This window comes from Nocardia barduliensis, assembly GCF_013315795.1.
Taxonomy (GTDB): Bacteria; Actinomycetota; Actinomycetes; order Mycobacteriales; family Mycobacteriaceae; genus Nocardia; species Nocardia barduliensis.
Genome location: NZ_JABLTE010000009.1, coordinates 57466 through 115136 on the forward strand (window position 1 = coordinate 57466; position 57671 = coordinate 115136).

Sequence of the window (57671 nt, forward strand, 5' to 3'; positions counted from 1 at the left end):
GGTCTGATCTTCGCGGTGCTGCTCGCCGCGCCCGCGCTGTCGCGGCCGGTGGTCGGCGGGCTCGGGGTGCTGGTGCGCCCGTTCGGGCCGATCGGGCGCATGGCGCGCAACAACGCGGCGCGCAATCCGCGCCGCACCGCCGCGACGGCGTTCGCGCTCACTCTGGGGCTGATGCTCGTCTCGGCGATCGGCATGCTGGGCGCCTCGGCCAAGGCCAGCGTCGGTGTGCTGGTGGACAAGGGTGTGCGAGCCGACTATGTGCTGGCGGGCCCGCAGCTGCTCGGCGTGCCGTTCGGTGCGGCCGACGCCGCGCGCACCGACGTGCCGGGAGTGCGGCAGGCGGTGGGCATGCGGGGCGCCGGGTTCAAGCTCGGCGACGAGCAAGTGTTCGCCTCGTCACCGGACGGTCCGCTGAACGGGGTGCTGAACTACGAGATCGTGCGCGGCAGCGACACGCTCGGCGCCCGCGACGTGCTGGTGTCGGAGGACGAGGCCGCCGACCGTGGGTGGAAGGTCGGCGACCAGGTGACCCCGACCAGCGTCGACGGCAAGAAGGTCCCGCTCACGGTCACCGGCCTGTACAAGAAGAACCCGCTGCTCGGTCCGATGGTGGTGTCGCAGACGGTCTACGACGAGGTGGTCCCGCTGAACTTCCGGACCAACTTCCTGGTGCTGATCGAGGCGCAGCCGGGCGCGGACATCAGCCAGATGCGGGCCGACCTGGAGAAGGCCACCGAGCGGTTCGTGGTGGTGCAGGTGCAGGACCGCGAGGAGTTCAAAGGTGCGCAGGGCAGACAGATCAACACCCTGTTGGCCATCCTGTACGGCCTGCTCGCCTTGGCGGTGGTGATCGCGATCCTGGGCATCGTCAACACGCTGGCGCTGTCGGTGGTGGAGCGGCGCAGAGAGATCGGCATGCTGCGCGCGGTCGGTATGCAACGCGCCCAAGTGCGCCGCACGATCTATCTGGAGTCGATGCTGATCGCGGTGTTCGGCGCGATCGTGGGCATGGTGCTGGGGCTGGGCCTCGGCGTCGGGTTCCTGCGCACGCTGCGCGACCTCGGACTAGACCAGATCGCCATTCCGTGGAGTCAGCTAGCCCTCGTGCTGGTCAGCTCGGCGGTCGTCGGGGTGCTCGCTGCACTCTGGCCCGCGGTGCGCGCGGCGCGCACGCCGCCGCTGGCGGCCATCGCCGACCTCTGAAAGACCGTGCGGCGCACAGCCACTGTGCGCCGCACGGGCACGAGATCGAAGCTGCCTCTTGAAGCTCAGCGCAATGCGACCTTCACACCACCCGAGAGCATACTGTCGTGCAACTCCAGCACAGCCGGAACCGAACCCGGCGGAACGTCGAACACGATCCTCATCGATACCCTATTGCCCGGATTGATATCCGCTGAGAGATGCTCGTTTACGTTGATCTCGGCCTTCGTGTCGTTCGTGAACTCACGGCCCTGATCGTCATACAGCTTCTGGTTCGACCCGAAGTAGGAACGCGGCTCGTTGCCGATGTTACTGACATCGACGTGAATGACAATGTATTCACCCTGCGCGGTGGAGCGCAGGAACTGGTTTTCGCCGATCGTTTTGGTGGGGGGATCGATAGCGGTGACCACGAATTCGAATTTGCCGTCCCGTACCGCGGACCCTGCGGAAGCAACATCCTTGCCGGCTTTCGGAGTGCCGGGGGCAGGTTGGTTCGTCCCGTCAGCGGATTTGGAATCGTTGTCGGCGAGTCCAACGATGCCGAAGCATCCGCCACAGAGCAGGACTATGGCGCCAATGATGACCCACGGCCAGACGACGCGTTTCTTGCGCGGCTGTGGTGGGCCGTATCCGGGTGGTGGCGGGAATCCGGGCTGCTGGTACCCCGGGGGCGGTGTTCCCGGGGCGGGATTATTTGGGCCGGTGTTCGGCCCGGGGTATGGCGGCGGCTGGGACACAAATGACCCCCTGTTGGGTTCGTGGTAGTTGACAGATCAATCGCACAAGACAGTGCGTTGTTACCAAGATCTCAGAAAGTCGTAGGTGTGACATGTCGGCCCGTTGGGAATAGGGGATGATTCCGGGCGGTCCGCTTTCCGCTGATTTCGATCACGGTTGCGAACCCGGGCGATGAGCGGATTGGTTCTACAGCAGGACCATCAGGGCCGACGGCGCCTTGTCGGGAAACTGGCAAAAGCTGCCGCTACCGCGCTTCCCGCGCATCACAGACGCTGAGAGTCATTGCGGTGAAACGCACTACCCGAGTGGCATTCGTACGGTGGCTTGATCGCGGCGTGCGGATGCCTGGTGGCTGGAGCGGATCGGCACGCCCAATCGCACCTTCGGAGGGCAGCAGAAATCACGAGTCTGCTTGTGCGGCAAGCAAACTCGGATCACCGCCTCCCGGTGTCGGTCCCGTCACATCTTGCTGAAGTTGTCCGTTTCGTAGTGTTGACTCAAACGGAGGTTATCACTCCACTTAACCTTTGGTAACGGCCTGTTCAACGGGGAAGGAGGCCGCGCGGTGGTCGCTGTGGGTGGTCCGGGCGCCGAACTCGAGTTCGCGCCGGGCGCAGTTGTCGAACGGGTGCGGGTGGCGGTGCGCGGTCGTGGCGGCGAAGCCGTCTGGCAACTGCTCCTGATCACGGTGCTCTATCTCGGCTATCGCGCGGGGAGGCTGGTCACCGCGGACCAGACCGGGCGCGCCATGCGCAACGCACACGGCCTGCTCGGCCTCGAGCAGCGGCTCGGCCTGCCGGATGAGCAGGGGGTCCAAGCGCTGTTCCTGGAGCGCGACTTCCTCGCCGTTGCGGCCAATTTCTACTACGCAGGCGCGCATTTCACCGTGGCAGTCGGAGTGCTGCTGTGGTTGTGGGTGTTCCGGCCCGAGCACTATCGCTGGACCAGGAACCTCATGGTGGCCCTGACCGCAGCCGCGCTCCTGGTGCACATACTGGTCCCGCTCGCGCCGCCGCGCATGCTGCCAGATCAGGGGTTCGTCGACCTGGCTGCACAGTACGGCCAGTCCGTCTACGGCGAGGCCGATTCGGGCGGTCTATCCAATCAATTCGCGGCGATGCCTTCGCTGCACGTCGGCTGGGCGCTGCTGCTCGGTGTCGCCGTGGTCGCCGCGATCCGAACGCCGTGGCGCTGGCTCGCCTTGGCTCATCCAGCGCTGACCACGCTCGTCGTCGTGGGCACCGCCAACCACTATTGGCTGGACGCGATTGTTGCCGTCGTTCTGCTGGCGGTGGCCGCCGCCCTGCACCGCTTCGTGGTTCCCGCGGCGGCCACCGCGTGGGGCGTGATGGGACCCGTAGCGCCGGAATCCGTTCTGCACAAGTCGTAGCAGGTCCCTGCGAGCCGGTTGCGGCTTCCGCTCGCTATCGCGGCGGCGAGAGTCTCCCGGATGGCGAGATCGGCCAGGGCCGTATGTCAGGTCCGATCTAATGGTGGGCGGCGTTGGCGTGCGCCCAGGACTGGACGTCGCCCCGATCGAGGGCCACTGCGAGCAGGTCCGGGAATTTGTCGGGTGTGCAGGCGAACGCCGGGATGCCCAGCGCGCCGAGGGCTGCGGCGTTGTCGTGGTCGAAGGCGGGGGCACCGTCGTCGGAGAGGGCGAGTAGCACGACGACTTGGACGCCGGACTCCTGCATCGAGCGGACGCGGCGCAGCATCTCGTCGCGGATGCCTCCCTCGTAGAGGTCGGAGATCAGGACGAACAACGTGTCGGCCGGGCGGGTGACCAGGGACTGACAGTAGGCCAGGGCGCGATTGATATCGGTGCCGCCGCCGAGCTGGGTGCCGAACAGTACGTCCACCGGGTCGTCGAGTTGATCGGTGAGGTCGACGATCTCGGTGTCGAAGACCACCAGCGAGGTGCGCAGCGACCGCATCGAGGCCAGCACCGCACCGAACACCGACGCGTACACCACGCTGGCGGCCATCGAACCGGATTGGTCGATGGCCAGCACCACGTCACGCCGCACCGCCCTGGCCTTGCGGCCGTAGCCGACCAGCCGTTCGGGTACCACGGTGCGATGCTCGGGCAGGTAGGTGGCGAGATTCTTGCGAATCGTGCGATCCCAGTCGATATCCCGCATTTTCGGCCGGCTGACGCGGGCGGCGCGGTTCAACGCACCGGAGACCGCGGTGACGGTGTGCGCCGCGACGCGCTGCTCGATCTGCCGCACCACCTTCTCCACCACCATGCGCGCGGTCGCCTTGGTGGTCTCGGGCATCACCCGGTTGAGGCTCAGCAACGTGCCGACCAGGTGCACGTCCGGCTCCACCGCCTCGAGCAGTTCCGGCTCCAGCAACAACTGCGTGAGATCGAGTCGCTCCACGGCGTCGCGCTGCATGACCTCGACGACGGTGGCGGGGAAATAACCGCGAATATCGCCCAGCCAGCGGGCCACCCGCGGCGCCGAACCCTGCAAACCGCCGGTGCGCTTGCCCGGCGAAGTCTCGTCATCGGTGTTGTACAGCGCCGACAGCGCCCGGTCCATGGCCGCGTCCGCACTGGAACCCAGCCCGCCGAGCCCGTACTCGGCCGCCGCGCCGAGCACCAATCGCCAACGGCGCGACTGTGTTTCGTCGGTCATATCGCGTCCTTCCCGATCCGAGTGCAGTACCTGCGCGGACCGCTCATACCGCCACCCCCAAGATCTCCGCCGCGGTGCGCACGGCGGTCGTGGCGCGCTCGGTGTCGAGGCCCGCGGCGGCCGACGCGGCGGCCACGGACCCGCCGTCCCGGATCGCCTGCCCGATCGCGCGGCGCTCACCCGATTCGAACGCGCCGAAGGTCCGGCGCAGCAGCGGCAGCGTCTCGACGAACGTGTCGTCGCCGAGACCGCGCAGCCACCCGTCGATGAGCCGCAACAACTCCCGGTCGTGGACCAGCAGCAGACCACGGCCGCCCAGGAATCCGTCGATCCACGCCGCCTTCGCCGCGGCGGTCGCGCCCACCGACAGGGCAGCGGACAGGCGGCGCGCGGATTCGGCGTCATCGATACGGCCCGCGTCGGCGAGCAGACGGACGGCGCGGCCAACGAGAGCGCCGTGCACGTCGTCCCGGTCGGCGACGCGGCGCAGGGCGGCCAGCCACTCGCCGGTGGCCCAGCCGTCGTCCCTGGTGTGGATCGCGGTGTGCGCCGCGTCCAGCAGTCCGCGCAGGTCGGTGGCGGCGTCGGTGTCGAGTCCGGTGACCGCGGCGGGCAGGCCCGCGCAGATGCGCACCAGCAGGCCGTCGGCGACATGGGCCAGCGCCTTGGTGTCGGTGCCGCGCACGTCGCCGTAGCGCAGGGTGCGGATCAGGCCGGGCAGCGCCGCCAGCAGATGGGTCACGTCGTGGTCGAGCGCCGCGGTGGATTCCAGCCGGGCGATCAGTCCGTCGGTCGCGCCACCGAGGTCGGCGAGCAGGGCGACCTCCAGTGCGGCGGTGAGTTCGCCGACGGAGCGGTCGGCGCGGGCCGCGGTGTCGAGGATCTTCGCCTCGGCCGCGGTGCGGATGGTGGTGCCCCAGCGCGAGGCCTCGATGATCGCGATCGCGTACTCGGGATGCCACTGCAGCGTCCAGGTTTCCCGGAAGGTGCCGGTGCTGCGCACCTCACTGGTGGTGAGCGTGCCCCAATCGATCTCCAGTACCCGCAGCCGGTGCAGCAGGCGTGACCGCGCCACCTCGCGTTCCTTGCGCAGATCCAGGTCGAGGGTGCGGGCCGCGGGCTCCTGCTTCATCCGCAGCGACCGGATGGTGGCGCGCAGGTCCGCGTCCAGCGGCACGGTCGGCGTGTGCTCCGCGACGGCCCCGAGCGCCTCGCCCACGACGAGTTCACCGACCACCAGCCGCAGCATCGTCTCGTCTCCGCCGCACAGCACCGACCGGGTGGCCTCGGTGACCTCCGACAAGCCGGCCAGCGGGCGGCCGCGCAAGGCGGCGAGGGTGTCGGCGAGCCGGACGGCTTCGATGACGTGCGCGCTGGAGACGGGCAGGTCGTGGGCGCGCAGCACACCGGCGACCCTGGTCAGCCAGCGGGCGATCGGCTGTTCGGTCTCGGTGAAAAGGTGGTGGTACCAGCCCGGCGAGGTGACGCCCGCGCCGTAGCCGGAGGACGTGGACAGCCGCGAATGGGTCCACGGCACCCAGGTCAGCCGGGCCTTCGTCTTCGGCAGACCTCTGAGCAATCGGGCGTCCGGCGCGGCGGGACCGAGCGGGCCGGTGAGCGCGGGCGCATGCCAGGCGCCGCACACCACGGCCAGCCGCACCGCCCCCTCCTTGAGCGCCTTGCGCATGGTCTGGCGCATGTAGGCCTCGCGCCGCAGCGTGTGCGCGTCGACAACGAGCGGTTCGCGCCCGGGAGACGATTCGTCCAGCGCCTCCTCGACCGAATCGGGATCAGATATCGAGTCGTGGGGCCGGTCTTGCGCTGACGCGTCGACGGCCGGTCGATCGCGTTCGGATCCGTCGAGGGCCGATCGCTTGTCGGCTGGCTCGCCGTTGGTCACCGGTCGAGCCTCGGTGGGCTGTGCTCGGCCGCCCGGCGTCTCGTTCTCGTCCCACGATTTCCGCTCGGCGGATTCCCGCAGCGCGCCCATCGCGTCGGTGATCGCGTCGAACGCGTCGGCGTCGGGGACGGACTCGACGACGGCGTCCCACCAGCGTTCGGCGTCGTCGTAGCCGCCCGCCTCGGCCAGCGCCGCGAGCGGATCGAACCGGTCGCCGGGTTCGTCCTCGGTCGCCAGCGTGACCGACGCGGGCAGGTCGCAGAACCGCGCGGGCACGTCGTTGTCCACGGCGTACCGCAGCGCCTGCCATTCGGGGGAGAACACCGCGTAGGGCCAGAACGCGGCTTTGGCGGGCGCGTCGGGGACATACGCCAGCAGCGCGACCGGTGGGGTCATCCCCTCGGCCGCGACGTAGCCCACCAGCGGGTCGGCGTCCGCAGGGCCCTCGATGAGAATCAGGTCGGGCCGGAACGCCGCCAGCGCCAGCCGCAGCGAGCGCGCCGACCCGGGGCCATGGTGGCGGATGCCGAAAACCCTGGTCACCGGCGCGGATTCGGCGGGCGATGTCACCCGGTGACCTCCCGGCAGGCGCGGTAGAAATCCGCCCAGTCGGGCCGCTCGCGGACCACGGCCTCCAGGTACTCGGTCCACACCACCGCGTCGGCCACCGGGTCCTTGATCACCGAGCCGAGCACCGCGCCCGCGATATCCGAGGCGCGCAGCACACCGTCGCCGAAGTGCGCCGAGAGCGCGATGCCGTTGGTGATCACCGAGATCGCCTCGGCCGTGGACAGCGTCCCGGACGGCGACTTGAGTTTGGTGCGGCCATCGGCGGTGCTGCCGGAACGCAGCTCGCGGAAGACCCGCACCACGCGCCGCACCTCCTCGGCCGCCGCTGGCACGGTGGGCAGCTCCAGTGCCGAGCCGAGCTGCTCGACCCGCCTGCTGACGATGGCAACTTCCTCGTCCTCGCTCGCGGGCAGCGGCAGCACCACGGTGTTGAACCGGCGGCGCAGCGCGGAGGACAATTCGTTGACCCCGCGGTCGCGGTCGTTGGCGGTGGCGATGACGTTGAAGCCCTTGGCCGCCTGCACCTCGCGGCCGAGTTCGGGCACCGGCAGAGTCTTCTCCGACAGGATGGTGATCAGCGCGTCCTGCACATCGGAGGGTATGCGGGTGAGTTCCTCGATCCGGGCGATGGAGCCCGTCCGCATGGCGGTGAGCACCGGTGACGGCACCAGCGCCGCGTCGCTCGGTCCCTCCGCGAGCAAGCGCGCGTAGTTCCAGCCGTAGCGGATCGCCTCCTCCGCCGTGCCCGAGGTGCCCTGCACCAGCAGCGTCGAGGCGCCGCTGACGGCGGCGGAAAGATGCTCCGAGACCCAGGTTTTGGCGGTGCCCGGCACGCCGAGCAGCAGCAGCGCCCGGTCGGTGGCCAGCGTCGCGACCGCCACTTCCATCAGCCTGCGCGGGCCGACGTACTTCGGGGTGATCACGGTGCCGTCGCCGAGGGTGCCGCCGAGCAGGTAGGTGACCACCGCCCAAGGCGACAACCGCCACGAGGGCGGGCGGGGCCGGTCGTCGGCTGCGGCGAGGGCGCGCAGTTCGTCGGCGTACGCCTGCTCGGCGTGCGGGCGCAGCAGGGCCGGGGTCGGGTCGGTGGTCGTCACTGCAACTCCTCGAGCATCATCGAGCGGTGGTTGAGGTCGTGGGCGAGCTGGTCGAAGGCCCGCTCCCAGGCGGGATCGTCACATCGGCGGGCTGTCGAGGACAGGCTTCCCGCGGCGGTGAGCGGCAGGTGGACGGCGGCCGCGGCGAGCAGTGACCGGTGCGCGTTGGGCGACGCGCCGTGCGCCTCGGGGCGACGCGCCGCCGCCCGCGCCCGTTCGAAGAGCAGCAGGATCACATGCTGGGCCAGCGCTTCCGGCCACGGATGTCCCATCGCGGGCAGCAGCGCCTCGATCTCCGAGAGCCACGAGCCGTCCAACCGGACCAGGTGCGCGGTCCGGTCCGCAGTCGGCAGCAGCGCGAACAGCTCGCGCCTGCGCAACATCGCCAGGTCGGTGGGCACACCGGCTTCGAACAGCGCCCGCGCCCACGCCGAATCACGTTGCGCCAGTGCGGCGTCCACCCAGCCGTCGAAGACCGGCTGGCGGAACCGGTCCTCGATGGTGGCGCGAACCGCTTGCTGCGGCGTGCCGAGCACGCCGGTCCAGTGCGTCAGCGGCGTCGCGGCGACGACCTGGCGCAGCCGGGCCGCGGACACGTCGGGCGCGCCGTTCCAGCGGTACGCGAACTCCACGGTGCGGTCGGTGATTCCGTCGCGGTGCGCGGCGGCGTCGAGCGTATCCGGGAGGGCGAGCACCACGTGCGTGTGCAGCATCCGGTGCTCGGCGCGCAACCACGCGCTCGCCCGGGCGCGCATGCGCAGGCCGAACGCCGAATCCGGCAGCAGCGCGAGCAGGCCCGCTGCGGTGCGGCGCACGTCCGCCCGCCGGTCGTCCAGCGCCGTTTCCAGCAGGGGCTCGTCCCGCGGTCCGAGTCCGTCGGCGAGCACGGCCAGCAGTTCGGCCTTCAGCGGCCCGCTTTCCTTCGGCCACGCCGCGGTGAGCGTTGTCCTGACCGCTTCGGCATCCTCGCGGCGGAGTGCGGCCAGCCAGTCCCGCCGCTCGTCGGGGCGGCCGAACAGCCAGGTGTCCGTGCCACGCTCGGACGGGGGCGCCGTTTGCCGCACCAGGTCGCGCCAGTCCGGATGCCGGGCCGCCAGCCAGCTGCCCCGAGCGCCCGCGAGGCGCAGCAGCGGTTCCCGCAGCGTGGCGTTGATCTTCGCGTGCTCGAGCAGTCGCTCGCAGAGCGCCTCGGGGGCGCGATAGTCGTGTGGAGCCGCCGCGTCGAACCATTCGGGCAGGAATGCCGAGCGCTCCCGCAGCATGCGTGCCAGGCGTGCGGCCGCCGGGCGCGGCAGCATCGGGCGCGGGTCGTCCGCCGCCGGTTCCGGCGTCGCGGCGGTGGCCGGCGCGACCCCGCCCCGGCGGAACAGGTCGTGCAGCGCGGCGGATTCGAGCAGCCGCGACGCGGGATCACTCGGCAATCGCTCGGCGGCGCGCGCGATCGGGGGCGCCAGCGCGGTGAGATCCGGCGCGCGGCGCGCGGTGCCCAGCAGCGCGACGGAGGTGAGGTCGTTGCCGCCGCCCGGCCCGGCAGGCGGGCGAGACGCCTCGAGACCGAAGGCTTCCGTGGGCGCCAGGTCGGTCACCTCGCCCGCGGTGAACACCGAGATCGGCGCCAATCCGTCGGGACTCCACTCGCCCACCACGGTCACGGGGTGACCGCCGGAGACCGCCAGCAGCGTCCACGGTTGTTCGCCCGGCCGGATCGGCAGCGCCGTGCCGTCGGATTCGGTGACGTACCAACCCTCTTCGGTCCGGGTGGGCACCACGTGGGCCAGCAGCATCGGCCACGAACGCAACCAAGGATCGGCGCCGAGCGCGGACGCGTGCGCGGCCAGCGCGGCGGCGATCGTGGCGGCCCGGCCGGTTTCGCCGGGCAGCGTGGTGAAGGGTTCGGCGGTGCCGTGCCGTTCGCCCCACAGCGCCCGCAGCGGCGCGGTACCCGGATAGAAATGCAGCTCGGCGTCCGCCAGGTGCCCGAGCGCGGGGACGTCGGCCGGGAAGCCCGGGGAACCGAAGGAATGATCGACCACCAGCGCCCAGCGCCCGGTCTCCCGCCCGAACAGCCAGGTCCGCCGGGTGTAGAGGCGTTCTTCCTCGGTGATCCGCAGGCCGAACACCATCCATCGGTCGCGGACCGGAACTTCGGCGCGCACCGACTCGGCCGGGCTGGGGTAGCCGACGTGCGCCCGGATGCTGGCGCGCAGCGCGGGCGCGACCGCGTCGAGCTGCCGGTGCGCGGCGATCAGCAGGTGCATCCGCGCGTACTCCCGCAACACGACATCGGGCCAGTCGGTCCTGGTGGCCACGGCGGCCGGGAGCCTGCGCAGGGCGGAGGCGAGTCCGGGGGCCTGCGCGTCGACCATCCTGGCGGCGACGGCCTCGAAGGCGCGATAGGAACGATCGGCCTGCGCGAGCCCGGTGCGCACCTGATCGCCGAGCCAGACGTCGAGTTCCTCCAGCCCCGCGGTCACCCGTACCCGTCGCTGTTCGGCGGTGGCCGGGTTGGGGGTGCGGGTGCGGTCCGCGGTCGCGGCGCGCGCGGCGCGCGAGCCGATCCACGCTGCCGCGTAGTCGGCGGTCTCGGCAACGGTGGCGACCTCGCCCGCGGCCCAGCGCAGCAACAGCGACAGCGCGTGTTTGCAGGGGAACTTGCGGCTCGGGCACGAACACCGGTACGCCGGACCGGACAGGTCGACGATCGTCTGGTATGGCGAGCTCCCGCTGCCCTGGCACCGGCCCCACAGCGCCGTGCCGCTGTGGCCGCTCTCCTGCCAGCGGTGCACCAGCTTGCGCGCCGCCGACAGCGAACTCGCGTCCGGCGCCAGCGCCGTGACCTGGTCTTCGGGCCACGGCGCCGTCATCGCGCCGCTCCGGCTCGGTGCTGCCTCATCGCTTCCTTCGTTGCTCGGTTGACCGGTTTTCTACCCCAGCGCACCGACAAGTGCCGCCGCCGGTACGGAACCGCTTGCCGCTGCGTCATATTCGACGATCGGCGAAATCTTGCGCCGATCGGGACGCTCTGGCATTCTGTCCTGTTCGGCTCGACCGAGCCACCCGGAACGGGTGTCGACACCATCGAGGCTGCCCGCCGGGGTTGGCGCGAGGGGTGGACATCGAAACGCGGCGCAGGCGTTTCGATGACCATGTTTCCATCCCCGCGGGCAGATTCGCCTGGGCGCGGTGGGCGATTCGAACGCGATCGGGTAGCGTTTCGCACAGCTTCGACAAGGTGCCGCGCACGGGGTCGCAGGAGTGCGCGGCTCGATGGTGGAGGGGATTTTTCGCATGCGTGTGGATCCCGACGCTGTCCAGGCCGCCGGTTCCGCGGACGCCACACCCCGGCTCTCGGAGGTGGTGACCAGGCGCCTCGCCGAGGACCCAGCGGTCACGCCCTCGGTCATCCGCACCGTGCTGCGCGCCCTCGGCGCCGCCGAATCCGACGACGCGGCAACCACTTTCGATCACTCCGGCATCTTCCTCAGCGCCATCCGGGTACGCGGTTTCCGCGGCATCGGTCCGGAGACGACGCTGCGGCTGCCGCCCGGTCCGGGTCTCACGCTCGTCGTCGGTCGCAACGGCAGCGGCAAATCCAGCTTCGCCGAAGCCGCCGAAATGGCTCTGACCGGTGGGAACCGCCGCTGGGACGGCAGATCGGCGGCCTGGCGGGAAGGCTGGCGCAACCTGCACGACGGCACGGCCGCCCGCATCGAGCTGGAGCTGCTCACCGCGGGCGACGCGCCCCGGCTCACCATCACCAAGGAATGGGCGCCCGACGCGGACCTGCCGGACGCGCACTGGACCCAGCGGTACCCGCCCGCGCCGCCGAGCGAATTCGACACCGACCGCTGGGCGGCGCAGCTCGAGCTCTACCGCCCGTTCCTGTCCTACAGCGAGCTCGGCGCGCTGGTGGACGGGAAGCCGAGCGACCTGTTCGACGCGCTGCACCAACTGCTCGGGCTCGACGAACTCACCCTGGCGCAGGAGCGCATCCGGATGCGCCGCCTGCAATTGGAACGCGCCGTGCGGGATTCGCGTCAGGAACGGCTGGAACTGCTGGAGCTGCTCGCGTCGGTGGCCGACGACCGCGCGGTTCGCGTTGCCGGGCTGCTGCGGCCCGCCCAGCCGGATCTGGCCGCCGTGGGCCGCGAAGTGCTCGGTGTGGTGGACGACCCGGCCGGACCGGACGGCCTGCGCGCGATCGTGCGGCTCGCGCTGCCCGACGACGCCGAAGTGGAAGCCGTCGCCGCCCGGCTCGAGGCGTGCGGCGCGGCGCTCGCGCAGGGCACCACCGCCGACGCCGAAGCCGACCTGCGCCTGCTCGACCTGCTGCGCAGAGCGCGCGAGCACCAGGCGGCGAGCGGTACCTGCCCGTGCCCGGTATGCGGCCGCGGCGCGCTCGACGAGGACTGGGCACGCGAGACCGACGCCGCCATCGACCAGCTCGCCGCCCGCGTCGACGCGCTCACCACCGCCCGCGTCGAGCTCGGCAACGCCGTGCGGGCCGCGCGGGCGCTGCCCGACCTGGTGCCCGCCGAACTGGACTTCGATCCGCGCAATCCGCCGTCGGTGGACACCACGGCGGTGCGCGCGGCCTGGGCCGACTGGGCCGCCCTCACCACCACCGAATACACCCCCGACCTGCCCGAACGGCTCCGCGTCGCGCACGCGCGGCTGGTCGGCGAACTCGACCTGCTGCAGCAGGGCACCCGCAAGGAACTCGACCGCCTGGACGAGGTGTGGACGCCCCTGGTGCCGCGCATCGTGGCGTGGCTGGACGGCGCGCGCGAGGTGGCCGCGCACGCGGCGGAACTGCGCACGGTGAAGAAGGCCGAGGACTGGCTGAAATCGGCCACCGCCGGATTGCGCGGTGAACGCATGACGCCGTTGGAGACGACGGCCCGCTGGGTGTGGCGCACGCTGCGACAGCAGAGCAACGTCGAGTTGGGCGCGATCCGCCTGCAGGGCAACGCGGGCACCGCGCGCCGCGTCCTGCTGGACGTGACCGTCGACGAAGTCGACGGAGCCGCACTCGGTGTGATGAGCCAAGGCGAGCTGCACGCGCTGGGTCTGTCGCTGTTCCTGCCGCGAGCGACGGTGCAGGAGAGCCCCTTCCGTTTCGTCATGATCGACGACCCGGTGCAGGCGATGGACCCGGCCAAGGTGGACGGCCTGGCGCAAGTGCTCGCCACGGTCGCCTGGACCCGTCAGGTGGTGGTCTTCACCCATGACGAGCGCCTCGCCGAGGCGGTGCGGCGGATGCAGCTCGACGCCACCGTGCTCGAGGTCCAGCGCCGCGACCGCTCGGTGGTCGAGGTGCGGGTGTCCAGCGACCCGATCCGCCGCTATCTCGACGACGCCCGCGCCTTGGTGCGCACCCCGCAGTTGCCCGCGGCCATCGCCGACGAACTGGTGGCCACGTGCTGCCGTTCGGCGGTGGAGGCGGCCAGCCTGGCCAGGGCGCGACGCACCCTGCTCGCCGCGGGCATGAACCACACCGAGGTAGAGCGGCACATCGATGCCGCGCACTCCACCAGGGCGAAGGTGGCGCTGGCGGTTTTCGGTGTCGGCAGCAAGGTCGATGACCTGAACAAGAACCTCATCGAGCGAGAAGGCCGGTGGGTAGTGGACGCCCTGCGCGACGCAACTGCCGGTGCGCACGTGCCGATCGGACGCGACATGCGCGAGCTGATCGGTGAGACGGAGCGATTCGTCGCGTGGCTGGGCCGGTGAGGCGCCGATGAGCGGGCGGCGTCGGCCGGTCGGCGCGCGCCGGGGGCCTGCGGAAGGTGAGCGCGGGGCCCGGCACGGGCAGCGGCGGCGGAAGAACGGCGCGCACCGGCCGCGCGCGAATCGGCCGTCGGTCGCCGAGCGGCTGGAGACCGTCGATCTACTGCTCGGCGGTTCGGTGACCGACGCGGGCGGGCTGTGGTCACGGGCGACCGCCTGGATCCTGCGGATCGCCCTGGAACAGGCCGTGGACGACCTGTGGCTGCGGCTGGCGCCCGCGCTGACCCGCTGCCCCATGCGGGCGCAGCTGATCGCGCTGCGCGCGTTCGCGGGCCCGGACGTGGCGGCGCGCGTGGCGGTGCTCTGGGCCGCGCTGTCGCGCGCCGCCCACCACCACGACTACGAACTCGCGCCGAGTGTCACCGATCTGCGGCGGTGGCGCGAGCAGACGGTCGCCTTGGCCGCGGATCTGGCGGCGGTCGAAGCGCACCGGGAGTGATCCCGGCGATCGCGCACCTGCTCGGACGACCAGGACCGGCCTGGTCGAGCGTGCGCATGGAGAGCACCTTCAGCCCGGGTGGCGCCCGCTGTGCGCGGAGCAGGATCGGAGAGGGCAGCGAGTGCGAGATGGAGAGCACCTTCAGCCCGGGTGGCGCCCGCTGTGCGCGGAGCAGGATCGGAGAGGGCAGCGAGTGCGAGATGGAGGGCGCCGTTCGGGCCGCGTGGCGCACGCTGTGTGCGGATCAGGATCGAAGAGGGCCGCGAGTGTAACCGGTGGAGTGCACCGTTTGGGCCGCACGCTGTGTGCAGAGCAGGATCGGAGAGGTCAGCGAGTGTGAGCATGGAGGCACCGCTCCGGCCGGAAACGGCACGATATGCGCGGAGCGGGACAGGCGGTGGGGAGCATGTGGATGACGGGCCTCGGAAAGAAGGCGGTATGAGCAGTGCGCGGCGGTGCCCATGTGGGCGTGGCGACTCCTTCGACGAGTGCTGTGGTCCGGTGTTGAGCGGCGAGCGTCCCGCGCCCACCGCCGAAGCGCTGATGCGGTCGCGCTACACGGCGTTCGCGGTGGGCGACGCGGACTACCTGCTGCGTTCCTGGCATCCGCGCACTCGCCCGAACGGCTTGACCCTCGATCCCGCCCAGCGCTGGCTGTTCCTGGAGGTCGTCCGGACCGAGCGCGGTGGCCCGTTCGACGACACCGGCACGGTGGAGTTCGTCGCGCACTACCGGGACGCGGGCGGCCGCGCCGCACTGCACGAGAACAGCCGATTCGCTCGATCCGACGGCGCCTGGGTCTACCTGGACGGCACGCACGCCGACTGACCGGTAGCGTCAGCGGGCATGGCACGCGTCGCGATCGAGTACTGCACCCAATGCCGCTGGCTGCTGCGGGCGAGCTGGATGGCGCAGGAATTGCTGAGCACGTTCGCCACCGACCTGGACGAAGTCGCGCTGCGCCCGGGTGCGGGCGGGATCTTCCGGATCACCGTCGACGGGGAACAGATCTGGGAGCGCAAAGCCGACGGCGGATTCCCCGACATCGCGGTGCTGAAGCAACGGGTGCGTGACCGGGTCGCACCCGAGCGCGACCTCGGTCACGTCGACCGGCGCGACTGAAGCCGCGCGGGGGTCAGCCGCAGCAGCCGCCACCGCAGCAGCCGCCACCCGCCGGAGGCGCCGCCGGGCTCGGCGTCGGCGCGTTCCCGCCGCCCCGGGAAACGGTGGCGAAGGTGGTCAGTAGTTTGACCGTGTCGTCGTGGCCGATCGGGCAGGTCGCCGGCGCCGACGACTCGGCCATCGGACGGGTCACCTCGAACGTGTCACCGCAGCTGCGGCACCGATAGCTGTAACTCGGCATCCGCTCAGTTTAGGGCCTGCGCCACCGATGTTCCGATCGGCCCGCGCCGAAACCTTCGCGGCTGTCGCAGACCGGCACGCACGCCCGGCTGCTCATCGAACTCGGGGCGTACCGCCGACTGTGGACGGCGTTTCGGCGACGAGGCGACACCGGTCGGGGACCGGGAATCGGAGGCCGGGATGTGAGCTGCTTCGGCGAAAGAGCCGAGCACCCCGCTGGCTACCGGGTGATAGCGGCCGCCGTGACCGATTCGACATCGCGGCCTTGGAACGGGGCCTGAACAGCGGATGAATCCGAGTTGTCGCGGCAATGTCCCGGCATCGCGACGTTGTCGTACTGATCTTCGACGTACTCTCGAAAAGAAGTATGAGGAGGTCTGCGATGCGCGCTGAGTTCTCCGAGGCGGTGCCCCCAGACGGTTTCGCCGAGCCCATCGCTCGAACGGCTTACGGCGACGTGCGCGGCGTGCGCGAAGGTTCGGTTTCGGTCTGGCGCAGCATCCCGTACGCGGCCGCCCCCGCCGGTCCGGCCCGTTTCGCGCGGCCGGAGCCGCCGCGCCCTTGGGCGGGCACGCGCGACTGCACCTCGTTCGGGCAAATCGCACCGCAGACGATGGGCACGATGGTTCCCATCGACTCGGGCCTGACCATGGGCGAGGACTGCCTATGGCTCAACGTCTGGTCGCCGCGGCCCGAGACGGGCGATCCCGCGCGCGTCCCGGACGCCGAGCCGCGCCCGGTGCTGGTCTGGTTGCACGGCGGAGCGTACTGCCTCGGTACCGCCGCCCAGCAGATCTACGACGGGCGCAAGCTGGCCGCGACCGGTGACGTCGTGGTCGTCGGGGTCAACTACCGGCTCGGCGCGCTCGGCTTCCTCGACCTGTCCTCGCTCGGCGACGACTTCGCGCCGAACCTCGGCCTGCACGACCAGATCGCCGCGCTCGAGTGGGTGCGCGACAACATCGCCGCGTTCGGCGGCGATCCCGGCAACGTCACGCTGTTCGGCGAGTCCTCCGGCGCGGGTTGCGTCACCGCGCTGCTCACCGCCCCCCGCGCCGCCGGGCTGTTCCACAAGGCGATCGCGCAGAGTCCGCCCGCGACCACGGTGTTCGGGCCGGAGCGGGCCGCGACGGTGGCGCGGCGCTTCCTCGAGCTGATCGAGCTGCCCGCGAACCGGGCCGCGGAACTGCTGGAATGCCCGATCGACCGGATCGTCGCGGCGGCGGGCGTCCTGCTCGACGAGATACCGCTGAAGGAGCCCGGCAGGCTGGCCGCCGCGCCCGTGGTCGACGGCGATCTGCTGCCGACCTACCCGATCGACCGGTTCCAGCGGGGACGTTCGCACCGGGTGCCGCTGATCATCGGCACCAACAAGGACGAGGCGTCGCTGTTCCGGTTGCTGCGCTCGCCGATCATGCCGGTGACGCCCGACGCGGTGAACGCGATGCTGCGGGATGTCGCGGCCGGCCACCCGGAGATGTCCGCGGAACGCATAGCCGAGATCACCTCCGCCTACCCCGATCTGCGCAAGGCGCGCGGGGCGCTGGCGATGTCCACCGACGCGGCGTTCCGGATGCCCGCGCACTGGGTGGCCGATGGTCACGCCGAGCACTCGCCGACGTGGATGTACCGCTTCGACTACGCCACTCCGATGCTGCGGGCGGCCCGGGTCGGCGCGGGGCACGCCACCGAGTTGCCGTACGTCTTCGGCAATTTCGGCACGCTCAATCTCGACCCGACCTTCTGGCTCGGCGGTCGCAGAGCGGCCATGGAGGTCTCCGGTCGTGTGATGCGCCGCTGGCTGGCTTTCGCCGCGCACGGCGTCCCCGCCGCCCTCGACGGCTCCAAGCACTGGCCGCCCTACCGCCTCGCGGCCCGCCCCACCCTGCTCATCGACAGCGTCGACCGAGTCGTGGACCACCCCGACCGCGACCTCCACACCGCCTGGGGACAGCAAGCCGTCGGGTTCTCCTAGCAGGCGCTCTTCGCACCGTCGCGGCGAGCGGTGCGCGCCTCAGACGTCGGTCGAGAAGCGGATGCCGCCGTCGGGGATCTCCACGCCGGGCCAGACGCGCGCCCCGCGCAGGAGTTCGCAGCGGGCCCCGATGTTCGCCCCGTCCCCGATGACGCCGTCGCGGACGAGCGCGCGCGGGCCGATGCGCGCGCCGAAGCCGATGATGGTGCGCTCGACCGTGGCGCCCGCCTCGATCACGGCGCCGTCGAAGACCACCGCGCCGTCCAGGCGCGCGCCCGCGCCGATCTCGGCGCCGCGGCCGACCACCGTCCCGCCGATCAGCAACGCCCCCGGCGCGACGCCCGCACCCGGGTGGACCAGCGATTCGCCACGCTGGCCTGGCAGGGCGGGGGAGGGCGCGATGCCGCGGACCAAGTCGGCGGAGCCGCGGACGAAGTCCTCCGGAGTGCCCATGTCGCGCCAGTAGGAAGCGTCGACGTATCCCTGGACGCGGGCGCCCTCGGTCAGCAGGGCGGGGAAGACCTCGCGCTCCACCGACACCGGACGCCCGGCCGGGATCTTCTCGATGTACTCGCGGCGGAAGACGTAGCACCCGGCGTTGATCTGGTCGGTCGGCGGGTCCTGGGTCTTCTCCAGGAACGCGGTGACCCGGCCGTTCTCGTCGGTGGGCACACAGCCGAACGCGCGCGGGTCGCTGACCCGGACCAGGTGCAGCGTCACGTCCGCGCGGGTCGACTCGTGGGTGTCGAGCACCGCGCCGAGGTCGGTGCCGCCGAGCACGTCGCCGTTGAACACCATCACGTTGTCCGCGCGCAGCTTGGGCAGCACGTTGCGGATGGCGCCGCCGGTGCCCAGCGGCTCGGTCTCGGTGACGTACTCGATCTCCAGGCCGAGATCGGAGCCGTCGCCGAAGTGCTCCTCGAATACCTCGGCCTTGAACGACGTGCCCAGCACCACATGGGTGATCCCGGCCTCCGCGATGCGGGCGAGCAGGTGGGTCAGGAACGGCAGTCCGGCCGTCGGCAGCATCGGTTTGGGCGCCGAGAGGGTCAGCGGACGCAGCCGCGTGCCCTGCCCGCCGACCAGGATCACCGCGTCGGTGCCTGCATTTCCTGCCATCAAGCTCCCCTGTTCACAAGGTCGTTCTCGCCGCCGCCTGCTATCCGGCGTCGCGCGCCTGCTGGCGCAGGGCAGATCGAACCGCAATCCGTGATCGGACCGCAAGTCCGGCCCGCAACGCCAGCCGTAGCGGAGCCTGCCACCAGTGCGGATGCCGGTCGGCCTGGAACCGGTAGGCGCTGGCGTGATGGGCGGGCAGCATCACCTCGGGATGGCGGCCCGCCGCGTGGCCCTTGGCATGGGTGACCTCGGCCTCCGGCACGAACACGTTGTGCCAGCCCGCCTTGCCCATGCGGTCGCCGAAGTCGACGTCCTCCATGTACATGAAGTAGCGGGAGTCGAAGCCGTCGATCGAGTCGAACGCCGCGCGCCGCACCAGCAGGCACGACCCCGACAGCCAGCCGACGGCCCGCTCGGAGATCTCCTCGTTCTCCTGACGGTAGCGGCGGGTCCACGGGTTGGACTTCCACACCGTGCCGAGGATCGCGTGGCCTGCACCGTCGAGCAGCCCGGGCACCCGGCGAGCCGACGGGTACACGCTGCCGTCCGGCTCGAGCACCAGCGGCCCCAGCGCGCCCGCGCGCGGCCAGCGCTTGGCGGCGGCGAGCAGTTTGTCGATCGAATCGGTGCCCCAGCGGATATCCGGGTTGGCGATCACGATGAACTCGATGCCCGGATCGATCTCCGCGACCGCCCGGTTGATGGCGCCGCCGTAGCCGATGTTGCCGCCGGTGCGCAGCAGCCGCACATGCGAATTCGCCTCGGCGACCAACTCCGGCACACCGTCCACCGACCCGTTGTCGGCGAGGATCACCTGGGGTTTCTCCGCGGTGGCACCGGCGAGGGTGGTGATGAAGTGCTCGAGGTGCTCGCCTGGCGAGTAGGTCACCGTGACGACGGCCAAGCCGGCGGGCGCGGCGGAATCGGAATCACTCACGGCAGTCAACTCTAGTGGGCGCGGTCGCACGCCGTTCGCCGATGGCCCGCGCGACGGCGCGGTACCGCCCTAGCCGGCCCGCCGCGCCAGCGCGTCCTCCAGCGCGGTCCGCCAATCCCGCAGCGGCCGCAGCCCGGCGTCGTTCCAGGACCGCGGCGACAACACCGAATACGCCGGGCGCCGTGCGGGTCTGGGGAAGGCGGCGGAATCGCACGGGCGGACGCGCCCGGGATCGGCGCCGACACCCGCGAACACCGCGCGGGCGAGCTCGAATCGACTGGCGCGCCCGGCATTGGTGGCGTGCAGTACGCGGGGGGCTTCCGGCCGGGCCGCCAGCTCCAGCAGCGCGGCGGCCAGATCGGCGGCGTAGGTGGGCGAGCCGACCTCGTCGTCGACCACGTCGACGGTGTCGCGTTCGCGCTCCAGCCGCAGCATGGTCGCGACGAAATCGCCGCCGCGCCCGGTGTATACCCACGCGGTGCGCACCACGTGCGCGTTCGGGCAGCGGCTCAGCACCGCCTGTTCGCCCGCGAGCTTGGACGCTCCGTACACGGAGGTCGGTCCCGTCACATCCTGGGTGTCGTAGGCCCGTTCCTGGGTACCAGGGAAGACGTAATCAGTGGACAGATGGATCAGCCGGGCGCCGAGGTCGGCGCAGACGTCGGCGAGCACGGCTGGTCCGGTGGCGTTGCCCGCGTATGCCGCTTCGATGTCGGTTTCGGCCCGGTCGACGGCGGTATAGGCGGCGCAGTTCAGTACCACGTCGCCGGGCGCGAGCACGGCGCGCACGGCGGCTGGGTCGGTGATGTCGAGTTCGGCGCGCCCGTAGCCGGTGGCGGCCGGAGCGAGACGCCGCAGTTCCCGGCCCACCTGTCCGCGCGCCCCGGTGACGACGAGGCGGGCGGAGACGGTGGATTCGGGTGCGGTGGGGTCGGTCACGGGCGCCAGTTTGGCACGCCGCCATGTCCGCGGTTGCGGCCGTTCGCGATAACCGTTCGATAGCCTTGAGCTATCGGGGGATCCCGAAACCGGGCGGGCGAGCGGTGACCAGGGTGGCGGATCGGTTGCGCACGCGTCGCCAGGTATCGAGTTTCGGCGAGAGGATGCAGACTTTGTCGCAGCGGAGGGGTACATCGGCGGCGTCGCGTCCGACCGGGGCAGGCGACCGGGCGTACCGGCCGCTGCGCGCGCTCGCGGCGTCCGCCGCGGTGATCGTGCTGGCGCTCACCGGTTTCGCCTGGCACAGTGTCGACGCGCTGGTCGCCGACATCGAGCGCATCGGCGATCTCGGACTCGGCGGCAACCGGGACGGCGCGGTGGACATCCTGCTGGTCGGCGTGGACAGCCGCACCGACGCGCACGGCAACCCGCTGTCGGACGCCGAGCGCGCCATGCTGCACGCGGGTGACGAGGTGGGCACCAATACCGACACCATCGTGCTGCTGCGCGTGCCCAACGACGGACGTTCGGCGACCGCGATATCCATTCCGCGCGATTCCTACGTCAACATCCCCGCCCTCGGTATGGGCAAGATCAACTCGGCCTACGGCGCCACCAAGGCCACCCAGTTCCAGAAGCTGATCGACCAAGGGGTCGCCGAGACCGCCGCGGAGCGGGAGTCCACCCAGGCGGGCAGGCAGGCGCTGATCAAGACGGTGGCGGGCCTCACCGGCATCACCGTCGACCACTACGCCGAGGTGAGCCTGCTCGGCTTCGCACTGCTCACCGACGCCGTCGGCGGGGTCGAGGTGTGCCTGAAGAACCCGGTCGACGAATGGATGTCCGGCGCCCGTTTCCCCGCCGGACGTCAGCGCCTGGACGGGCCGAGGGCATTGAGTTTCGTGCGCCAGCGCCACGATCTGGAGCGCGGCGACATCGACCGCATCGTGCGCCAGCAGGTGTTCATGGCGCAACTGGTGCGGCAGGTGCTCAGCGCGAAGACGCTGGCCAATCCGGTCAAACTCCAGCAACTCAGCGACGCGGTCGGCCGGACCATCGTGCTCGACGAGGACTGGGACGTGCTGTCGTTCCTGCAGCGGTTGAAGGACCTGTCCGGCGGTCAGGTGAAGTTCGAGACCATTCCGGTGGCCGATCTCAACGGGGAGACCAGCAGCGGCGAATCCGTGGTCAAGGTCGAGCCCAAGGCGGTCAAGTCCTACATCGCCTCGCTGGTCGGCGACGGCAAGGCCGCACGCAACGCCGAGCCGGGCTTCGATCCCGCCACGGTGACCGTCAGCGTCTACAACGCGAGCGGCATCGGGGGGCTCGCGGCCGAGGTGGCGCAGGCGCTGGGCGCCAAGGGATTTCGCCAGGGCACGGTGTCCAATTACAGCGGCAACCGCGTCACCGGCAGCCGGGTGCTCGCGGCGGACACGGCGAGCCCCAAGGCGCAGGCGGTGGCCAAGGCGCTCGGCGGGCTGACGGTGCTCGCCGACCCGACCCTGTCCCCGGATTCGGTGAGCGTCGTGCTGGCGAGCGACTATTCTGGTCCGGGCTCGTCGGCGAGCCGGGTGTTCGATCTGTCCGGTACGTCGTCCGCAGCCACACCAGTCCCGCCCGCTCCACCGATCGACGCAGGCCAGAACGGACCGAAATGCGTGAACTGAAACATGCGTGACATCGACCAGGCACACACCCTCACCGAAGCGGTACTCGATCCGATCCTCGCTCGCGAACCGGCGGGCCCGCGCGTCACCTATTACGACGACGCCACCGGAGCGCGTATCGAGCTGTCCGGCGCCACGCTGGCGAACTGGGCGGCCAAGACCGCCAATCTGATCCGCGACGAGTTCGGCCTGAGCCCGGGCGCCAGAGTCGCCGTCCTGCTCCCTGCGCACTGGCAGACCGCCGCGGTGCTGCTGGGTTGCTGGTGGGCGGGCACCGAGGTGGTGCTGCACCCGGACGAGGACGCCGATCTGGCCCTGGTCACCCCGGACCGCCTGGACGAGGCCGACGGAGCGGGCGAGGTCGCGGCGCTGTCGCTGGACGCCATGGGCGCCCCGGTGCGCGATCTGCCGATCGGCGTCACCGATTTCGCCACCTCGGTGCGCGTGCACGGCGACCAGTTCCTGCCCCGCGGCGCCGGTGTCGCGCTGGACGGCATGCCGGTCGCCGAGGTGCTCGCCGAGGCCAGGAAATCGGCGGTGCTGCAGGGCTTCGGCGAGGGCGACCGGGTGCTGTCCAGCACGCCGTGGGAGACGCCTGCCGAACTGATCGACGGATATCTCGCGGTGCTGGCCGCGGGCGCTTCCCTGGTGCAGGTGGTCAATCCGGATCCGGCGCTGCGCGACCGGCGCATCGCTTCCGAACGGGTAACCGCGCAACGCGGGTGAGCGGCGAACCGGGCCCGCGCCCGGTGGGCTCCTACCACGGTATAGGCACCGCATCCGACCTGAGGACGTTTTACAAGTCGCCGGCGTTCCGTACGGTGGAGTCATCGCACAACGACGGGGTTGGAGTATGAGGCCACACTATTGGTTCCGCTGGTTGTCGGTGCAGGGCGCGCCTCGTCTGGCCCTGCGGCTGCAGGCTCGCCGCGGCGACCCGTTCGCCGAGCTGATGGGCGGACCCGCCGGTTTCGACGACCCCTACCCCCTGATCGAGCGTTTGCGCGGGCAGGGGCGGCTGCTGCGCACCTCGATCGCGTGGGCGACCTTCGATCACGAGCTGTGCCGTTCCATCCTGCGCGACAACCGTTTCGGCGTGCGCACCACGGAGAGCTTCAACATTCCCAAGCCGCTGCAGAAGCTGGCCGAGCGCTTCCCGCTGCCGCCGAATCCGGTCGAGCCGCCGTCGATGCTGGTGATCGATCCGCCGGAGCACACGGCGATGCGCAAGCCGGTCGCCTCGGCGTTCACCCCGCGCGCGATCCGCAGGCTGCGCGATCGCGTCGAGACGGTCACCGAGGAATTGCTGGACGCGCTGCCCTCGCACGGTTCGGCGGATCTGATCCGTTCGTTCGCCGCCCAGGTGCCGATCGCGATCATCTCCGAGATGCTCGGCTTCCCCGACGAGGACAAGGCTCGGTTCCTCGACTGGGGTGATCGGATGACGCCGTTGCTGGACGTCGGCATCCCGTGGCGCGCGCATCGCGAAGCGCTGCTGGCCATGGAGGTGATGAACGACTACCTCGACCAGCACATCGAACGGTTGCGCCGCACGCCGGGCGACGACATCCTCAGCAGCCTGGTCACCGCGGGCGAGCTGGACTCCAACGCGCTGAAGGCCACCGCGAGCCTGCTCATGGGCGCGGGCTTCGAGACGACGGTCAACCTGATCGGCAACGGCGCCGCCCAGTTGCTGGCGCATCCCGATCAGCTGGAGCGGCTGCGCGAGGATCCGGAACTGTGGCCCAACGCCGTCGAGGAGATCCTGCGCTTCGACTCACCGGTGCAGACCACGGCACGCACCGCGCTGACCGACGTGGAGATCGACGGTATCCCGGTGCGCGCGGGCAACACCGTGGTGCTGTCGCTGGCGGGCGCCAACCGCGACCCCGCGGTCTTCGCCGATCCCGGGCGGTTCGACGTCGGACGCGACAACGCCAAGGAACACCTGTCGTTCAGCAGCGGCGTGCACGTCTGCCTCGGGGCCAGCCTGGCCAGGATGGAGGGCGTCTACGCGCTGCAAGCCCTGTTCGAGCGGTTCCCGGGCCTGCGCCTGGACGGTCCGCCGAAGCGGCGCGCGCTGTTCACGCTGCACGGCTACGAGCGGCTGCCGGTGCGGCTCGGTCAGCGTGCTCCCGCGCCCGAGCCGGTCTGATCAGCCGGTGGTGGTCTTCCAGACGTAGCGGGTCTTCGGGCGTCCCGCCCTGCCGTAGTCCGAGCGTCGCACGACCAAGCCGTCGTCGGCCAGCTTCTCCAGATAGCGCCAGGCGGTGATGCGCGACACCCCGATCGAGGTGGCGGTGTCCGCCGCGGTGACGCCTTCGGCCTCGGCCGCGCGCACGGTGCGGGAGATCTCGTCGAGAGTCTGCGGCGCGACGCCTTTCGGGGTGGCGGCGCGCTGGTCCGGGGTGCGCAGCGCGCTCAGTGCCCGGTCGATGTCGTTCTGGGAGATGGCGCTCTCACCGGCCGGGAGCGCGGTGCGGAACTCGCGATAGCGGTCCAGCTTGTCGCGGAACGCGGCGAAAGTGAACGGTTTCAGCAGATACAGCACGACGCCGTGCGACACGGCGGTGCGCACCATGGCCAGGTCCCGCGCGGAGGTGATGGCGATGACGTCGGGGCGCGGCGCCAAGCCGGTCAAGGCGGCCGCGACGTCGAGCCCGCTGGCGTCCGGCAGGCCGATGTCCATCAGCACCAGGTCGATCGGCGTGCCCTCGGCCGCGGCGTCGGCCGCGGCCCGCATCGCCTCACGGCCGGTATGGGCGACACCGACGGGGGTGAATCCGGCGATGCGCTCCACGTAGGCGCGGTGCGCCTCGGCGATCAGCGGCTCGTCCTCGACGATAAGCACACGGATCATCGTGGTTCCTTTCGTGGAATCGTCACGGTCACCGCGCTTTCGGGATCCCGTTGGGTGCGGATGCTTCCCCCGTGGCGGGCCACCAGCCGGTGGACCAGCGCGAGACCGAGCCCGTGGTGGTCGGCTTTGGTCGAATAGCCGCGCTGGGACGCGCGCGCGAACATCTCCGCCGACATGCCGGGGCCGCTGTCGGCGATCCGGACGTAGAGCATCGACTCGTCCGCGGCGTCCGCCCGCTGGTGGCGCAGGGTGACCTCCACCCAGCCGGACGCGCTGCCCGCCGCGGCGTCGATCGCGTTGTCGACGAGATTGCCCACCAGCGTGACGGTTTCGTGCGGGGACAGTGGCTCCACCGAGTCCAGGGCGGTGTCGTCGGTGATCGTCAGCTCGATGCCCCGCTCGGCCGCCTGGTTCACTTTGCCGAGCAGCAGAGCGGCCAGCGCGGGCGCCCCCACCGCGGCGAACAGCCGATCGATCAGCGACTGGGAGAGCTCGAGTTCCGCGGTGGCGAACTCGACGGCCTCCCGGTGGCGGCCCAGTTCCACCATGGTGACCACGGTGTGCAGCCGGTTGGCGGACTCGTGCGCCTGCGCCTGCAACGATTCCGCGAAGCTGCGCACGGAGTCGAGTTCGCCCATCACCGCCTGCAATTCGGTGTGGTCGCGAATGGTCATCACCGTGCCGATCGGCCTGCCGTCCCACGAGACGGTGTCCTGGTTGACCAGCAGGATCCGGTCGGTGGTCACGTGCATCTCGTCGCGGACGGTGCCCCAGTTCATCCGCTGCAGCGACAGCGGGAGGTCGCTGCGCCGGACCTCGCCCGCGGGCAGGTCGAGCAAGCGGCGGGCCTCGTCGTTGACCACCTCGGCGTCCTCGCCGGACGCCCCGAACACCACCAGGCCCTCGTGCACCGAGTGCAGCACGGCGTCGTGGTGCTCGTACATCGCGCGCAGCTCGTCGGGCGCCAGGCCGTGGGTCTGCCGTCGCAGCCTGCGGCTGAGCAGGAACGATCCGCCCGCGGCCAGCACGAGACCGGCTCCCGCGACACCGAGGATCACCGGGAGCTGGGTGGCGACCTGGTCGCCGATCTTCGCGCGGGTCACGCCCGCGGAGACCAGGGCCACGAGCCGCCCGTCGTCGTCGTGGACCGGGGTCACCGCCCGGATGGAGGGACCGAGGGTGCCGGTGAAGGTTTCGGTGAAGGTCTCACCCGCCAGCGCGCGATCGATGGTGCCGCTGAACGGCAGACCGATCATCGCGGGGTTGGGGTGCGTGTAGCGGGTCCGGTCCGGCGCCATGACCACGATGAAATCCATGCCGGTCTCCCGGCGCATCTCCTCGGTGACCGGCTGCAACAGCGCCGTCGGATCGGGCGCGCGGACCGCGGCCACGGTGGAGGGCGCGTCGGCGACGGTGATCGCGACGCCGGTGACCTCGCGGGTGGTGGTGACGTCGCTGTCGTGCCTGGCGTCCAGCACCGCGAGCACCACGCCGATCGCGATCATCACCGCGAGCACGACCAACTGGAAGACGAATGCCTGACCGGCGAGGGAGAGCCGACCGCGTCTCACAAGCTCTTCCTCCGCTGAACGTAATGCACCAAACAGTGACCAGGATCACCCGGCCGACCATCATTCTGCCTGGCGAGCGTCAGCGACCTCGCTTCGGTACCTTCGAAGGGAAATCCTCGCTATGAGCGACTCGACTCGCACGCGGCACGATCGCACCCATTGGCTCTATCTGGCCGTCATCGTCGCGGTGGTCGCCGGCGTCCTCGTCGGCTGGCTGGCCCCCGGCGTCGCGCAGTCGTTCGCTCCGCTGGGGACCATCTTCGTCGATCTCATCAAGATGATGATCGCTCCGGTCATCTTTTGCACGATCGTGCTCGGGATCGGATCGGTGCGCGCGGCGGCCACCGTCGGCAAGGTCGGTGGTCTGGCCATCGGGTACTTCCTGGTCATGTCGACCATCGCGCTCGGGATCGGCCTGGTCGTCGGCAATCTGCTGCAACCGGGCACCGGCCTGAACATCGCCAAGTCGACCAAAGCCGGTCACGACCTGGCCGACACCGCGCACGGTGCGGGCGGCACCTGGGAATTCATCCAGAACATCGTCCCTTCCACGCTGGTGTCCTCGCTCACCACCGGCAATGTCCTGCAGGCGCTGTTCGTCGCGCTGCTGGTCGGTTTCGCGGTGCAGGCCATGGGCACGGCGGGCGAGCCGATCGTGCGCGGCGTGGCGCTGCTGCAGAAGCTCGTGTTCCGGATCCTGGTGATGATCCTGTGGCTGGCGCCGATCGGCGCGTTCGGCGCGATCGCGAACGTGGTCGGCAAGACCGGCCTGGACGCGGTGGTGAAGCTGGGCACGCTCATGGTCGCGTTCTATCTCACCTGCCTGGTGTTCGTCTTCGGTGTGCTCGGCGTGCTGCTGTGGAGCGTGTCGCGGGTGTCGATCTTCAAGCTGGTCCGCTACCTCGCGCGGGAGTACCTGCTGATCGTCGCGACCTCGTCGTCGGAGTCGGCGCTGCCACGGCTGATCGCGAAGATGGACCACCTGGGCGTGCAGCGCTCCACCGTCGGCGTCGTCGTGCCGACCGGGTATTCGTTCAACCTGGACGGCACCGCCATCTACCTGACCATGGCGTCGCTGTTCATCGCCGAGGCGATGGGCAAGCCGCTGTCCATCGGTGAGCAACTCGGGCTGCTGTTGTTCATGATCGTCGCCTCCAAGGGCGCGGCGGGCGTCACCGGTGCGGGGCTGGCCACGCTGGCGGGCGGATTGCAGAGTCATCGGCCCGAACTCCTCGACGGCGTCGGCCTGATCGTCGGCATCGACCGCTTCATGTCCGAGGCGCGGGCGCTGACCAACTTCTCCGGCAACGCGGTCGCCACGGTGCTGATCGGCACCTGGACCAAGACCGTCGACGTGGACCGGGTGCGCGAGGTGCTCGAGCGCAGGATGCCTTTCGACGAGCGGACCATGGTCGACGACGACCACGGGACGCCCGCGCTGACGCAGGAGGCCGAGACCAAGACCCTGGTCGAGGCGTAGCGCGCGAACGACGAAGGCCCCGCACGATCTGCGGGGCCTTCGTGGCGTCCGGGTCAGGCCCACTTCTGCGGGTTCAGGTGGTGCTGGGTGAGCGCGGTGGCGTGGCCGTGCCCGATGCCGTGCTCGGTCTTCAGCCATTCGACCAATTCTTTGTGCGAGGTCAGCCCGGTCTCGCGCATGGCGGCCTTCCACTCCTCGATCGCGCGGCCGTACTTGGCCTCGATGCTGGGGAAGTAGGACGCGGGGCCGTGCGGCTTGGTCGCCATGGTCGATCTCCTTGCTCATCGTGCGTTCGATGGTGATGACGGAGCGAACTTCCGAAAGTCGTCGGCGGTCCGATGGAGTGATCCGGATCACTCCGAGGGAGGCGTCCGCGACGGGCGTGGTGCCGTCCGGAACAGTCCGCGGTCCGGCCATGTTCGCACCGGTGAGTGTTCGCGACCGGGGTGGCGAGGCCGGGACCGCAGGCGGCGCGGCGGGTGGTGTCGGCGAGCAAGCCGAACGCCGGTCGGCCGGTAGCGTGGGGGTATGGCTGATGTGGTTGTGGTCGGCTCGGGACCGAACGGGCTCGCCGCCGCGGTGATCCTGGCCAGAACGGGGCTCGCCGTGGAGGTCTACGAGGCCGAGCCGACGGCCGGAGGCGGGTCCCGCACGGCCGAGCTGACCTTGCCGGGCTATCGGCACGACGTGTGTGCGGGCGCGCATCCGATGGCGGCGGCGTCCCCGCTGTTCCGCGCGTTCGACCTGACCGCGCACGGTGTCGACCTGCTCGCGCCCGAGATCTCCTACGCCCATCCGCTCGACGGCGGCGTGGCCGGATTGGCCTGGCGCGACCTGGAACGCACGGTCGAGCACCTCGGCCCCGACGGACCGGCATGGCGCAACCTGTTCGCACCGCTGGTGCGGCAGTGGCCGGACGTGGTCGACCTCGCGATGTCGGATCTGCGCCGCGTGCCGTCCGGGCTCGCGACGGCGATCCGCTTCGGCCTGCGCACGCTGGAACAGGGTTCACCGCTGTGGAATCTGCGCTTCCGGGAACAGGTCGCGCCCGCCCTGCTGACCGGCATCGCCACCCACGCGATCATCCCGCCGCGGGCCGTCACGGCCGCGGGCGCGGCACTGATGCTCGGCGCCCTCGCCCATGCCGCGGGCTGGGTCATTCCGCGCGGCGGCAGTCAGGCGATCCCCGACGCGATGATCGCCGAACTCGAACGCCTCGGTGGCCGGGTGCACACCGGGCACCGGGTGGACTCGCTGGACGAGTTCGCGACGGCCCGAGCCGTTCTGCTCGATCTTTCCCCCGCCGAACTGCTGCGCATCGCCGGGCATCGGTTGCCCGCCCGGTACGCGAAGCGGCTGGGGCGCTTCCGCTACGGAGGCGCGGCCTGCAAGGTCGACTTCGCGCTCTCCGGACCGGTGCCGTGGCAGGCCGACGGTTGCGCACTGGCCGGAACGCTGCACGTGATCGGCACGCGCGCCGAGGCCATGGCCGCCGAGCACGCCGTGGCCATGGGACGGCACGCCGAACGCCCCTATGTGCTGACCATCCAGCCCGGGGTGGTCGATCCCACCCGCGCGCCCGCGGGCGGCCACACCTTCTACACCTATGCCCATGTGCCCAATGGCTCCACGCGCGATGTCAGCGCGGACGTGATCGCCCAAGTCGAGCGCTTCGCGCCGGGCTTCCGCGATCTGATCATCGCCAAGAACGTCATCACGGCCGCCGAATTGCCCGCGCACAACGCGAACTACTTCGGCGGCGACATCTCCGCGGGCGCGATGACGCTGCGTCAGTTCGCCTTCCGTCCCGCCCCCCGCTGGAACCCCTACGCCACACCGATTCCCGGTGTCTACCTGTGCTCGTCCTCCACCCCGCCCGGCCCCGGCGTCCACGGCATGTGCGGGCTGCACGCCGCCCGGCACGCCCTGCGCGAGCGCTTCGACATCCGCGCCGACCCGCTCGACCTGCTCCGGGCTCCCGCCGCTCAGCACCGCTGAGCACCGCGCGGCGGACGGGAACCCGACGCGACGCGCGGACTATCCCTCGACGGGCTGGGTGCGGTAGAGGTCGGGCTCGAGGTAGATGACGCGCGCCGCGGGAACCGCCGCGCGGATGCGGGATTCGGCGTCGTCGATGGCGCTCGCGATCGTCGCGACGTCCAAGCCGGGCACCACGCCGATCTTCGCCGCCACGAGCAGTTCCTCCGGGCCGAGGTATTGGGTCTTGAGGTGGATCACCCGATCGATGCGGGTGTCGTCGACCAGGTTCGCGCGGATCTGGCGGTCCTCCTCCGGCGTTGCGCCCTCGCCGATCAGCAGGCTCTGCATCTCCACGATCAGCACCACGGCGATGACGCCGAGCAGCCCGCCGATGGCCAGGGTGCCGACGCCGTCCCAGATCGGGTCGTGGGTGATCATGGTCAGGCCGACGCCCGCCAGCGCGAGAATCAGGCCGATCAGCGCGCCGGTGTCCTCCAGCAGCACCACGGGCAGTTCCGGGCTGCGGGAATTGCGGATGAACCGCCACCAGCTGGCGTCGCCCTTCAGCGGTGCGGATTCGCGCACCGCCGTGGTGAAGCTGTAGATCTCCAGCGCGATCGCGATCACCAGGATGACGATCGCCACGATCGGCGAGGTCAGCTCCTCCGGATGCTGGATCTTGTGGATGCCCTCGTACAAGGCGTAACCGGAGCCGAGGGTGAACAGCACCAGCGCCACGATGAACGAATAGAAGTAGCGGTTGCGCGCGTACCCGAACGGGTGCAGCTCGGTCGCTTCCTTCGCGGCACGCCGCTGCCCCAGCAGCAGCAGTCCCTGATTGCCCGTGTCGGCCACGGAGTGCACCGCCTCGGCGAGCATCGACCCCGAGCCGGTGATCGCCGCACCGACGAACTTCGCCACGGCGATCCCCGCGTTCGCGATCAACGCCGCGACGATCGCCTTCTTGCCACCACCAGCCGACATGGAAACATGTCCTCTCTGTTCGCCGAGCTACCCGCGACCAGACTAGGACACCGGCGATCCGGCGGTCGGGATCGGTCAGCCGGTCGCGCCGACGCACGCGCAGAACAGCTGGACGGCGCCGTCCAGCGCCTGTGCGCGAATATCGGTGTCGGCGGCGGAGATCCAGGCGGCGCCGCCCCGGGTGAGCTCCAGCGCGGAGCCGTTCTGGAACAGGCGCACCCGTCCCGCCGTGCACAGCACGATGCCGGGCCCCGCCGCGGTCAGCGGCACCCGAGCGGATCCGGCGACCAGGTCGAAGCGCCGCAGCGCGAATTCCGGGGCGGGGGTGCGGTAGCGCACCGATCCGTCACCCGCGGGTTCCGGCAGCACCACCGGCAGGCCGATCGGCTCGAAGTCCAACACGCGCAACAGTTCCGGCACGTCGACGTGTTTGGGCGTGAGACCGCCGCGCAGCACGTTGTCGGAGTTGGCCATGATCTCCACGCCGAGCCCGCGCAGGTAGGCGTGCAGGTTCCCGGCCGCGAGGAACAATCCCTGGCCCGGCTCCAACGTCACCCGGTTCAACAGCAGCGCCGCCAGCACACCCGCGTCGCCGGGGTAGGCCTCGGCCAGTTCCAGCGTCGTGCGCGCCTCGGCGGTGAACTCGCGGGTGCCTTTGCCGGACAGGTATCGCACGCAGCCGTCCAGCACCGCGGGCAGCAACGTGGCCAGCACGTGCTGAGGCAGCGTGATCCAGGTGGTGAACAGCGTGCGCAAGCCGGCCGAATCCGGCTGGGCGGCCAGCAGTTCGCAATAGTGCCGCAGGCCGTCCACCGCCAGCGCGCGCAGCAGCGCGACCGTGCGATGTGGTTCGCGGAAACCGGCCAGCGCCTCGAACCGGTCCAGCGCTACGACCAGTTCGGGCTTGTGATTCTCGTCGCGGTAGTTGCGCAGCGGCGAATCCAACGGCACCTTCGCCCGGTTCTCCCGGTCGAAGCCGGCCCGCGCCTGTTCCGTGCTCGGGTGCGCCTGCAGCGACAGCGGCTCCTCGGCGGCCAGGACCTTGAGCAGGAACGGTAGCTTCGCGTCGAATTCCGCCGCGGCGGAGCCGAGTTCCCGGTCCGGGTCGGCGGCCACCAGCTCCAGCAGGGAGGTGGTGCGATCACCGATCTTGACGTGCGCCGGGTCGGCGGGGTGGGCGCCGAACCACAACTCTGCCTCCGGATGCGCCGACGGCACCGGCCTGCCGCACAGCTGAGCGAGCGCGGTGCGCGAGCCCCAGGCATACGAGCGCAGCGCACCAACGAGTTCGTGCACTAGTAGCTGCCCCCGTACTGCCCCTGGCCGTCGGCCGACGCGGTGCGCGAGCCGATCAGCCGCAGGTAGGCGGCGGCCATCTCCAGCCGCAGCGCGAGTACCGCGAGCTGTTCGAGTTCGGTGCCGTTCGCGGGCGCGGACTCTTCGTCGCGGGCCTGCGCGGGTGCGGCGGGGTCGGTCATCTCGGTGTGCAGCAGGTCGACGTCGGCGTTCACCAGATCGGCGTCCACCAGGGTCGATCCCTCGCCGCCGAACACCGCGAGGCGGCGGCGCGCGGCCGCGCGATCGCGATCGGCGCTGAGCACGAACACCCGGATGCGCTCCACCGGCGCGGGACCGTCGAGTTCCTCGTCGTGGAACAGCGGATCGAAATCCGGCGCGGACTCGCCTGCCGCCTCGGACATCCTGGTCCGCGCCGCCACGGCCTCGGCCAGATCCACCGCGGTGGCAACCTTGCCCGCGGACTGCAGCAGCACCTCGGCGCCGTGCTCGGCCAGTTCGGCGGCGGCGGGCGAATCACCCGCGAGCACGATGCCCCGCTGCTGCATGCGCGCGGCCAGCGTCTTGGCCGGGTTGCGGAAGACCTCGTTGTGCGGGCCGTCGCGCAGGGCCTCCGCGTCCAGCACGTCGGCCAGTTCGGTGAGCTCGGGGACGGCGGCGCCGGTGCGCTGCGGGTCGACCGCGCGCAGCACCGCGATTCCGGCGGCCAGGAAGCGCAGCAGGCGGTTGTGCCCGAGCACCCGCACCCGCGGTTCCAGCACGGCGGCGCGTCCGGCCGCGGCGGCGCGCAGCGGCCCCTCGTGCGGCGCGGCGACGACCACCTCCGCACCGCGGCGCAGCGCCCGGTCGACGGCGTCGATCAGGCGGGGATCGCCCGCGTCGTCGCCGGAGACCAGGACGACGTCCAACGGCCCCACCCACGGCGGGAGGGCGGCGGCGGGCACGACGGGTAGGCCCGCGCGGTCGCCGAGCGCGGCGACCAGCAGTCCGGCGGCCCGCGCGGCACGTCCGGAACCGGAGACCAGTACCACGCTGCGTGGGCGCAGATCGGCCAACCGGGCCAGCGCGTCCTCACCGACGGCCGCCGCGGTAGCACGTACCTGGGCGCCGCCGGAAGCGGCCGACCGAAGGGCGCCGCCTGCGTCGGCGGCCTCGAGTGAAGCGGCATCGTCGAGGTCGAGCACCGGTGTTCCAGCGATCATCGGGCGTCCCACCTCCCCTCATCGCGCTGTGTCTTTTCCGCCCCCGCGCCCACCCGGTCCAGCTGCCACACCGAGACCGAGTCGGGCGAATCCAAGGCCTGTGATTCCACTATTCCAGTCAGGAGCGCACGATGCTCAAGATCTCGGTCACGAGTGCGTCTACTTCCTCCGCCGATCGGGCCTCGACGTTCAGCCGGAGCAACGGCTCGGTATTCGACGCGCGCAAGTTGAACCAGGCGTTGTCGGCCAGTTGCACGGTCACCCCGTCCAGCCGGTCGACCGAGTGCGCCCGGTCCGCGAAGGCCTCCACCACGGCCAGCGTCCGCGCCTTGGCGTCGGCCACGGTGGAGTTGATCTCGCCGGAGGCCGCGTAGCCCGCGTAGGAGGCCATCAGTTCCGACACCGGCCGGTCCTTCTCGCCGAGCGCGGCCAGCACGTGCAGCGCCGCGAGCATGCCGGAGTCGGCGCCCCAGAAGTCGCGGAAGTAGTAGTGCGCGGAGTGCTCGCCGCCGAACACCGCTCCGGTGGCGGCCATCTCCTGCTTGATGAACGAGTGCCCGACCCGGGTGCGCACCGGCGTTCCGCCCAGCTCGTGCACCAGTTCCGGCACCGCGCGGGAGGTGATCAGGTTGTGGATGATCACCGCGCCGGGCTCCTTGGCCAGCTCGCGCTCGGCGACCAGGGCGGTGATCGCCGAGGGCGACACCGGGTCGCCGTTCTCGTCGACGACGAAGCAGCGGTCGGCGTCGCCGTCGAAGGCAAGGCCGATGTCCGCGCCGGATTCGCGGACCAGCTTCTGCAGGTCCACCAGGTTCGCCGGGTCGAGCGGATTGGCCTCGTGATTGGGGAAGCTGCCGTCCAGCTCGAAGTACAGCGGCACGATCGTCACCTGCGGCAGCGCCCCCAGCACCGCGGGGACGGTGTGGCCGCCCATGCCGTTGCCCGCGTCCACCGCGATGGTGAGCGGACGGATGTCGCCGAGATCGACCAGGCCGCGCAGGAACCGCGCGTACTCGGTGAGCAGGTCCAGTTCCGTCGCGCTGCCGCGCTCGCCCGGGTACTCGGGGACGCCCTCGATCAGCTCGCCCTTGATGGTGGCGAGACCGGTGTCCTGCCCGACCGGAAGCGCCTTGGCGCGGCACAGTTTGATGCCGTTGTAGCGGGCCGGGTTGTGGCTGGCGGTGAACATGGCGCCCGGGCAGTCCAAGTGGCCGGAGGCGAAGTACAGCTGGTCGGTCGAGGCCAAGCCGATGTGCACCACGTCGAGGCCCTGGCCGAGCGCGCCGTCGGCGAAGGCCGCCGACAAGGCGGGGGAGGAATCGCGCATGTCGTGTCCGATGACGATCCGGCTCGCGTTCTCGGCGCGCATCAGCCGGGCGAAGGAGGCGCCGACGTCCCTGACGAATTCCGCGTCGATCTGATCACCGACCACACCGCGAACGTCGTAGGCCTTGATCACCGCGTTCACGAATTCGGCAGAGCGGGCGACTGTCATGCCCACCACCCTAGTGGTTGCGCCGAACCGGTCCGACACCGTCCTCGTCTGTTCAGGACGGCGGGTCGGGCAGCACGCGGAGATGGCCGCGGCGGCCGGTCCGCGTGGTCCGCGGCGGCGGGGGAGCGTAGTCGCGATAGCCGCGCTGCTCGTGCTCCGGCGGGCGGCGGCGCAACCCGGCCTCCCGCACCGCCTCCGCGAGCGCGGTCAGATCGTCGTCGTCCGGTGTGCTGGAGGAGAATCCACCTTCGTGGCGAACCAGCTCCCAGCCCTTCGGAGCGGTGATTCGTGAGCCGTGCGTTTCGCAGAGATCCCAGGAGTGCGGTTCGGCGACCGTCGCGAGTGGTCCGACCACTGCCGTCGAGTCCGAGTACACATAGGTGAGCGTCGCGACGGCCGGATTCTTGCAGCCTGGACGGCAGCAACGACGCATGGGAATCACGCCGATGAGAGTAACCCCCCTGGCGCGTCGATGGGGACAGACACGCTTGAAGAATCTCGGTCCACGCGTTGCGAAACGAGGGCGGCACAGGGTCGCACGGCGCGTCCGGCGCTGAGGCGGGCGATGTCTCCCTGGCTCGGACGACGATGTCACGCGACCGGACCCGGCGGGTGCGCGGTGCGAGCGGTTCGTCTCCGTGCGGGAAGTTCCGGAGTACCCAGCGGTCGCCGGTCTACACGTGTTCTCGCCGGCGCCTGCCCCGCAACGGCATTCGAGGGCCACCGCCGCGTGGATGGGTGCGACTCATTCGGCTTCCGGATCGATCACGTCCGGGTCGACGCCCAGGTAGGTCGCCACCTGCTGGACCAGGACCTCGCGCAGCAGGTCCACCAGGTCGTCGGGATCGCTGGCGCGCAGCTCGAGCGGTTTGCGGAACAGCACCACCCGCGCCCTGGTCGCCGCGCCGTGGCGGTCGACCCCGGCTGGGATGAGCCGGGAGAGGGGGACCGGGCCATCGGCGACCACCTCGTCGGGCCAGGTGACGGAATCGGGGTGCAGCGGACGGATTTTCGGAACGTCGTCGACCGCGATGTCGAGTTTGGTGAGCCGGTCGTGCCAGCGGGTGTCCAACGGGGCGAACGCCTCCAGCACCAGCCGGTCGAACTTCTGGCCGCGGGTCCGCCAAGCGGGCACCGTGGGTGGCAGCATCGGCCCGCGCACTCCGCGGCCGCGGCGGATCACCGACCGTGCGGTCGGCGGTCGACGCTTACGGGAACGTGCCATGACACAAAATCTAGGCCAGCTTGCTCCGGCCGTCCGCATCGAGGCGGTGGAGATCGGTCCGGTCGTGTCGCGCGTGCCCGGAGCGCCCTGGTGGGACGGGCGGCTCCGGGCCCCGCGGATGTCTGTCAGCCGATGCCGCGCTTGAGGCGGCGGCGCTCCCGCTCGGAGAGCCCGCCCCAGATGCCGAAGCGCTCATCGTGCGCGAGTGCGTACTCCAGGCACTCGTCGCGCACCTCGCAGCCCATGCAGATCCGTTTGGCCTCACGAGTCGAGCCGCCCTTCTCGGGGAAGAACGCCTCCGGATCGGTCTGCGCGCACAGGGCGCGCTCTTGCCACTGCTCCTCGATGGATTCGAACATCTCGTCGAAGCCGGTCACGACCAGGCTGAGCCGGGGCGTCGTGACTCCGTCACCCCCCTCTTGGTCCTTCCAGCCGCCGTTGTCTGCGCAGACGCCACGTGCTGCGCCTGCTGTGGAATCGGTCGGCGAGACCATCTCATTGGCCACGCTCCGCCTCCTCACTGTGTGTTAGCGCAGAATGATTCTTTCCGTCGGACCAACACGCGCACCGACGGCCATACCCCGCGACGTTGTCCCGCGGACGTCCCCGAGCTTGTCATACCGATGCGAACATCTGTTCGAAAACTGGCTCGCGCGCGGAACTCTCGCGCGAACCCGGAATGACATGACTGTGATTAGACACGCCGGACGCGTCGATGGTCAAGCCGCCGTCGCTATTCCGTTACTATCCGCAGCCGCATTCCGAGCCCAACTTGTGATCTGCAATAGCAAATAAACAGCAAATTTGCCGCGAACGGGAGCCGCCACGCCAGCGCATAGGCTGTGCGGATGTGACTGGACAACATGCGGACGCCACGCCCGCGAACGGACCCCGAGTCGCCGTGCTGGTCGGCGGTGTCGGTGGCGCGCGTTTCCTTCAGGGCGTCCGGGAGCTGCTGCCCGAGGCGGATGTCTCCGCGATCGTGAACGTCGGCGACGACGTCTGGATGCACGGGCTCCGGATCTGTCCCGACCTCGACACCTGCATGTATACCCTCGGCGGCGGTATCGATACCGAGCGGGGCTGGGGCCGGGTGGACGAGAGCTGGCACGCCAAGGAGGAGCTCGCGAAATATCACGCCCAGCCGGACTGGTTCGGCTTGGGGGACCGCGATATCGCCACGCATCTGATCCGGACCGAAATGTTGCGCGCCGGATACCGGCTCTCCGCGGTGACCGAGGCGCTGTGCAATCGGTGGCAGCCGGGCGTGAAACTGATCCCGGCAACCGACGATCGCTGCGAAACGCATGTCGTGGTGACCGATCCGGACAACCCTGGCGAACGGCGCGCGATCCATTTTCAAGAGTGGTGGGTTCGCTACCGCGCGAACATCGACACCCATGGATTCGCCACAATTGGCGCGGATGAAGCCAAACCTGCCCCAAATGTGATCAATATCATAGAATCCGCGGACGTGGTTCTCCTCGCGCCGTCCAACCCCGTCGTGAGCATCGGCGCCATCCTCGCCGTGCCCGGTATCCGCGGCGCCCTGCGCACCACCGCGGCCAAGGTGATCGGCGTGTCCGGCGTGATCGACGGCAAACCGCTGCGCGGTATGGCCGACGAGTGCCTGTCGGTGATCGGCGTGGAAACGACGGCCGAGGCGATCGGCCGGTACTACGGCGCCCGCTCGGCCACCGGCCTGCTGGACGGTTGGCTGATCCACAGCACCGACACCGCCGACGTGCCCGGCGTTGCGGTGCGTAGCGTGCCCTTGTTGATGACCGACCCGCCCACCACCGCCGAAATGGTGCGTCAGGCGCTGGATCTCGCTGGAGTCGCCCTGTGACCACACCGACCGATCACGCGGCCGGAGAGCTGCGCATCCTGCCCATCACCGGGCTACCCGAATTCCGGCCCGGCGACGACCTCGCCGAGCACATCGCCCGCTGCGCGCCCTGGCTGGCCGACGGTGACGTACTGGTCGTCACCAGCAAGATCGTCGCCAAGGTGGAGGGTCGCATCGTGGAGGCGCCGCTGGACCCGGAGGAACGCGACGCCGCCCGGCGCAGGCTCGTCGACCAAGAGGCCGTGCGGGTGCTCGCCCGCAAGGGCCGCACGCTGATCACCGAGAACAAGCTCGGCATCGTGCAGGCGGCCTCGGGTGTGGACGGTTCGAACGTCGAACAGGGCGAACTCGTGCTGCTGCCCACCGATCCGGACGCCAGCGCCAAGGCGCTGCGGGCCGCGCTCGCCGAACGGCTGGGCGTGACGGTCGCGGTGGTCGTCACCGACACGATGGGCCGCGCCTGGCGCAACGGCCAGACCGACGCGGCCATCGGCGCCGCGGGCCTGCGGGTGCTGCACGACTACGCGGGCGCGGTCGACGGGCAGGGCAACGAACTGTTCGTCACCCAGGTTGCCGTGGCGGACGAACTGGCCGCCGCGGCCGACCTGGTCAAGGGCAAACTCGGCGGTGTCCCGGTCGCCGTGGTGCGCGGCCTGCCCGTCGCCGACGACGGATCCTGCGCCGCCGATCTGCTGCGCGGCGGCACCGACGACCTGTTCTGGCTGGGCACCGCGGAGGCGATCGAGCGCGGTCGCAAGGAGGCGATCCTCCTGCGCCGCTCGATCCGGCAGTTCGCCGACACACCGGTGGATCCGGAACGCATCCGCGCGGCGGTCTCGGTCGCGCTGACCGCGCCCGCGCCGCACCACACCCGCCCGGTGCGATTCGTCTGGCTCCGCGATCCGCGGCGGCGCACCCGCCTGCTCGAGGCGATGGCGCGGCAGTGGCGCGCCGATCTGACCGCCGACGGACTCGCGCCGGAGCGGGTCGAGCGCCGCATCGCCCGCGGGCGCATCCTGTTCGACGCTCCCGAGGTGATCATCCCGTTCTGCGTGCCGGACGGCGCGCACGACTATCCGGACGAGCGCAGACGGGCCAACGAGCGCACCATGTTCACCGTCGCGGTGGGCGCCGCGGTGCAGGGGCTGCTGGTCGCCTTGGCCACCGAGGGAATCGGCAGCTGCTGGATCGGGTCGACGATCTTCGCCCCCGAGGTCACCCGCGAGGTCCTCGGCCTGGCCGAGGACTGGAGCCCGCTGGGCGCCGTCGCGATCGGTCATCCGCTCGAGGAGCTGACGCCACGGCAGGCGGCGGGCGCGGGCTCGGGGCTGGTCGAGCTGTGACCCGCCTGGGCCATGCGGCGCGCGGGGGCCGCCGGTGAGCGCGGAGTCGCTGCACGCTTCGGCCACCGAGCTGCTCGAGACGTGGCGGCCGCCCGCCGAATCGGACCGCTCGCTGCGCGAGGCGATGCTGGCGTTCCTCGGCTCGGCTCCGCGCGGTTGCCTGCGCGAGCACGCGCCGGGCCACATCACCGCCTCCGCGGTGGTCTTCTCCCACGACGGCAGCGAGGTGCTGCTCACCCTGCATCCGAGAGTCGGACGCTGGATTCAGCTCGGCGGCCACTGCGAGGAGCGCGACGACACGGTCGCGGACGCCGCGCTGCGCGAAGCCACCGAGGAGTCCGGCATCGCGAACCTGCGACTGCACCCTGGGCTCTACGGCGCCCAGGCCCACCCCATCACCTGCTCACTCGGCGTGCCCACCCGGCACCTCGACCTCCTGTTCCGTCTCACCGCGCCGGCGGGCGCCACGCCGGTACGCAGCCACGAGTCCACCGACCTGCGCTGGTGGCCGGTGAACGCCTTGCCCGCCGACGCCGACGTCCTGCTGCGGTGAACTAGCCGCGCACCCCGCGAAGTGCCGAGCCCCGGTCGGATGCCATCCGGCCGGGGCTTTCTTGTGCGCTCTGGAAGGTTTACAAAATGTCTGATTTGTCTAGACAAGAGACAAATGCGGCTCTATCGTCCATAAGTGAGGTAATGCACGTCACAGGTAACGTGCCGTTCGGAATGGAGACAACGATGTCGACGCACGCCGACATGTCCGCGCAGCCGGTCGAGGTTCCGGCTTGGCGGGACCGCAAGCGCTATATGTGGCTGTGGGGGCTGTTCGCCCCGACCGGCCTGTTCACCCTCGGGCTGCCGGTGATCTGGGCATTGAACGAACTCGGCTGGCACCGCCTCGCCCAGGTGCCGTTCTGGCTCGGGCCGATCCTGGTCTACGTCCTCATTCCGATCGCGGACATCTTCTTCGGCCCGGACGGCGACAACCCGCCCGACGAGGTGATGGAGTACCTGGAGAACGACAAGTACTACCGCTATCTCACCTACCTGTACCTGCCGTTCCAGTACGCCACGCTGCTGATGGCGGCCTACCTGATCACCGCGGACGACGTGAGCTGGCTCGGCATCGATGGCGGGCTGCACGTGGTGGACAAGATCGGGCTGGCGATCACCGTCGGCATGATCGGCGGCATCGGCATCAACACCGCCCACGAGCTCGGTCACAAGAAGGTGGATCTGGAGCGCTGGCTGTCGCGCATCGCGCTGGCCCAGTCGTGCTACGGGCACTTCTACATCGAACACAATCGCGGCCACCACGTGCGCGTCGCGACCCCGGAGGACCCGGCGAGTTCGCGGGTGGGCGAGACGTTCTGGGCGTTCTGGCCGCGCACCGTGTGGGGCAGCCTGAAGTCGTCCTGGCAGCTGGAGAAGGTGCGCCTGGACCGGCTCGGCAAGAAGCCGTGGAGCCTGCGCAACGAGGTGCTCAGCGCCTGGCTGATGTCGGCGGCGCTGTTCGCGGCCCTGGTCGCGGTGTTCGGCATCGAACTGCTGCCGTACCTGATCCTGCAGGCGGTGGTCGGCTTCAGCCTGCTTGAGGCAGTCAATTATCTGGAGCACTACGGGCTGGTGCGGCAGCGCACGGCCAGCGGCCGGTACGAGCGGCCCGCCCCGGTGCACAGCTGGAACAGCGACCACATCGTCACCAACATCTTCCTGTACCACCTGCAGCGGCACAGCGATCACCACGCCTACCCGACCCGGCGCTACCAGACCTTGCGCAGCTGGGACGGCGCGCCCAACCTGCCGAGCGGCTACGCCAGCATGATCCTGCTTGCCTACTTCCCGCCGCTGTGGCGGCGCGTCATGGACAAGCGCGTGCTCGCGCACTACGACGGTGACATCACCCGCGCCAACATCGATCCGGGCAAGCGGGAGAAGGTGCTGGCGCGGTATGGCGGGGGCGAGGGCGGAAAGGACAGGGCATGAGCGGTCAGGCCCGGAGGAGGCAGCGGAGCGTGACCACGCAGGGCTCCGCTCGTGCCGGAAAGGACACAGCATGAGCGCGTATCGCTGCCCCGTCTGCGACTACGTCTTCGACGAGGCGAAAGGCGCGCCGCACGAGGGCTTTCCGCCGGGCACTCCGTGGGAGCGGGTGCCGGAGGACTGGTGCTGCCCGGACTGCGGCGTACGGGAGAAGATCGATTTCGAGCCGATAGGTACAACACAATGACCGAGTACAAGCTCTATCAGTGCATCCAGTGCGGCTTCGAATACGACGAAGCCGAGGGCTGGCCGGAGGACGGCATCGCGCCGGGGACCCGCTGGGACGACATCCCCGACGATTGGACGTGCCCGGACTGCGGGGCCGCCAAGGCGGACTTCTACATGGTCGAAATCGAACGGTCGTGAGATTTTGACTGCGGCAGGCGCCCGTGACAATGTCGCGGGTATGCCGCGCAACGGAGCCAGGATTCCTTACCAGGAGGCCGCGCGGGACCTGCTGCGGACGTCGGTCCTGGACGCGATGCGCGAGCTGCTCACCGAGCGGGATTGGTCCAAGATCACGCTCGGGGACGTCGCGTCCAGGGCCGGCGTGAGCAGGCAGACCCTCTACAACGAGTTCGGCTCGCGCGGCGGCCTCTCCCAGGCATACGCCCTGCGTCTGGCCGACTTCCTGGTCGACCACGTGGACGCGGCGATCAACGGCAACGTCGGCGACGTCCGGGCCGCGTTCCGCGACGGCGTGGCGAATTTCTTGTTCGACGCGGCGTCCGATCCGCTGGTCCAGTCGCTGGTCGCGGGCGAGGTGAAGCTGGATCTGCTGCGCTTGATCACCCTCGACGCGGGACCGTTGCTGGAGCACGCGACCGAACGGCTGTCGCGTGCCTTCCAGCACAGCTGGGTGGCGACCACGGCGGCCGAGTCGGACGTCATCGCGCACTCGCTGGTGCGAATCGCGCTCAGCTACATCCCCACTCCGCCCGGTCCGGGGCGGGACGCGCCCGCGGAATTGAGCGCGCTGTTGAGTCCCTACGTCGAAGCGATCCTCGCCGCGCGAGTGCAGAGCTGACTGCGGGCGGCAAGCGGCTCGCGACTGACTAGCGCATTCGCAGCACATTAAAAACCGACTGCACGGCTTGTAGTAGCGATCACGTCTCAACCGAAGGCATTGGTGTAACGGACAACAAGTCAGCAAGTATTCTCATGCGACGGTGTTCGGGTCTTCTTTGAGTGGGGCAAAAGTGCAAACGGTTGGCAAACCGGTGGGATCGCCCGATCCCAAACGCCATCTGTGGCTTCTCGGCTTGCTCGCGCCTTCGTCCGCATTGCTGCCGTCACAACTGGTGCTGCACACCGGCGCCGAGGTCTTCTGGTGGATCGGCCCGATCATCGTGCTGATCGTCATCCCCGTGCTGGACTGGACGATCGGCGTGGACGGAAGCAACCCGAGGGACGAGGACTACGAGCTGCTGTCCAACGACCGGTACTACCGGTGGTGCACGTACCTGATGCTCCCGGTCCAGCTGATCGGCCTGGTGATCGCGTGCTACATGTGGGCCGGTGACGACTTGAGCGTGGTCGACAAACTCGGTCTGGCCGCCACCCTCGGATTCGTCAGCGGCATCGGCATCAACGCCGCCCACGAACTCGGGCACCGGGTCGAACGCATGGAGCGCTGGCTGGCGAAGATCGCGCTCGCGCAATCCGGTTACGGGCACTTCTTCGTCGAGCACAACCGCGGCCACCACGTGCGGGTGGCGACCCCGGAGGATCCGGCCAGCGGGCGACTAGGCGAGTCGCTGTGGGAGTTCTTGCCCCGCAGCGTGTCCGGGAGCTTCCGCTCGGCGCTCGCGCTGGAACGCGAGCGGCTCGCCCGCAAGGGCAAGGGCTGGTGGAGCCGGGACAACCACATCTTGCAAGCCTGGTCGATGACGCTCGTACTGTTCGGCGTCCTGATCGCGGCGTTCGGGTTCCACGTGCTGCCCTGGCTGCTGCTGCAGGCGGTCATCGGCATCGGGCTGCTGGAGACGGTGAACTACGTCGAGCACTACGGCCTGCTGCGCGCGCGCCGCCCGAACGGCATGTACGCCCGCTGCTCGCCGCGCGACAGCTGGAACAGCGACCACCTGGTCACCAACATCTTCCTGTTCCATCTGCAGCGGCACAGCGACCACCACGCCAACCCGGGGCGGCGTTACCAGACGCTGCGCACCTCGGAGCAGGCTCCGCAACTGCCCGCCGGGTACGCGGCCATGATCGTGCTGGCCGCCATCCCGCCGCTGTGGCGGTGGGTGATGGACGAGCGCGTGCTCGCCCACTACGGCGGCGACATCACACTGGCGAACATCCAGCCGCGCAAGCGGCGCCGCATCCTGGCGGCCCGCCGAGCCACCGCGTAAGCGACGCCTCCCGGCCGAGCCCGCCGCCGCGGTGCTCGACGAGGACAGGCGCGTCGACCACGCCCGGTCGCGAGCGACTAGCCTTGCCTCGGTACTTGCCGAACCAGGAGAGGCTGATGACCACCTCAGAACTTCACGCACGCACGTCGTTGACCGCCGATGTCCGCAACGGCATCGACTACAAGGTGGCAGATCTGTCGCTGGCCGATTTCGGCCGCAAGGAGATCCGTCTGGCCGAACACGAGATGCCCGGTCTGATGGCGCTGCGCCGTGAGTACGCCGAGGTGCGGCCGCTGCAGGGCGCGCGCATCTCCGGCTCGCTGCACATGACCGTGCAGACCGCGGTGCTGATCGAGACCCTGACCAGCCTCGGCGCCGAGGTTCGCTGGGCCTCGTGCAACATCTTCTCGACCCAGGACCACGCGGCGGCCGCCGTGGTCGTCGGCCCGCACGGCACCGTCGAGGAGCCCGAGGGCACCCCGGTGTTCGCCTGGAAGGGCGAGACGCTGGAGGAGTACTGGTGGGCCGCCGAGCAGATGCTCACCTGGCCGGGCGAGCCGGCCAACATGATCCTCGACGACGGCGGCGACGCCACCATGCTCGTGCTGCGCGGCGCGCAGTTCGAGAAGGCGGGCGTGGTGCCGCCGGAGGAGGAGGACCACTCGGCCGAGTACAAGGTCTTCCTGAACCTGCTGCGCGAGCGGTTCGAGACCGACCGGGGCAAGTGGGGCAAGATCGCCGAGTCGGTCCGCGGCGTCACCGAGGAGACCACCACCGGCGTGCTGCGGCTCTACCAGTTCGCGGCGGCGGGCGAGCTGGTGTTCCCGGCGATCAACGTCAACGACTCGGTCACCAAGAGCAAGTTCGACAACAAGTACGGCACCCGCCACTCGCTGATCGACGGCATCAACCGCGGTACCGACGTGCTGATCGGCGGCAAGAAGGTATTGATCTGCGGCTACGGCGATGTCGGCAAGGGCTGCGCGGAATCGCTTGCCGGACAGGGCGCCCGGGTGCAGGTCACCGAGATCGACCCGATCAACGCGCTGCAGGCGCTGATGGACGGCTACGACGTGGTGACCGTGGAGAACGCGATCGGCGAGGCCGACATCGTCATCACCGCGACCGGCAACAAGGACATCATCACCCTCGAGCACATGAAGGCGATGAAGGACCAGGCCATCCTCGGCAACATCGGTCACTTCGACAACGAGATCGACATGGCGGCGCTGGAGCGTTCCGGCGCAACGAGATTGACCATCAAGCCGCAGGTCGACCTGTGGACGTTCGGGGAGACCGGCCGCTCGATCCTGGTGCTGTCGGAGGGACGTCTGCTCAACCTCGGCAACGCGACCGGTCATCCGTCGTTCGTGATGTCGAACAGCTTCTCCAACCAGGTGATCGCGCAGATCGAGCTGTGGACCAAGCCCGAGCAGTACGACAACGAGGTCTACCGCCTGCCCAAGCACCTGGACGAGAAGGTCGCCCGCATCCACGTCGAAGCGCTCGGCGGCGAGCTCACCAAGCTCACCAAGGACCAGGCCGAGTACATCGGCGTGGACGTCGAGGGCCCGTACAAGCCGGACCACTACCGCTACTGACATGCGGAACAACCGGAGGCCGCGGGCACCGAAAGGTGTGAGCGGCCTCCGTCTTTCCCGCATCCGCCTGCCGGGTTGGTTACAATCCTGGACAGGGCGATCGACATTGTCGATGTAAGCGCTGCGATCCAGCATTGAGCAGTGCGAAACGGGGGGAATTGATATGAAGCGCATCCGCATGTCGACGGGAATGAGCCTTCTAGTTCTGTCGGCTGCTCTGGCTGCCGGGGTTGCTGTAGCGACCGCTCCAAGCGCGTCAGCCCAGCAGGTGTGGGGTGCGTGCGGCATCAGCACGCCGGAAGACAAGGTGGTCGCCACATACAGCAAGGGCACACTGCGTTGCGGCAATAGGGGATGGGGTTTTCGACATGTTCAGGGCTCACATCTGAACGACTGGCAACGGCTTGCAGATATCGAGGGAAAGAACTGGCGCGATATCGCCGACATCGCTATTGCGAATCGATGGACAACCCAGACACCGAACGCTCCGTGGGGAGTGATCGGCACTGCTACTCGGGTCAGATCTACCTGGTCAACAAGGTCCGTGGCACGGTTGCGGCGACCGCGCAGCCGACCGTTATCGTGAACACTGCAACGGGGAATATCGTGACCGCGTATCCCGGAGGTGGTTGCCGTGTCTGACCCAGCTATGGCCGATCTGGTGCGATCAATCATCGAGGCCGGCCGGGACTGGGATCTCGGCATCGTCGAACGAGGCGGTTCGCTGTGGATCGACCGCCGCGCCGGAGCGCCGGTCCAGCCCCCGGTGGAAATTCGGTTCACCAGAGATGAGCTCGCCGAGTACTACCAGAGAACGGTGAGCGACGGTGGACACGAGGCTTCGCCGCAAACGTCCTGGGAGTGGTGGAAGAGTCTGGTGTCGACACATCTCGCTGAGGCCATGTACAAGCTGGGTGGCCTGGCAGGCCCAGGGGTAATCAAGATCGGGGAGTTCGGGCTGACGGCAGCGGGGCCGGACTGAGCTGTGCGGTGACTGCGGCGCCCCGCCGCGCAGCAGGGCATATACGCTGGTGAGGCGATGTAAGCGGCGGGCGGCGGGCGGGGTAGTGTGCCTGGTCATGGGAGTGCTGATAGCGGTCGAGGGTCTCGACGGCGCGGGCAAGCGGACGCTGATCGCGCGGGTCGTCGCCGACCTGCGTGGGCGTGGCCTGCGCGTCGCGACGCTGGCCTTCCCGCGCTACCGCGCCTCGGTGCACGCCGACCTGGCCGCCGAGGCGCTGCGCGGCGCGCACGGCGACCTCGCCGCCTCGGTCAGCGGCATGGCTCTGCTGTTCGCGCTGGACCGCGCCGACGCCCAGGACGAGTTGTCGAAGCTCTTGGCCGACAACGACGTTGTGATCCTGGACCGCTACGTCGCCTCCAACGCCGCCTACTCGGCCGCCCGGCTCGGGCAGCCGGCCGACGGTGAAATCGTGCAGTGGGTGGGCGAATTGGAGTTCGATAGGTTCGCCTTGCCGACGCCCGCGCTGCAAGTGTTGCTCGACGTGCCGGTCGAGCTGGCCGCCGAGCGTGCCCGCAGGCGTGGCGAACTCGACGCCGAGCGCGCGCTCGACGCCTACGAGCGCGACGGCGGCCTGCAGCACCGGACCGGGGCGGTGTACCGTGAGCTGGCCGAACGCGACTGGCGCGGACTTTGGTGGACATACCGATCCGAGGACGGCCCGGCCGCGCTGGCCGCGCGGATCGCCGAAATCGTTGGTCGATAAGGTGGGCTGTGCCGCGGGTTCGCACCAGTGTTGGCGTGGCGGCCCGATCCTGGCCTGGGAGATGACAACATAGTAGTTATGAAGCCGAAGATTCTGGTCGTCGACGACGATATGGCACTCGCTGAGATGCTCACGATCGTCTTGCGCGGGGAAGGGTTCGACCCGCATGTGGTCGGCGACGGCACACAGGCCCTGGCGGCGGTGCGCGAGCTCCGCCCCGATTTGGTGTTGCTGGACCTGATGCTGCCCGGCATGAACGGCATCGACGTGTGCCGTGTGCTGCGGGCCGATTCCGGGGTTCCGATCGTGATGCTCACGGCCAAGACCGACACGGTCGACGTCGTGCTGGGTCTGGAATCGGGCGCCGACGATTACATCGTCAAGCCCTTCAAGCCGAAGGAGCTCGTCGCCCGGGTGCGCGCGCGGCTGCGCCGCACCGAGGAGGAGCCGGCCGAGCTGCTGTCCATCGCCGATATCGTGATCGATGTGCCCGCGCACAAGGTCAGCCGCGGCGGCGCGCAGATCTCGCTGACGCCGCTGGAGTTCGACCTGCTCGTCGCCCTGGCCCGCAAGCCGCGCCAGGTGTTCACCCGTGAGGTCCTGCTCGAGCAGGTCTGGGGTTACCGGCACGCCGCCGACACCCGTCTGGTGAACGTCCACGTGCAGCGGTTGCGGGCGAAGGTGGAGAAGGATCCGGAGAACCCGGAGATCGTGCTGACCGTCCGCGGTGTGGGTTACAAGGCCGGACCACCGTGACCGATGGCGTGATCGCGCGTCTCCAACGATCGCTGGCTCCGGTGGTGGCCTGGTTCCAAGCGGTCGGCATTGCCTTAGGCCACCTCTGGCGCCGCTCCCTGCAGTTGCGCGTCATCGTGTCGACGCTGACGCTGTCGCTGATCGTCATCACGATCCTGGGCGTGGTGCTGACCAGTCAGATCACCGACCGGTTGCTGGACGCCAAGATCAACGCCGCGGTCGAGGAGATGGACCGGGCGCGCAACACGGTGGAGAGCCAGCTGGCGGGCGTGCACGACATCGGCGCGCAACCGCAGCGGCTGGAGGAGGCCCGCAACGCGCTGTCCAATCGTGGCGGCACCGGCCAGTCCAGCGGCGCGGCGGGCAGCTTCGACTCGGCGCTGAGTGTCATCGGCGGGATGCCGCCGCAGCAGATCCCCCGCGGCCCGATCCAGGAGGTGCCCGACGAACTGCGCCGGTTCGTGCAGCGCAACCAGGTCAGCTACCAGTTCGCCACCGTCGAGGACGCGGACGGTTACAGCGGTCGCGCGCTGATCATCGGCAGCCCGAGCGCGGAGATCCCGACGCTGGAGATCTACCTGATCTTTCCGCTCGCCAACGAGGAACGCAGCCTCGCGCTGATGCGCGGCACCATGCTGGTCGGCGGCGTCGTGCTGCTGGTGTTGCTTGCCGCGATCACCGCGCTGGTCACCAGGCAGGTGGTCCTGCCGATCCGCTCCGCGGCCCGGATCGCGGGCCGGTTCGCCGACGGCAGACTCAAGGAACGCATGCTGGTGCGCGGCGAGGACGACATGGCTCGGCTGGCCCAGGCGTTCAACGAGATGGCCGAGAGCCTGTCCAACCAGATCACCCAGCTGGAGGAGTTCGGCAATCTGCAGCGCCGGTTCACCTCCGATGTCAGCCACGAACTGCGCACGCCGCTCACCACCGTGCGCATGGCCGCCGATCTGATCCACGGCAGCAGTGACGATCTCGATCCCGCCCTGGCCCGCAGCGCCGAGTTGCTGGTCAACGAGCTGGACCGGTTCGAGGGCCTGCTCAACGACCTGCTGGAGATCAGCAGGCACGACGCGGGCGTCGCCGAACTCCAGGTCGAGTCGCTGGACGTGCGGATGTGCGCGCGGGCCGCGATCTCGACCGTGCGGCACCTGGCCAAGGACGCCGGGGTCGAGGTGATCACGGACATGCCGGAGGAACCGCTGGTCGCCGAGGTCGATCCGCGCCGCGTGGAGCGGGTGCTGCGCAATCTGCTCGCCAACGCCATCGACCACAGCGAGGGCAAGCCGGTGCTGCTGCGGATGCGCGGCGATCTCGACGCCAACGCCGTCGCCGTCGTCGTGCGGGACCAAGGCATCGGCCTGCGGCCCGGCGAGGAGAAGCTGGTCTTCAACCGGTTCTGGCGTTCGGACCCCTCGCGCATGCGCCGCTCCGGCGGCACCGGCCTCGGTCTGTCGATCAGCGTGGAGGACGCGAACCTGCACGAAGGCAAGCTCGAAGCCTGGGGCGAGGTCGGCGTCGGCGCCAGCTTCCGCCTGACGCTGCCGCTGGTGCGCGGCAAGAAGCTCGGCACGAGCCCGCTGCCGCTGGAACCGCCCCGCAAGTCGATGCGCGTGGTCGAGCCGGAGCCGCCCGTCGCGCGCGAGGGGGCGGTTGCCGAACCGGATACGGCGCAGCCGCTCGCCGCCGGGCGGGGCGGTGACGAGTCGGCTCGAGGGGACGCACGCGTCGGTTCGGACGCGGTGGGCGGTGACGAGACAGCTCTCGAGGACGCACGCGTCGGCTCGGACGCGCGAGGCGAGGACTCGACGCGGACCGAACCGGAGGCGCCGGAGACGGACGCCGACGAACCCGGTATCGGTGCGTCGAATGCGGTGCCGGAGCGGAAATCGCAGCCGAGCGCGAGTGAGCCGTCCGGCGTGGCGGACGGCGCGCCGACGCCTGGTGACAGCACATCGACCGAGGACGCGCCCGTGTCCGGAGCGAACGGATCGCCGGCCTCCGAGTCGGCGCGGACCGGTCGCGGCGGGTCGCGCGAACCGGGGGACATACAGTCATGAGAATGCGTGTCGGATCTGCGCGAAGACGGCGGCTGACCGTGCTGGCGGCGGCGGTCCTTGCGGTGCTCGTTCCGCTCACCGCGTGCGCCAGCCTGCCGGAGTCATCGGCCCCGGAGGCGCTGGGCACCATCAACCGCGGGCCGACCTCCGAGGGCCCGCCGCCGCCCGTCGCCAACCGCGATCCCGATCTGCTGCTGCGCGACTTCCTGCAGGCCACCGCCGATCCGGCCAACCGGCATCTGGCCGCCCGGCAGTACATGACGCCCGCGGCTTCCACGCAGTGGGACGACGCCGCGGGCACCGTCATCGTCGAAAAGCCGGACACGCTGCGCGAATCGCGCTCCGGTGACAAAGCCACCTACCAGATCCGCGCGCGCAAGGTCGGCGAGCTGGCCGCCGATGGCGGGTACCGTCCCAGCGACGACCTCGTCATCGTGGAGAACAAGATCGAGCTGACCAAGGTCGACGGCGAGTGGCGCATCGATGAGCTGCCCGACGGCGTCGTGATGGACTCCACCGCGTTCTTCAAGTCCTACCGCCGCTACGTGCTGTACTTCATCGATCCGGACGCCAACATGGCCGTCCCGGATCTGCGCTGGATGTCGGTGCAGAAGCCGCAGCTGCCGCAGCGGCTGCTCAGCTCGCTGATCGAGGGGCCGCAGCCCGCGCTGGCGTCGATACTGCGCAATGAACTCACGCCGCCGATCGCGCTGCGCGGCACGATCACCAAGCTCAACGGTGAGCCCGACGACGTCGGCATCGGGCTCGGTGGCGTCCGGATCGACTTCGCAGGCGCGTCGGCGCTGAGCCCGCGCGACCGCGAGCTGCTCGCCGCGCAAGTGGTGCTCACCCTGTCCAGCGCCGACATTCTGGGGCCCTATCAGCTGCTCGCCGACGGCAAGCCGCTGGACGAGCGGTTCGCCGCGAACGGATACAGCGCGGCGGACGTGCAGCAGTTCAATCCGGCCACGTCCGCGCGCAATCAGGTCGGGCTGCACGCCCTGCGCGGTGGCGGACTGGTGGAGGTCGGCGACAACGGCGGCATCAAGCCCACACCCGGCTACTTCGGCGGGGTGTCAAACCTGCAATCGGCGACCCTGTCCCCGGACGGTCAGTTCATCGCCGCGGTGGCGGAGGCCGGAAGACCACCGGGCACGCCGTCACGCACCCTGATGGTCGGCACCTACGGCGGGAACGCTTTCCCGGTGGCCGAGGGATTCACCATCACCCGCCCCTCGTGGACCGCCGACGGCAGCGCCGCGTGGGCGGTGGTCGACGGCGAACGGGTCATCCGTGCGGTCAACGATCGGGGCACTGGAAACGTGTCGGTGCAGAACGTGGACATCTCCGCCTTGACCGCGGCCTCCTCGGCATCGGCGCCCCGGCTGCCGATCACCGAACTGCGGATCTCCCGCACCGGCGTGCGGGCGGCGATGATCGCCGACGGCAAGGTGTACGTCGCGGTCGTCGTGCCGCAACCGGACGGGAAGCTCTCGCTGGCCTCTGCGCTTCCCGTGGGAGTCGGACTCAGCACGGCGGCGGTGTCGGTGGACTGGCTGGACGCCGACTCGATCATCATCGCGCGTGAGGGCAATGTCGACCCGGTGAGCACCGTGTCGGTCGACGGGTCGGAACCGACGCCGCTGACGTCGCAGAATCTGACCGCCCCGGTGCGCTCGGTGAGCGCGAGCTCGGATCATCAGTATGTCGCCGACTCGCGTGCGGTGCTGGAGCTGACCTCGGCTCCGGACCAAGGCCAGCCGTACTGGCGTGAGGTCCCCGGCTTGGGCGCCAACGCCATCCCCGTCCTCCCCGGCTGAGCCGCGGCCGTGCGCGCCGGTGCCGAATGCCTCGGCCGTCGCGGGCCAGGGCCGGGACATCTTCCCCGGGTGGCCGGTCATCAAGGGCTGGTGGCTCGAGCAGGCCGCGGCAACACGTGCTCCTTGCTGCGGCGTGCGCGTGTCGAGCAACCGCGGAAACAGCGGCGCCGCAACATCAACAGCGTGCTGCCTGTGGATCGCCGTAGGCACGTCGAGCGAACCTGTCGGCGTCCGGACGCACACTGTGCCGATGCGAACCCTGCTCGACCTGGTGTTGCCCGCCGCCTGCGCGGGCTGCGGACGTGCCGGAGCCGGTTGGTGTGCCGACTGCGCCGTCGTGCTGGCCGGTCCGCCGGTGCGGGTGTGGCCGCGCACCGACCCTGGCGTCCCGTGCTGGGCGCTCGGGCCGTACGCGGGCCCCGCGCGCCGGGCGGTGCTCGCCGCCAAGGAACGCGGACGGCGGGATCTGGCGAAGCCGCTGGGGGCGGCTTTGGCGGGCGCGCTCGCCGAACTGCGTTCACCGGGGCGGCCCCTGGTGGTGGTGCCCGCGCCGAGCAGGGCCGTGGCGGCGCGGCGCAGGGGTGGTGATCCGGTGCTGCGCGCCGCGTCGGCGGCTACGCGATGGCTACCGAGCGCTCGCGTGGTACCCCTGTTGCGGGTGGGGCGTGGGGTGCGGGATTCGGTGGGCTTGACACCCGCCGAGCGGGCCCGGAACCTGGATGGGCGGGTGACCGCGGTCGCCGGTCGCGCCACCGACCGGGAGATTCCGGCGAACGCCGAGGTGGTCTTGGTCGACGACGTGCTGACCACCGGTGCGACGGCCCGCGAGTCGGTGCGCGCTTTGCGGTCGATCGGATTGCCGACACATGGCGTTCTGGTTACTTGCGCTGCTTGAATCCGGGAAATTTGCGTGAATACTGGCGATCAGCCCGTCGGCGGACTAGCGTCGCGGACACACACCCGAACCGCAAGTTTGGAGGTGGCGCCTCGGACATTCGTGCCGAGTACTTGTCGCTCGGCACCGTTCAATCCCGCCGCACTGGAATCGGTCGGTGCGGCCAGATCCGGGAGGTACGCGTGACGACTTCTTCACGACCTTCAGTGAAAGATCCCGCTACTTCGGTGCTGGATTCCGGCGCCCAGGAAGCACCAGAGCAACCCGCAGCGGAACGACCACGTGCGCCACGCGGCGACATCGTGGTGAAGGGCCGCAACGTCGAGGTGCCCGACCACTTTCGTATTTACGTCGCGGAAAAACTCTCCCGATTAGAACGCTTCGATCCGTCGATCTTCCTCTTCGACGTGGAGCTGTTCCATGAGCGCAACCGTCGTCAGCGCAAGAACTGCCAGCGCGTCGAAATCACCGCGCGCGGAAAGGGTCCCGTGGTGCGGGCGGAGGCCTGCGCGGACAGTTTCTACGCCGCCTTCGAGTCGGTGACCGCCAAGCTGGAGAGCCGGTTGCGCCGCACCAAGGATCGGCGCCGGGTGCACTACGGCGACAAGACGCCCTTGTCCGTCGCCCAGGCCACGGCCGATCTGGTGGACGACTCCCTGTTCGATCGGCTCAGTGAGTCCGGCGCCGCGCACGCACACGCGGACGAGGAAAGGGAACCGGACTACGAGGCGGGTCCCGGCCATATCGTGCGCACGAAGGAGCACTCCGCGACTCCGATGTCCGTCGACGACGCCCTGTACCAGATGGAACTCGTCGGCCATGATTTCTTCCTGTTCCAGGACAAGGAGACCGACCGGCCGTCGGTGGTCTACCGCAGGCACGCCTTCGACTACGGTCTGATCCGGCTGGCCTGACCACTCTGTCCCATTCCCGCTGCTCCGGGCATTCGGCTCACCGGCTGGATGCCCGGAGCAGTGCTTCGACGCCGGTTCGGCCGAGTCGTAGACCCACTGCCGGGCCCACGGTGTGGGTCCGCGCCCGCACCGCACGAACCGCCGCCTCCTCAAATGGGGTCACCATCGAAAGATGATGCGGCAGACGCTGATGCCGCGCTCAAGCAGGGTCAGCGTGGCGACACCCCACGGCACGGCTGGATCGCGCAGATGGGCGCGGTGACGTGGTGGAGCACGAGACGCCGCGCGAGTACGACCACCGCGACGACGATCAGTGGTATCCGGATCGGCGAGGTCACCGTCTCCGGTCGCGGAAGAACGTGCGATGCAGCAGCGAATCGCGGCGCGGGGGCCGCATGGCGTGCAGCATCACCATGTCGGCGAAGGTCTCCGCGTCGCGCTCACGCAGCGTGCCGTAGTCGGTGCGGCCGAGCACGTGGGCGATCGACTCCGGCGAGATCGAGGGCAACAGGTCGGCCACCGCCGCCACGGTCGGTGTGCTCACGAGCGGGTCGCCGGGTTCGGTCTGCTCCGGGCCGTGTCCCAGCAGCATGTGCCCGAGTTCGTGCATGATGATGTGCTCGGCGTGCCATTCGGTGGTGTCGGCGCCGTAGACGATGACGTCGCTGTCCTGTTTCGCGATCCACAGGCCGCTGCCCGTGCCGCATCCGGTGCCGGCCAGCAGCGCGGTATCGATCGGTAGCAGGCTGATGCTGCGGCCCCGGTATTCCGCGACGTCATCGAGGTAGGTCCGCAGATCCCATGGGTGGGGTATCGGGAGGTCCCGGGTCAAGCTCCGGAACCGGGCCTGGATGGCCATGTGATCGGTCTCCTACAAAAGCTCAGTGGCCCATGTAGGTACGCATGTTACCGACTCGGCGGCGTGGGCTCCGCCGTGCTCTGGATGATCTTGGCCAGCATCGCCCGATCGATGTTCGAACCGCGCAGCGCGATGCTGGCGACGTTCGCGTCGCGCATGGTGGCGAGCAATTCCAGTTCCCGGTCGATCGCGTCCGCGGCGGGTCCTCGGGTGAGCAGATAGTCGGCGGCGACGCCGAAACCCCGCGCCACCGCGGCGAGGATCTCGGCATCGGCCGCCGCGTGCTCGTCGTCGAACTCTCCGCCGCGCACGCGGGTCAGGTAGCTCGCGGGCACCGTGCGTCCGATGAACTCGCTCACCTGCTCGGCGACGGATTCGGTGCTGCGCTCCGGCGCGGAGCGCGGATGCATCACGGCGAACAGCCGATTGATCTTGTGGCTCAGTGCCAGCGCCGCGCCGTGTGGTCCGTCCTCGGTCATGCCTGCCTCGTCACTCGCCGTTTCGAACCGGTGCCGTCGCCGCGTTGGCCGCCAGCCAGCGTGCGCGGAATAGGGCTTCGGTCGCTGCATCGATGTCCTCCGATCGACCGGCCAGCCAGCGGCGGTACCGGCGCTCCTGTAGCTCACCGGGGTCGCTCGCTTCCGCGGGGACCGCGAGCAGGTGGGAGAAGGCCATCTCCACCAGTGGGTGCACCTGTCTGCCCGGCCCGCCGTTGCGTTCGAGCATGGCGGTCGCGTATCGCGCGGAGAGTTTGGAGACCACCCGGTTGAGTTCCGCGATCGCCGCGACCACCTGAGGATCGTCGGTGCGACCGTTCTCGACCGCGTCGGTGAGTCGGCCCGATGCCGCGAGAAGCCCGGTGAGATCGGAGATTTCGAACCGGATGGCGTCCGGCCCGGCCACCACGGATTCGCCCGCGGCCCGGGAGGCGTTCGCGGGCTCGGCGGCGGCGGGCACGCCGCCCGCGTAGGTGCGCGCGGCGCTGCCTGGCAGCCATCGCAGCGGGGCGTCGAGCTTGTTCAGCGTTTGCATGCTGATCGCGGCCTCGCCGTCTTCGATCTTCCGAATGGTCGGCGCCGAAGGTCCCCCGAGGTCGCCGATCTGTAGCTGGGTGAGGCCGAGCTCGTCCCGGCGTTCTTTGATGATTCGCCCGAATCTCTTCTGCCGCGACAGCTCCGAAGGGCTATGCATAGTGGGTCCATGGTAAGCCGGTCGCAGGATATAAGCAAACAGATAGAAAGTGTTTGGAAAATCAGTGCAAATCTTGCTACTGTGTTTTGCGTCGGATGGCCGGGGAGCCATGTGGCCGGTTCCGGAACGGGCAGGGGCGTTCGCCGGGACGGACGTCTCCGGTCTGCCGCGCAACGGCGCGTGGCAGACCGGGTTCAGCGGCGGTGGAGGGGATCGTCGCTGCGTCGGGGTTCACCGTCGGCGAAGGGGGTCGACGGTGAACTTACTATGCAGTAAGTTTGGTGGTCCCAGCCTTTCGAAAGGAAATCGCATGGCCACCAAAGCTGCTCGCCGTGCCGTGATCGTGTCCGGTGCGCGCACGCCGTTCCTGCGGGCGTTCACCGGATACACCCGGATGGACTCCATCGCGCTGGCCGACGCCGCGGTTCGCGGCTTGCTGGAGCGGACAGGGCTGCCCGGCGCACAGGTGGAGGCGATCGTCTGGGGTGGGGTCGTCCTGCCGAGCGCGGCGCCGAACATCGCTCGGGAGGTCGCGCTGGATCTGCGACTGGACCCTGGTTGTGAGGGCTACACGGTGACCAGGGCCTGCGCCTCCGGCTTGCAGGCGGTCACTTCCGCCGCGGCCGCGATCGAGCGGGGCGAATACGACGTGATGATCGCGGGCGGCAGTGATTCCACCTCGAACGCCGAGGTCAAACTGCCGCAGAAGGTCGTGCACGCGGCGGCGCCGCTGGCGCTGGGCAAGGCTCGGCCGAAGGATTACCTGTCCGCGGTCACGCGCCTGGCTCCCTTCACCGACCTGCTGCCGAGCCGGCCGAGGATCGCCGAGCGCACCACCGGTGAGGTGATGGGCGAGTCGGCCGAGAAGATGGCCCGCATCCACGGCGTGAGCCGCGCCGACCAGGACGAGTTCGCCGCCCGCTCGCACCACCGCGCGGCGGCGGCCATCGAGTCGGGCCGGTTCGACGACGAGGTGCTGCGGGTGCGCACGCCCGAGGACGTGGAGATCCTGCGCGACGGCCTGGTCCGCGGCGACACCAGCGTCGCGAAACTGGCCGGTCTGAAGCCCGTTTTCGCGACCGACGGTAGCGTCACCGCGGGCAACGCCAGCCCGCTCACCGACGGGGCCGCCGCGGTGCTGCTGATGAGCGAAGAGAAAGCGCATGCCCTCGGGTATCGTCCGCTGGCGGCGTTCCGGTCATGGAGTTACGTGAGCGTCGACCCGGCCGACCAAGTGCTGATCGGGCCCGCCATCTCGATGCCGCAGGCGCTGGAGAAGGCCGGAATGGCGCTGGCCGACGCTGATCTCGTCGACATCCACGAGGCCTTCGCCGCCCAGACCTTGTCCGTGCTGACCGCCCTGGCCAGCGACGAGTGGGCCAAGACCAAACTGGATCGCGACACCGCCGTCGGCGAGGTGGACATCGACCGGCTGAACGTGCACGGCGGTTCGATCTCGCTCGGTCACCCGTTCGGCGCCACCGGGGCGCGCATGGTGACCACCATGGCCAACGAGCTGGCACGCACCGGGAAAAGCACTGCCCTGCTGGGGATCTGCGCCGCGGGTGGTATCGGCGCCTCGGCGGTGCTCGAGCGCGTCTGAGGCGAGTGTGCGTACCCGCCGGCCGACCGGGAGTCCCCGGTCGGCCGGCGGCAGGCTCGCTACCGGTTACGGCAGGCGGCCTCAGGGTTTGCCCGTGGCGCCCCGCCGCTTGCGGCCCTCGTCCGCGATGATCCGCAGACAGGTCTGGTGCTTGGTCTCGCCGGGGAAGCCTTCCCGGC

At 69.9% G+C, this 57671-nt stretch carries 52 protein-coding genes (2 of these 52 only partly in view); 29 read left to right on the top strand and 23 right to left on the bottom strand.

All coding sequences use genetic code 11. From position 1 onward, the window contains the following. Positions 1-1203: the final stretch of an ABC transporter permease gene (locus HOV91_RS06455; protein WP_174184530.1), read on the top strand. Its footprint begins 1326 nt before the window's first position; the window shows 1203 of its 2529 coding nt (coding positions 1327-2529); its start codon lies off the left edge, out of view; its stop codon occupies positions 1201-1203. A gap of 65 nt (positions 1204-1268) precedes the next feature. Here the strand turns inward: HOV91_RS06455 and HOV91_RS06460 are convergent, their stop codons facing one another. Then, entirely contained in the window at positions 1269-1943 is a 675-nt protein-coding gene (locus HOV91_RS06460) for a DUF4352 domain-containing protein (protein ID WP_312884493.1), read from the bottom strand. A gap of 566 nt (positions 1944-2509) precedes the next feature. Here HOV91_RS06460 and HOV91_RS06465 point away from each other — a divergent pair. Next, the gene (locus tag HOV91_RS06465) at positions 2510-3334 is read left to right on the top strand and encodes a phosphatase PAP2 family protein (protein ID WP_312884494.1); all 825 of its coding nucleotides are present in this window, start codon (positions 2510-2512) and stop codon (positions 3332-3334) included. Positions 3335-3431: 97 nt separating this feature from the next. On the opposite strand, the gene HOV91_RS06470 is transcribed toward HOV91_RS06465, so the two are convergent. The 4 genes from HOV91_RS06470 to HOV91_RS06485 are packed head-to-tail and all read right to left on the bottom strand — an operon-like array spanning position 3432 to position 11020. Further along, positions 3432-4589, bottom strand: a complete 1158-nt coding sequence (locus HOV91_RS06470) for a VWA domain-containing protein (protein ID WP_174184531.1) — start codon at positions 4587-4589, stop codon at positions 3432-3434. 43 nt (positions 4590-4632) lie between these two features. Next, positions 4633-7059, bottom strand: a complete 2427-nt coding sequence (locus HOV91_RS06475) for a DUF5682 family protein (RefSeq protein ID WP_174184532.1) — start codon at positions 7057-7059, stop codon at positions 4633-4635. Beyond that, a complete protein-coding gene (locus tag HOV91_RS06480; RefSeq protein ID WP_174184533.1) occupies positions 7056-8156 on the bottom strand; it encodes an ATP-binding protein in 1101 nt (366 codons plus the stop codon). Before HOV91_RS06480 ends, HOV91_RS06475 begins: the two co-directional genes overlap by 4 nt. Further along, the gene (locus tag HOV91_RS06485) at positions 8153-11020 is read right to left on the bottom strand and encodes an SWIM zinc finger family protein (RefSeq protein ID WP_174184534.1); all 2868 of its coding nucleotides are present in this window, start codon (positions 11018-11020) and stop codon (positions 8153-8155) included. The genes HOV91_RS06480 and HOV91_RS06485 overlap by 4 nt, the downstream gene beginning before the upstream one ends. A 424-nt stretch (positions 11021-11444) precedes the next feature. On the opposite strand from HOV91_RS06485, the gene HOV91_RS06490 reads away from it, so the two are divergent. The 4 genes from HOV91_RS06490 to HOV91_RS06505 all read left to right on the top strand — a co-directional run bounded on the left by HOV91_RS06490 (position 11445) and on the right by HOV91_RS06505 (position 15507). Next, positions 11445-13889, top strand: coding sequence for an AAA family ATPase (locus HOV91_RS06490; RefSeq protein WP_246349881.1), 2445 nt, complete (start codon positions 11445-11447; stop codon positions 13887-13889). 7 nt (positions 13890-13896) lie between these two features. Next, on the top strand, positions 13897-14385 hold the full coding sequence (locus HOV91_RS06495; protein WP_174184536.1) for a hypothetical protein: 489 nt from the start codon (positions 13897-13899) through the stop codon (positions 14383-14385). A 438-nt stretch (positions 14386-14823) separates the two neighbouring features. After that, positions 14824-15213, top strand: coding sequence for a YchJ family protein (locus tag HOV91_RS06500; protein ID WP_174184537.1), 390 nt, complete (start codon positions 14824-14826; stop codon positions 15211-15213). 18 nt (positions 15214-15231) lie between these two features. After that, positions 15232-15507 (top strand): Rdx family protein, encoded by a 276-nt coding sequence (locus HOV91_RS06505; protein ID WP_174184538.1) that lies wholly within the window; start codon positions 15232-15234, stop codon positions 15505-15507. Positions 15508-15520: 13 nt separating this feature from the next. On the opposite strand, the gene HOV91_RS06510 is transcribed toward HOV91_RS06505, so the two are convergent. Beyond that, positions 15521-15748, bottom strand: coding sequence for an FmdB family zinc ribbon protein (locus HOV91_RS06510; protein ID WP_174184539.1), 228 nt, complete (start codon positions 15746-15748; stop codon positions 15521-15523). A gap of 381 nt (positions 15749-16129) precedes the next feature. On the opposite strand from HOV91_RS06510, the gene HOV91_RS06515 reads away from it, so the two are divergent. Further along, complete coding sequence (locus tag HOV91_RS06515; protein WP_174184540.1) at positions 16130-17722, top strand: carboxylesterase/lipase family protein; 1593 nt, start codon at positions 16130-16132, stop codon at positions 17720-17722. A 39-nt stretch (positions 17723-17761) separates the two neighbouring features. Here the strand turns inward: HOV91_RS06515 and manB are convergent, their stop codons facing one another. From manB to rfbD, 3 genes are all read right to left on the bottom strand, one after another. Then, positions 17762-18841, bottom strand: a complete 1080-nt coding sequence (gene manB / locus HOV91_RS06520) for a mannose-1-phosphate guanylyltransferase (RefSeq protein WP_043730946.1) — start codon at positions 18839-18841, stop codon at positions 17762-17764. 40 nt (positions 18842-18881) lie between these two features. Next, positions 18882-19778 (bottom strand): glycosyltransferase family 2 protein, encoded by an 897-nt coding sequence (locus HOV91_RS06525; RefSeq protein WP_174184541.1) that lies wholly within the window; start codon positions 19776-19778, stop codon positions 18882-18884. Between the two features lie 69 nt (positions 19779-19847). After that, positions 19848-20717, bottom strand: coding sequence for a dTDP-4-dehydrorhamnose reductase (gene rfbD / locus HOV91_RS06530; RefSeq protein ID WP_312884495.1), 870 nt, complete (start codon positions 20715-20717; stop codon positions 19848-19850). A 242-nt stretch (positions 20718-20959) separates the two neighbouring features. On the opposite strand from rfbD, the gene HOV91_RS06535 reads away from it, so the two are divergent. From HOV91_RS06535 to HOV91_RS06545, 3 genes are all read left to right on the top strand, one after another. After that, positions 20960-22384 carry an LCP family protein gene (locus HOV91_RS06535; RefSeq protein WP_246349888.1) on the top strand — a complete coding sequence of 475 codons (1425 nt, stop codon included), beginning with the start codon at positions 20960-20962 and terminating at the stop codon, positions 22382-22384. 3 nt (positions 22385-22387) lie between these two features. Beyond that, entirely contained in the window at positions 22388-23110 is a 723-nt protein-coding gene (locus HOV91_RS06540) for a TIGR03089 family protein (protein ID WP_174184544.1), read from the top strand. A gap of 127 nt (positions 23111-23237) precedes the next feature. Further along, complete coding sequence (locus tag HOV91_RS06545; protein WP_174184545.1) at positions 23238-24539, top strand: cytochrome P450; 1302 nt, start codon at positions 23238-23240, stop codon at positions 24537-24539. Here HOV91_RS06545 and HOV91_RS06550 read toward each other — a convergent pair whose 3' ends face one another. Then, on the bottom strand, positions 24540-25244 hold the full coding sequence (locus HOV91_RS06550; RefSeq protein ID WP_174184546.1) for a response regulator: 705 nt from the start codon (positions 25242-25244) through the stop codon (positions 24540-24542). It abuts the gene before it with no gap. Continuing rightward, the gene (locus tag HOV91_RS06555) at positions 25241-26815 is read right to left on the bottom strand and encodes a sensor histidine kinase (RefSeq protein ID WP_312884496.1); all 1575 of its coding nucleotides are present in this window, start codon (positions 26813-26815) and stop codon (positions 25241-25243) included. The genes HOV91_RS06550 and HOV91_RS06555 overlap by 4 nt, the downstream gene beginning before the upstream one ends. A gap of 121 nt (positions 26816-26936) precedes the next feature. Between HOV91_RS06555 and HOV91_RS06560 the strand changes: the two genes are divergently transcribed. Then, positions 26937-28295, top strand: a complete 1359-nt coding sequence (locus tag HOV91_RS06560; protein ID WP_174184547.1) for a cation:dicarboxylate symporter family transporter — start codon at positions 26937-26939, stop codon at positions 28293-28295. Positions 28296-28348: 53 nt separating this feature from the next. Here HOV91_RS06560 and HOV91_RS06565 read toward each other — a convergent pair whose 3' ends face one another. After that, positions 28349-28561, bottom strand: coding sequence for a DUF4287 domain-containing protein (locus HOV91_RS06565; RefSeq protein WP_174184548.1), 213 nt, complete (start codon positions 28559-28561; stop codon positions 28349-28351). Positions 28562-28823: 262 nt separating this feature from the next. On the opposite strand from HOV91_RS06565, the gene HOV91_RS06570 reads away from it, so the two are divergent. After that, the gene (locus HOV91_RS06570; protein ID WP_174184549.1) at positions 28824-30293 is read left to right on the top strand and encodes a phytoene desaturase family protein; all 1470 of its coding nucleotides are present in this window, start codon (positions 28824-28826) and stop codon (positions 30291-30293) included. Positions 30294-30332: 39 nt separating this feature from the next. Here the strand turns inward: HOV91_RS06570 and HOV91_RS06575 are convergent, their stop codons facing one another. From HOV91_RS06575 to HOV91_RS06605, 7 genes are all read right to left on the bottom strand, one after another. After that, on the bottom strand, positions 30333-31259 hold the full coding sequence (locus tag HOV91_RS06575) for a cation diffusion facilitator family transporter (protein WP_174184550.1): 927 nt from the start codon (positions 31257-31259) through the stop codon (positions 30333-30335). Positions 31260-31334: 75 nt separating this feature from the next. Then, positions 31335-32555: a mannose-6-phosphate isomerase, class I gene (manA, locus tag HOV91_RS06580; RefSeq protein ID WP_174184551.1), complete on the bottom strand. Its 1221-nt coding sequence runs from the start codon at positions 32553-32555 to the stop codon at positions 31335-31337. Further along, positions 32555-33757 (bottom strand): serine/threonine-protein kinase, encoded by a 1203-nt coding sequence (locus HOV91_RS06585; RefSeq protein ID WP_174184552.1) that lies wholly within the window; start codon positions 33755-33757, stop codon positions 32555-32557. The genes manA and HOV91_RS06585 overlap by 1 nt, the downstream gene beginning before the upstream one ends. A 118-nt stretch (positions 33758-33875) precedes the next feature. Next, positions 33876-35252 (bottom strand): phosphomannomutase/phosphoglucomutase, encoded by a 1377-nt coding sequence (locus HOV91_RS06590; protein ID WP_174184553.1) that lies wholly within the window; start codon positions 35250-35252, stop codon positions 33876-33878. A 52-nt stretch (positions 35253-35304) separates the two neighbouring features. Further along, positions 35305-35685: a DUF3499 domain-containing protein gene (locus HOV91_RS06595; RefSeq protein WP_043697013.1), complete on the bottom strand. Its 381-nt coding sequence runs from the start codon at positions 35683-35685 to the stop codon at positions 35305-35307. Between the two features lie 312 nt (positions 35686-35997). After that, complete coding sequence (locus tag HOV91_RS06600; protein ID WP_167477524.1) at positions 35998-36477, bottom strand: metallopeptidase family protein; 480 nt, start codon at positions 36475-36477, stop codon at positions 35998-36000. Between the two features lie 125 nt (positions 36478-36602). Beyond that, positions 36603-36836: a WhiB family transcriptional regulator gene (locus HOV91_RS06605; protein WP_029901515.1), complete on the bottom strand. Its 234-nt coding sequence runs from the start codon at positions 36834-36836 to the stop codon at positions 36603-36605. Between the two features lie 491 nt (positions 36837-37327). Here HOV91_RS06605 and cofD point away from each other — a divergent pair, with 491 nt between their 5' ends. The 16 genes from cofD (at position 37328) to hpf (ending at position 53839) form a co-directional block, all read left to right on the top strand. After that, a complete protein-coding gene (gene cofD / locus HOV91_RS06610) occupies positions 37328-38326 on the top strand; it encodes a 2-phospho-L-lactate transferase (protein WP_174184554.1) in 999 nt (332 codons plus the stop codon). Next, positions 38323-39669 carry a coenzyme F420-0:L-glutamate ligase gene (locus HOV91_RS06615; RefSeq protein ID WP_174184555.1) on the top strand — a complete coding sequence of 449 codons (1347 nt, stop codon included), beginning with the start codon at positions 38323-38325 and terminating at the stop codon, positions 39667-39669. The genes cofD and HOV91_RS06615 overlap by 4 nt, the downstream gene beginning before the upstream one ends. Before the next feature lie 34 nt (positions 39670-39703). Beyond that, positions 39704-40222, top strand: a complete 519-nt coding sequence (locus tag HOV91_RS06620) for an NUDIX hydrolase (RefSeq protein ID WP_174184556.1) — start codon at positions 39704-39706, stop codon at positions 40220-40222. A 185-nt stretch (positions 40223-40407) separates the two neighbouring features. After that, positions 40408-41655, top strand: a complete 1248-nt coding sequence (locus HOV91_RS06625; RefSeq protein ID WP_174184557.1) for an alkane 1-monooxygenase — start codon at positions 40408-40410, stop codon at positions 41653-41655. 70 nt (positions 41656-41725) lie between these two features. Further along, the gene (locus HOV91_RS06630) at positions 41726-41899 is read left to right on the top strand and encodes a rubredoxin (protein WP_174184558.1); all 174 of its coding nucleotides are present in this window, start codon (positions 41726-41728) and stop codon (positions 41897-41899) included. Next, the gene (locus HOV91_RS06635; RefSeq protein ID WP_043730863.1) at positions 41896-42078 is read left to right on the top strand and encodes a rubredoxin; all 183 of its coding nucleotides are present in this window, start codon (positions 41896-41898) and stop codon (positions 42076-42078) included. The genes HOV91_RS06630 and HOV91_RS06635 overlap by 4 nt, the downstream gene beginning before the upstream one ends. Before the next feature lie 40 nt (positions 42079-42118). Then, positions 42119-42739, top strand: coding sequence for a TetR/AcrR family transcriptional regulator (locus tag HOV91_RS06640; RefSeq protein ID WP_174184559.1), 621 nt, complete (start codon positions 42119-42121; stop codon positions 42737-42739). Between the two features lie 193 nt (positions 42740-42932). Then, complete coding sequence (locus tag HOV91_RS06645) at positions 42933-44069, top strand: alkane 1-monooxygenase (protein ID WP_312884499.1); 1137 nt, start codon at positions 42933-42935, stop codon at positions 44067-44069. 116 nt (positions 44070-44185) lie between these two features. Further along, a complete protein-coding gene (gene ahcY / locus HOV91_RS06650; RefSeq protein WP_174184560.1) occupies positions 44186-45670 on the top strand; it encodes an adenosylhomocysteinase in 1485 nt (494 codons plus the stop codon). Positions 45671-46304: 634 nt separating this feature from the next. Further along, positions 46305-46652, top strand: a complete 348-nt coding sequence (locus HOV91_RS06655; RefSeq protein ID WP_174184561.1) for a hypothetical protein — start codon at positions 46305-46307, stop codon at positions 46650-46652. A gap of 97 nt (positions 46653-46749) precedes the next feature. Continuing rightward, complete coding sequence (locus HOV91_RS06660) at positions 46750-47397, top strand: dTMP kinase (RefSeq protein WP_174184562.1); 648 nt, start codon at positions 46750-46752, stop codon at positions 47395-47397. A gap of 78 nt (positions 47398-47475) precedes the next feature. After that, on the top strand, positions 47476-48153 hold the full coding sequence (mtrA, locus tag HOV91_RS06665) for an MtrAB system response regulator MtrA (protein ID WP_159920600.1): 678 nt from the start codon (positions 47476-47478) through the stop codon (positions 48151-48153). A 44-nt stretch (positions 48154-48197) separates the two neighbouring features. Then, positions 48198-50210, top strand: a complete 2013-nt coding sequence (mtrB, locus tag HOV91_RS06670) for an MtrAB system histidine kinase MtrB (protein ID WP_438822636.1) — start codon at positions 48198-48200, stop codon at positions 50208-50210. Positions 50211-50212: 2 nt separating this feature from the next. Continuing rightward, complete coding sequence (lpqB, locus tag HOV91_RS06675) at positions 50213-52030, top strand: MtrAB system accessory lipoprotein LpqB (RefSeq protein ID WP_438822634.1); 1818 nt, start codon at positions 50213-50215, stop codon at positions 52028-52030. A 250-nt stretch (positions 52031-52280) separates the two neighbouring features. Further along, positions 52281-52925 carry a ComF family protein gene (locus HOV91_RS06680; RefSeq protein WP_174184564.1) on the top strand — a complete coding sequence of 215 codons (645 nt, stop codon included), beginning with the start codon at positions 52281-52283 and terminating at the stop codon, positions 52923-52925. Between the two features lie 299 nt (positions 52926-53224). Then, positions 53225-53839: a ribosome hibernation-promoting factor, HPF/YfiA family gene (gene hpf / locus HOV91_RS06685; RefSeq protein ID WP_438822637.1), complete on the top strand. Its 615-nt coding sequence runs from the start codon at positions 53225-53227 to the stop codon at positions 53837-53839. 334 nt (positions 53840-54173) lie between these two features. Here hpf and HOV91_RS06690 read toward each other — a convergent pair whose 3' ends face one another. Genes HOV91_RS06690 through HOV91_RS06700 form a run of 3 tightly spaced genes read right to left on the bottom strand, consistent with a single transcriptional unit; the run spans position 54174 to position 55889 of the window. After that, entirely contained in the window at positions 54174-54698 is a 525-nt protein-coding gene (locus tag HOV91_RS06690) for a hypothetical protein (RefSeq protein WP_174184566.1), read from the bottom strand. Positions 54699-54745: 47 nt separating this feature from the next. Beyond that, the gene (locus HOV91_RS06695; RefSeq protein ID WP_174184567.1) at positions 54746-55177 is read right to left on the bottom strand and encodes a hypothetical protein; all 432 of its coding nucleotides are present in this window, start codon (positions 55175-55177) and stop codon (positions 54746-54748) included. A gap of 10 nt (positions 55178-55187) precedes the next feature. After that, a complete protein-coding gene (locus HOV91_RS06700; RefSeq protein WP_174184568.1) occupies positions 55188-55889 on the bottom strand; it encodes a helix-turn-helix domain-containing protein in 702 nt (233 codons plus the stop codon). Positions 55890-56199: 310 nt separating this feature from the next. Between HOV91_RS06700 and HOV91_RS06705 the strand changes: the two genes are divergently transcribed. Continuing rightward, complete coding sequence (locus HOV91_RS06705; RefSeq protein WP_174184569.1) at positions 56200-57492, top strand: acetyl-CoA C-acyltransferase; 1293 nt, start codon at positions 56200-56202, stop codon at positions 57490-57492. An 81-nt stretch (positions 57493-57573) separates the two neighbouring features. Here the strand turns inward: HOV91_RS06705 and HOV91_RS06710 are convergent, their stop codons facing one another. Continuing rightward, positions 57574-57671, bottom strand: partial view of a hypothetical protein gene (locus HOV91_RS06710; RefSeq protein ID WP_174184570.1) — the 3' portion only. 73 nt of this gene lie beyond the right edge of the window; the window shows 98 of its 171 coding nt (coding positions 74-171); the start codon falls outside the window, past its right edge — the gene reads right to left on this strand; its stop codon occupies positions 57574-57576.

Bases quoted from the DNA above. Each gene is read 5' to 3' on its own strand.
- HOV91_RS06470 (WP_174184531.1), bottom strand. From the start codon at position 4,589: ATGACCGACGAAACACAGTCGCGCCGTTGGCGATTGGTGCTCGGCGCG.
- HOV91_RS06485 (WP_174184534.1), bottom strand. From the start codon at position 11,020: ATGACGGCGCCGTGGCCCGAAGACCAGGTCACGGCGCTGGCGCCGGAC.
- HOV91_RS06490 (WP_246349881.1), top strand. From the start codon at position 11,445: ATGCGTGTGGATCCCGACGCTGTCCAGGCCGCCGGTTCCGCGGACGCC.
- HOV91_RS06495 (WP_174184536.1), top strand. From the start codon at position 13,897: ATGAGCGGGCGGCGTCGGCCGGTCGGCGCGCGCCGGGGGCCTGCGGAA.
- HOV91_RS06500 (WP_174184537.1), top strand. From the start codon at position 14,824: ATGAGCAGTGCGCGGCGGTGCCCATGTGGGCGTGGCGACTCCTTCGAC.
- HOV91_RS06505 (WP_174184538.1), top strand. From the start codon at position 15,232: ATGGCACGCGTCGCGATCGAGTACTGCACCCAATGCCGCTGGCTGCTG.
- HOV91_RS06510 (WP_174184539.1), bottom strand. From the start codon at position 15,748: ATGCCGAGTTACAGCTATCGGTGCCGCAGCTGCGGTGACACGTTCGAG.
- HOV91_RS06515 (WP_174184540.1), top strand. From the start codon at position 16,130: ATGCGCGCTGAGTTCTCCGAGGCGGTGCCCCCAGACGGTTTCGCCGAG.
- manB (WP_043730946.1), bottom strand. From the start codon at position 18,841: ATGGCAGGAAATGCAGGCACCGACGCGGTGATCCTGGTCGGCGGGCAG.
- HOV91_RS06540 (WP_174184544.1), top strand. From the start codon at position 22,388: ATGCGTGACATCGACCAGGCACACACCCTCACCGAAGCGGTACTCGAT.
- HOV91_RS06545 (WP_174184545.1), top strand. From the start codon at position 23,238: ATGAGGCCACACTATTGGTTCCGCTGGTTGTCGGTGCAGGGCGCGCCT.
- HOV91_RS06550 (WP_174184546.1), bottom strand. From the start codon at position 25,244: ATGATCCGTGTGCTTATCGTCGAGGACGAGCCGCTGATCGCCGAGGCG.
- HOV91_RS06560 (WP_174184547.1), top strand. From the start codon at position 26,937: ATGAGCGACTCGACTCGCACGCGGCACGATCGCACCCATTGGCTCTAT.
- HOV91_RS06565 (WP_174184548.1), bottom strand. From the start codon at position 28,561: ATGGCGACCAAGCCGCACGGCCCCGCGTCCTACTTCCCCAGCATCGAG.
- HOV91_RS06570 (WP_174184549.1), top strand. From the start codon at position 28,824: ATGGCTGATGTGGTTGTGGTCGGCTCGGGACCGAACGGGCTCGCCGCC.
- HOV91_RS06575 (WP_174184550.1), bottom strand. From the start codon at position 31,259: ATGTCGGCTGGTGGTGGCAAGAAGGCGATCGTCGCGGCGTTGATCGCG.
- HOV91_RS06585 (WP_174184552.1), bottom strand. From the start codon at position 33,757: ATGATCGCTGGAACACCGGTGCTCGACCTCGACGATGCCGCTTCACTC.
- HOV91_RS06590 (WP_174184553.1), bottom strand. From the start codon at position 35,252: ATGACAGTCGCCCGCTCTGCCGAATTCGTGAACGCGGTGATCAAGGCC.
- HOV91_RS06595 (WP_043697013.1), bottom strand. From the start codon at position 35,685: ATGCGTCGTTGCTGCCGTCCAGGCTGCAAGAATCCGGCCGTCGCGACG.
- HOV91_RS06600 (WP_167477524.1), bottom strand. From the start codon at position 36,477: ATGGCACGTTCCCGTAAGCGTCGACCGCCGACCGCACGGTCGGTGATC.
- HOV91_RS06605 (WP_029901515.1), bottom strand. From the start codon at position 36,836: ATGTTCGAATCCATCGAGGAGCAGTGGCAAGAGCGCGCCCTGTGCGCG.
- HOV91_RS06625 (WP_174184557.1), top strand. From the start codon at position 40,408: ATGTCGACGCACGCCGACATGTCCGCGCAGCCGGTCGAGGTTCCGGCT.
- HOV91_RS06630 (WP_174184558.1), top strand. From the start codon at position 41,726: ATGAGCGCGTATCGCTGCCCCGTCTGCGACTACGTCTTCGACGAGGCG.
- HOV91_RS06635 (WP_043730863.1), top strand. From the start codon at position 41,896: ATGACCGAGTACAAGCTCTATCAGTGCATCCAGTGCGGCTTCGAATAC.
- HOV91_RS06640 (WP_174184559.1), top strand. From the start codon at position 42,119: ATGCCGCGCAACGGAGCCAGGATTCCTTACCAGGAGGCCGCGCGGGAC.
- ahcY (WP_174184560.1), top strand. From the start codon at position 44,186: ATGACCACCTCAGAACTTCACGCACGCACGTCGTTGACCGCCGATGTC.
- HOV91_RS06660 (WP_174184562.1), top strand. From the start codon at position 46,750: ATGGGAGTGCTGATAGCGGTCGAGGGTCTCGACGGCGCGGGCAAGCGG.
- mtrA (WP_159920600.1), top strand. From the start codon at position 47,476: ATGAAGCCGAAGATTCTGGTCGTCGACGACGATATGGCACTCGCTGAG.
- lpqB (WP_438822634.1), top strand. From the start codon at position 50,213: ATGCGTGTCGGATCTGCGCGAAGACGGCGGCTGACCGTGCTGGCGGCG.
- HOV91_RS06680 (WP_174184564.1), top strand. From the start codon at position 52,281: ATGCGAACCCTGCTCGACCTGGTGTTGCCCGCCGCCTGCGCGGGCTGC.
- HOV91_RS06690 (WP_174184566.1), bottom strand. From the start codon at position 54,698: ATGGCCATCCAGGCCCGGTTCCGGAGCTTGACCCGGGACCTCCCGATA.
- HOV91_RS06695 (WP_174184567.1), bottom strand. From the start codon at position 55,177: ATGACCGAGGACGGACCACACGGCGCGGCGCTGGCACTGAGCCACAAG.
- HOV91_RS06700 (WP_174184568.1), bottom strand. From the start codon at position 55,889: ATGCATAGCCCTTCGGAGCTGTCGCGGCAGAAGAGATTCGGGCGAATC.
- HOV91_RS06705 (WP_174184569.1), top strand. From the start codon at position 56,200: ATGGCCACCAAAGCTGCTCGCCGTGCCGTGATCGTGTCCGGTGCGCGC.